General features: G+C 33.6%; 53 protein-coding genes and 2 other RNA genes (1 of these 55 running past the window's edge). 19 read left to right on the forward strand and 36 right to left on the reverse strand.

Annotated elements, in window-relative coordinates:
- Positions 1–144: 144 nt before the first annotated feature.
- Positions 145–324, forward strand: a complete 180-nt coding sequence (locus J2W48_RS21400; protein WP_310284048.1) for a hypothetical protein — start codon at positions 145–147, stop codon at positions 322–324.
- A 500-nt stretch (positions 325–824) separates the two neighbouring features.
- Positions 825–1,490: a 3-keto-disaccharide hydrolase gene (locus J2W48_RS21405; RefSeq protein WP_310284050.1), complete on the forward strand. Its 666-nt coding sequence runs from the start codon at positions 825–827 to the stop codon at positions 1,488–1,490.
- Between the two features lie 119 nt (positions 1,491–1,609).
- Here the strand turns inward: J2W48_RS21405 and J2W48_RS21410 are convergent, their stop codons facing one another.
- Positions 1,610–2,158 carry a DUF3575 domain-containing protein gene (locus tag J2W48_RS21410; RefSeq protein WP_310284052.1) on the reverse strand — a complete coding sequence of 183 codons (549 nt, stop codon included), beginning with the start codon at positions 2,156–2,158 and terminating at the stop codon, positions 1,610–1,612.
- A 199-nt stretch (positions 2,159–2,357) separates the two neighbouring features.
- On the opposite strand from J2W48_RS21410, the gene J2W48_RS21415 reads away from it, so the two are divergent.
- Positions 2,358–2,552 (forward strand): hypothetical protein, encoded by a 195-nt coding sequence (locus tag J2W48_RS21415; RefSeq protein WP_310284053.1) that lies wholly within the window; start codon positions 2,358–2,360, stop codon positions 2,550–2,552.
- Positions 2,553–2,629: 77 nt separating this feature from the next.
- Here the strand turns inward: J2W48_RS21415 and rnpB are convergent.
- Positions 2,630–2,951, reverse strand: an RNA gene (gene rnpB / locus J2W48_RS21420) — RNase P RNA component class A.
- A gap of 123 nt (positions 2,952–3,074) precedes the next feature.
- Here rnpB and J2W48_RS21425 point away from each other — a divergent pair.
- Complete coding sequence (locus J2W48_RS21425; protein WP_310284055.1) at positions 3,075–3,368, forward strand: SH3 domain-containing protein; 294 nt, start codon at positions 3,075–3,077, stop codon at positions 3,366–3,368.
- Between the two features lie 234 nt (positions 3,369–3,602).
- Here the strand turns inward: J2W48_RS21425 and J2W48_RS21430 are convergent, their stop codons facing one another.
- From J2W48_RS21430 to J2W48_RS21445, 4 genes are all read right to left on the reverse strand, one after another.
- Entirely contained in the window at positions 3,603–3,974 is a 372-nt protein-coding gene (locus J2W48_RS21430; RefSeq protein ID WP_310284056.1) for a LysM peptidoglycan-binding domain-containing protein, read from the reverse strand.
- A 7-nt stretch (positions 3,975–3,981) separates the two neighbouring features.
- On the reverse strand, positions 3,982–4,461 hold the full coding sequence (locus tag J2W48_RS21435; RefSeq protein WP_310284057.1) for a BON domain-containing protein: 480 nt from the start codon (positions 4,459–4,461) through the stop codon (positions 3,982–3,984).
- Between the two features lie 157 nt (positions 4,462–4,618).
- Positions 4,619–4,909: a hypothetical protein gene (locus J2W48_RS21440; RefSeq protein ID WP_310284058.1), complete on the reverse strand. Its 291-nt coding sequence runs from the start codon at positions 4,907–4,909 to the stop codon at positions 4,619–4,621.
- 248 nt (positions 4,910–5,157) lie between these two features.
- Positions 5,158–5,319 carry a hypothetical protein gene (locus J2W48_RS21445; RefSeq protein ID WP_310284060.1) on the reverse strand — a complete coding sequence of 54 codons (162 nt, stop codon included), beginning with the start codon at positions 5,317–5,319 and terminating at the stop codon, positions 5,158–5,160.
- Between the two features lie 196 nt (positions 5,320–5,515).
- On the opposite strand from J2W48_RS21445, the gene dnaX reads away from it, so the two are divergent.
- Complete coding sequence (gene dnaX / locus J2W48_RS21450; RefSeq protein ID WP_310284061.1) at positions 5,516–6,601, forward strand: DNA polymerase III subunit gamma/tau; 1,086 nt, start codon at positions 5,516–5,518, stop codon at positions 6,599–6,601.
- Between the two features lie 236 nt (positions 6,602–6,837).
- Complete coding sequence (locus J2W48_RS21455; RefSeq protein ID WP_310284063.1) at positions 6,838–7,281, forward strand: DNA polymerase III subunit gamma/tau; 444 nt, start codon at positions 6,838–6,840, stop codon at positions 7,279–7,281.
- Here the strand turns inward: J2W48_RS21455 and J2W48_RS21460 are convergent, their stop codons facing one another.
- The 15 genes from J2W48_RS21460 to J2W48_RS21530 form a co-directional block, all read right to left on the reverse strand.
- Positions 7,282–7,860, reverse strand: coding sequence for an NAD(P)H-dependent oxidoreductase (locus J2W48_RS21460; RefSeq protein WP_310284064.1), 579 nt, complete (start codon positions 7,858–7,860; stop codon positions 7,282–7,284).
- A gap of 54 nt (positions 7,861–7,914) precedes the next feature.
- Positions 7,915–8,475 (reverse strand): Crp/Fnr family transcriptional regulator, encoded by a 561-nt coding sequence (locus J2W48_RS21465; RefSeq protein WP_310284066.1) that lies wholly within the window; start codon positions 8,473–8,475, stop codon positions 7,915–7,917.
- Positions 8,476–8,491: 16 nt separating this feature from the next.
- Positions 8,492–9,073 (reverse strand): TMEM175 family protein, encoded by a 582-nt coding sequence (locus tag J2W48_RS21470; protein ID WP_310284068.1) that lies wholly within the window; start codon positions 9,071–9,073, stop codon positions 8,492–8,494.
- Positions 9,074–9,088: 15 nt separating this feature from the next.
- The gene (locus tag J2W48_RS21475) at positions 9,089–9,979 is read right to left on the reverse strand and encodes a Ppx/GppA phosphatase family protein (RefSeq protein ID WP_310284069.1); all 891 of its coding nucleotides are present in this window, start codon (positions 9,977–9,979) and stop codon (positions 9,089–9,091) included.
- Between the two features lie 36 nt (positions 9,980–10,015).
- Positions 10,016–12,100 carry a polyphosphate kinase 1 gene (gene ppk1 / locus J2W48_RS21480; protein WP_310284071.1) on the reverse strand — a complete coding sequence of 695 codons (2,085 nt, stop codon included), beginning with the start codon at positions 12,098–12,100 and terminating at the stop codon, positions 10,016–10,018.
- A gap of 5 nt (positions 12,101–12,105) precedes the next feature.
- A complete protein-coding gene (locus J2W48_RS21485) occupies positions 12,106–12,591 on the reverse strand; it encodes a SixA phosphatase family protein (RefSeq protein ID WP_310284073.1) in 486 nt (161 codons plus the stop codon).
- Positions 12,592–12,847: 256 nt separating this feature from the next.
- The gene (locus J2W48_RS21490; protein ID WP_310284074.1) at positions 12,848–13,351 is read right to left on the reverse strand and encodes a CAP domain-containing protein; all 504 of its coding nucleotides are present in this window, start codon (positions 13,349–13,351) and stop codon (positions 12,848–12,850) included.
- 156 nt (positions 13,352–13,507) lie between these two features.
- Positions 13,508–14,152, reverse strand: coding sequence for a pyridoxamine 5'-phosphate oxidase (gene pdxH, locus J2W48_RS21495; protein ID WP_310284075.1), 645 nt, complete (start codon positions 14,150–14,152; stop codon positions 13,508–13,510).
- A 105-nt stretch (positions 14,153–14,257) separates the two neighbouring features.
- Positions 14,258–15,163 carry a ribonuclease Z gene (locus J2W48_RS21500; protein ID WP_310284077.1) on the reverse strand — a complete coding sequence of 302 codons (906 nt, stop codon included), beginning with the start codon at positions 15,161–15,163 and terminating at the stop codon, positions 14,258–14,260.
- Positions 15,164–15,249: 86 nt separating this feature from the next.
- Positions 15,250–15,582, reverse strand: coding sequence for a ribonuclease Z (locus J2W48_RS21505; RefSeq protein WP_310284078.1), 333 nt, complete (start codon positions 15,580–15,582; stop codon positions 15,250–15,252).
- A 167-nt stretch (positions 15,583–15,749) separates the two neighbouring features.
- Complete coding sequence (locus J2W48_RS21510) at positions 15,750–16,676, reverse strand: aspartate carbamoyltransferase catalytic subunit (RefSeq protein ID WP_310284080.1); 927 nt, start codon at positions 16,674–16,676, stop codon at positions 15,750–15,752.
- Between the two features lie 84 nt (positions 16,677–16,760).
- Positions 16,761–17,402 (reverse strand): DUF6891 domain-containing protein, encoded by a 642-nt coding sequence (locus J2W48_RS21515; protein ID WP_310284082.1) that lies wholly within the window; start codon positions 17,400–17,402, stop codon positions 16,761–16,763.
- A gap of 69 nt (positions 17,403–17,471) precedes the next feature.
- Entirely contained in the window at positions 17,472–18,011 is a 540-nt protein-coding gene (gene pyrR / locus J2W48_RS21520; protein WP_310284083.1) for a bifunctional pyr operon transcriptional regulator/uracil phosphoribosyltransferase PyrR, read from the reverse strand.
- A gap of 315 nt (positions 18,012–18,326) precedes the next feature.
- A complete protein-coding gene (locus tag J2W48_RS21525; RefSeq protein WP_310284085.1) occupies positions 18,327–18,707 on the reverse strand; it encodes a hypothetical protein in 381 nt (126 codons plus the stop codon).
- 2 nt (positions 18,708–18,709) lie between these two features.
- Positions 18,710–19,240 (reverse strand): hypothetical protein, encoded by a 531-nt coding sequence (locus J2W48_RS21530; protein WP_310284087.1) that lies wholly within the window; start codon positions 19,238–19,240, stop codon positions 18,710–18,712.
- Between the two features lie 1,038 nt (positions 19,241–20,278).
- Here J2W48_RS21530 and J2W48_RS21535 point away from each other — a divergent pair.
- The 4 genes from J2W48_RS21535 (at position 20,279) to J2W48_RS21550 (ending at position 22,587) form a co-directional block, all read left to right on the forward strand.
- Positions 20,279–20,872: a dihydrofolate reductase family protein gene (locus J2W48_RS21535; protein WP_310284089.1), complete on the forward strand. Its 594-nt coding sequence runs from the start codon at positions 20,279–20,281 to the stop codon at positions 20,870–20,872.
- Between the two features lie 568 nt (positions 20,873–21,440).
- Positions 21,441–21,752: an ArsR/SmtB family transcription factor gene (locus J2W48_RS21540; RefSeq protein ID WP_310284091.1), complete on the forward strand. Its 312-nt coding sequence runs from the start codon at positions 21,441–21,443 to the stop codon at positions 21,750–21,752.
- Positions 21,753–21,757: 5 nt separating this feature from the next.
- Positions 21,758–22,255 carry an SRPBCC family protein gene (locus tag J2W48_RS21545; RefSeq protein ID WP_310284092.1) on the forward strand — a complete coding sequence of 166 codons (498 nt, stop codon included), beginning with the start codon at positions 21,758–21,760 and terminating at the stop codon, positions 22,253–22,255.
- Between the two features lie 158 nt (positions 22,256–22,413).
- The gene (locus tag J2W48_RS21550) at positions 22,414–22,587 is read left to right on the forward strand and encodes a hypothetical protein (RefSeq protein WP_310284093.1); all 174 of its coding nucleotides are present in this window, start codon (positions 22,414–22,416) and stop codon (positions 22,585–22,587) included.
- A 45-nt stretch (positions 22,588–22,632) separates the two neighbouring features.
- On the opposite strand, the gene J2W48_RS21555 is transcribed toward J2W48_RS21550, so the two are convergent.
- The 6 genes from J2W48_RS21555 to J2W48_RS21580 all read right to left on the reverse strand — a co-directional run bounded on the left by J2W48_RS21555 (position 22,633) and on the right by J2W48_RS21580 (position 38,886).
- Complete coding sequence (locus J2W48_RS21555) at positions 22,633–24,252, reverse strand: ABC-F family ATP-binding cassette domain-containing protein (protein ID WP_310284094.1); 1,620 nt, start codon at positions 24,250–24,252, stop codon at positions 22,633–22,635.
- 518 nt (positions 24,253–24,770) lie between these two features.
- Positions 24,771–29,498, reverse strand: coding sequence for a T9SS-translocated chitinase ChiA (gene chiA, locus J2W48_RS21560; RefSeq protein WP_310284096.1), 4,728 nt, complete (start codon positions 29,496–29,498; stop codon positions 24,771–24,773).
- 501 nt (positions 29,499–29,999) lie between these two features.
- On the reverse strand, positions 30,000–32,066 hold the full coding sequence (locus J2W48_RS21565; RefSeq protein ID WP_310284098.1) for a beta-N-acetylhexosaminidase: 2,067 nt from the start codon (positions 32,064–32,066) through the stop codon (positions 30,000–30,002).
- Positions 32,067–32,206: 140 nt separating this feature from the next.
- Positions 32,207–34,144 carry a glucosamine-6-phosphate deaminase gene (nagB, locus tag J2W48_RS21570; RefSeq protein WP_310284099.1) on the reverse strand — a complete coding sequence of 646 codons (1,938 nt, stop codon included), beginning with the start codon at positions 34,142–34,144 and terminating at the stop codon, positions 32,207–32,209.
- 118 nt (positions 34,145–34,262) lie between these two features.
- A complete protein-coding gene (locus tag J2W48_RS21575) occupies positions 34,263–35,843 on the reverse strand; it encodes a RagB/SusD family nutrient uptake outer membrane protein (protein ID WP_310284100.1) in 1,581 nt (526 codons plus the stop codon).
- Between the two features lie 10 nt (positions 35,844–35,853).
- Positions 35,854–38,886: a SusC/RagA family TonB-linked outer membrane protein gene (locus tag J2W48_RS21580; protein WP_310284102.1), complete on the reverse strand. Its 3,033-nt coding sequence runs from the start codon at positions 38,884–38,886 to the stop codon at positions 35,854–35,856.
- A gap of 267 nt (positions 38,887–39,153) precedes the next feature.
- On the opposite strand from J2W48_RS21580, the gene J2W48_RS21585 reads away from it, so the two are divergent.
- The 3 genes from J2W48_RS21585 (at position 39,154) to J2W48_RS21595 (ending at position 42,508) form a co-directional block, all read left to right on the forward strand.
- Positions 39,154–40,206, forward strand: coding sequence for a sensor histidine kinase (locus J2W48_RS21585; protein WP_310284103.1), 1,053 nt, complete (start codon positions 39,154–39,156; stop codon positions 40,204–40,206).
- The gene (locus J2W48_RS21590) at positions 40,196–40,897 is read left to right on the forward strand and encodes a LytR/AlgR family response regulator transcription factor (RefSeq protein ID WP_310284106.1); all 702 of its coding nucleotides are present in this window, start codon (positions 40,196–40,198) and stop codon (positions 40,895–40,897) included. Before J2W48_RS21585 ends, J2W48_RS21590 begins: the two co-directional genes overlap by 11 nt.
- A 174-nt stretch (positions 40,898–41,071) precedes the next feature.
- Complete coding sequence (locus J2W48_RS21595) at positions 41,072–42,508, forward strand: MFS transporter (protein ID WP_310284108.1); 1,437 nt, start codon at positions 41,072–41,074, stop codon at positions 42,506–42,508.
- 256 nt (positions 42,509–42,764) lie between these two features.
- On the opposite strand, the gene fsa is transcribed toward J2W48_RS21595, so the two are convergent.
- The 3 genes from fsa to ffs all read right to left on the reverse strand — a co-directional run bounded on the left by fsa (position 42,765) and on the right by ffs (position 44,840).
- A complete protein-coding gene (gene fsa / locus J2W48_RS21600) occupies positions 42,765–43,421 on the reverse strand; it encodes a fructose-6-phosphate aldolase (protein WP_310284110.1) in 657 nt (218 codons plus the stop codon).
- Positions 43,422–43,774: 353 nt separating this feature from the next.
- Complete coding sequence (locus tag J2W48_RS21605; RefSeq protein WP_310284111.1) at positions 43,775–44,578, reverse strand: SDR family oxidoreductase; 804 nt, start codon at positions 44,576–44,578, stop codon at positions 43,775–43,777.
- Positions 44,579–44,742: 164 nt separating this feature from the next.
- An RNA gene (gene ffs, locus J2W48_RS21610) (signal recognition particle sRNA small type) lies at positions 44,743–44,840 on the reverse strand.
- 88 nt (positions 44,841–44,928) lie between these two features.
- Here ffs and J2W48_RS21615 point away from each other — a divergent pair.
- Both J2W48_RS21615 and hutI read left to right on the forward strand, forming a co-directional pair.
- Positions 44,929–45,978, forward strand: a complete 1,050-nt coding sequence (locus tag J2W48_RS21615; protein ID WP_310284112.1) for a glutaminyl-peptide cyclotransferase — start codon at positions 44,929–44,931, stop codon at positions 45,976–45,978.
- 114 nt (positions 45,979–46,092) lie between these two features.
- Positions 46,093–47,331, forward strand: coding sequence for an imidazolonepropionase (hutI, locus tag J2W48_RS21620; protein ID WP_310284113.1), 1,239 nt, complete (start codon positions 46,093–46,095; stop codon positions 47,329–47,331).
- 53 nt (positions 47,332–47,384) lie between these two features.
- Here hutI and J2W48_RS21625 read toward each other — a convergent pair whose 3' ends face one another.
- Complete coding sequence (locus J2W48_RS21625; RefSeq protein WP_310284115.1) at positions 47,385–48,263, reverse strand: hypothetical protein; 879 nt, start codon at positions 48,261–48,263, stop codon at positions 47,385–47,387.
- A gap of 97 nt (positions 48,264–48,360) precedes the next feature.
- On the opposite strand from J2W48_RS21625, the gene J2W48_RS21630 reads away from it, so the two are divergent.
- Positions 48,361–49,398, forward strand: coding sequence for a formimidoylglutamase (locus J2W48_RS21630; protein WP_310284116.1), 1,038 nt, complete (start codon positions 48,361–48,363; stop codon positions 49,396–49,398).
- Positions 49,399–49,529: 131 nt separating this feature from the next.
- Positions 49,530–50,780 carry a DEAD/DEAH box helicase gene (locus J2W48_RS21635; protein WP_310284117.1) on the forward strand — a complete coding sequence of 417 codons (1,251 nt, stop codon included), beginning with the start codon at positions 49,530–49,532 and terminating at the stop codon, positions 50,778–50,780.
- On the opposite strand, the gene J2W48_RS21640 is transcribed toward J2W48_RS21635, so the two are convergent.
- The 3 genes from J2W48_RS21640 to aroC all read right to left on the reverse strand — a co-directional run bounded on the left by J2W48_RS21640 (position 50,777) and on the right by aroC (position 55,466).
- On the reverse strand, positions 50,777–52,963 hold the full coding sequence (locus J2W48_RS21640; RefSeq protein WP_310284118.1) for a tetratricopeptide repeat-containing hybrid sensor histidine kinase/response regulator: 2,187 nt from the start codon (positions 52,961–52,963) through the stop codon (positions 50,777–50,779). The genes J2W48_RS21635 and J2W48_RS21640 overlap by 4 nt on opposite strands.
- A 104-nt stretch (positions 52,964–53,067) precedes the next feature.
- On the reverse strand, positions 53,068–54,354 hold the full coding sequence (locus J2W48_RS21645) for a dicarboxylate/amino acid:cation symporter (RefSeq protein WP_310284119.1): 1,287 nt from the start codon (positions 54,352–54,354) through the stop codon (positions 53,068–53,070).
- Between the two features lie 53 nt (positions 54,355–54,407).
- On the reverse strand, positions 54,408–55,466 hold the full coding sequence (gene aroC, locus J2W48_RS21650; RefSeq protein ID WP_310284120.1) for a chorismate synthase: 1,059 nt from the start codon (positions 55,464–55,466) through the stop codon (positions 54,408–54,410).
- A 188-nt stretch (positions 55,467–55,654) separates the two neighbouring features.
- Between aroC and J2W48_RS21655 the strand changes: the two genes are divergently transcribed.
- On the forward strand, positions 55,655–56,482 hold the full coding sequence (locus J2W48_RS21655) for a UDP-2,3-diacylglucosamine diphosphatase (RefSeq protein WP_310284121.1): 828 nt from the start codon (positions 55,655–55,657) through the stop codon (positions 56,480–56,482).
- A gap of 150 nt (positions 56,483–56,632) precedes the next feature.
- Positions 56,633–57,130 carry a hypothetical protein gene (locus J2W48_RS21660; RefSeq protein ID WP_310284122.1) on the forward strand — a complete coding sequence of 166 codons (498 nt, stop codon included), beginning with the start codon at positions 56,633–56,635 and terminating at the stop codon, positions 57,128–57,130.
- 60 nt (positions 57,131–57,190) lie between these two features.
- Here J2W48_RS21660 and J2W48_RS21665 read toward each other — a convergent pair whose 3' ends face one another.
- Both J2W48_RS21665 and bshA read right to left on the reverse strand, forming a co-directional pair.
- Positions 57,191–57,619, reverse strand: coding sequence for a protease complex subunit PrcB family protein (locus J2W48_RS21665; protein WP_310284123.1), 429 nt, complete (start codon positions 57,617–57,619; stop codon positions 57,191–57,193).
- Between the two features lie 20 nt (positions 57,620–57,639).
- Positions 57,640–57,671, reverse strand: the end of a protein-coding gene (gene bshA / locus J2W48_RS21670; protein ID WP_310284124.1) for an N-acetyl-alpha-D-glucosaminyl L-malate synthase BshA. Its footprint extends 1,105 nt past the window's final position; the window shows 32 of its 1,137 coding nt (coding positions 1,106–1,137); the start codon falls outside the window, past its right edge — the gene reads right to left on this strand; it ends in the stop codon at positions 57,640–57,642.

Raw genomic sequence — 57,671 nt, forward strand, 5'->3', positions numbered from 1 at the left:
ATAAAGTTTAGTATACTTTGACCTTCAAATACTTCCATAATGACTGATTTTAAAGATATAAATATACAGAAACTAAATGACTAGCTCAAAAAATATTTATTTATTTCATAATTTTCTTATAAATTCTATATTTGAAGAAAAAGAATGTCTGAGAAATATAAAGTTATCGATAGTAAGGTTCCCTCTTTTATTACCATTATAGATTGGGTAGATTTGTTTGTACGCCCCATGAGCAGTCATATCCATTTAATAGTTACAGCTTTTGATGGGGAACTACAAAATGTTATTCGTGATTTTAAAAAGTTTACTTCTAAAAAATTATAGAAACCATAAATGAGCATCCCGAAAGCAGAAGAGAATGGCTGTTACGAAAATTTAATTTTGAAGCTCAGAAATCAGGAAAAGCCGAAAATTATAAGTTCTGGCAAGATGGTTTTCATCCTGTGATATTTTTTAGATACATTAGAAAAAATGGAATAATGTGTGAACTACATACATTATAACCCTGTTGAAGCAGAAATCGTTTTTCATGAAAGAGACTATATAAATAGCAGCTATAGAAATTACGAGCAGGATAATACAGTATTTTGCAACGTAAAGGTTGAGCCTTTATGGTAGTTTGTATAAATAAGCCGCGTTGCAAACGCTTTACTCTCGTTAGTTAAAAAAGTAGGTACTCGTTGCAAACGAGCACCAGAGGGATCCCTATTTTAAATCAACAAAATCAATTTCATATTTTAAAAAATTGCAATGGTGAATTAACCTGATAAACTTGGTATTACTTACTTTTACAATCACAATCGCAGAATTAATTAAATCTTGTTATGTTCAAAAAATCAACCTTTGCTTTAGCTATTCTTTTTATTTTAAGTTCATGTGCTGTCCAGCAAAAAAGCTTATCCGTTAACGATTGGTATGCTTTTACAAAAGCCAGTACAGAAAGGCTTCAGCCTACCCAAGCTTTTGATTTTTCTGACGGAATGATCAGAATGCACGGTGACAACAATGGTTACCTGATGTCTAAAAAAAGTTATAACAATTTTGAACTGAGCTTAGAATACAGATGGAATATCGAAGAAAAGTTTAAAACAAAAAATAAAAAAAACAGCGGTGTCATGTACAACATACCCGCTGATTATCCTGATAAAATCTGGCCAAAAGGAATCCAGTTTCAAATAAAAGAAAATACTACTGGCGATTTTATCTTTTTAGATCAGATCACTACAAAAGTAAACGGAAAACTGGTAGAGGCTGGTGCAAGTGTAACTTCTCCCAAATTTAGTGGCAACGAAAAACCGTATGGCGAATGGAATACTATTGTTATAAAATCCTTTAATGGTAAAATCACCCAATATTTAAACGGAAAACTCGTAAATGAATGTACGGAATCCTCCTCTACAGAAGGCAAAATTTCTTTAAATTACGAAGGGTCCCCAATTGACTTCAAAAACATTATACTAAAAAACATTTCAAAAAATAATGAATTCTAAAATATAGAGATTTTAAAAACTTTCACTCTTTATTAATTTAAATTACTGCAAAATTCAAAAAACCTCCAAATTCCTAATAATCTGGAGGTTTCTATTTAAAAAAAATCATCAAAAGACTGCTACTTCCCAATAACCCAGCCCAAAGTAAAACCAGCAACAAGAACAAATTCAGTATCGAATCGATCAAAATTGACACCGGCTCCTAAATTCACTTCCAGATTAAATTTTCGTTTGTAAGTGCGTTGAAATCCCCAAAGCGGAGCAAGAGTAAAAGAAGGACAATATTCTGCATAATCCTTATTGGTAGAAATTGATTGAAAATTGTAAGTAGCGCTCACTGCAATAAAATTACCGGAGTTATAAGCCGTTCTTTTTCCTTTATTCGCTCTTTTTTCAAGATTGTAATAATGACGAAACTGCTCATTAATCATAGGTAAAAAATACGTAGTTGATTCGTCATAATAACTGTTATAGCGATATCCAAACCCCGAACTTACTTCTGAATAAAGTGTGTTTTTAGCATCAAAACCATGTTCGTAAACAAATCCCGGAAATAAGAAGTTGATTTTAAATTGATTTTTTTCAACACTTGCAGGAGCTTCGTCCTGTGCCTGAATTGTAATCGTAAAAAGAACTGATAAAAGTAAAAGCAGGTAATTGTTTTTCATTTTTTGTTGTAAATAAGTTGGGGGCAAAAATAATATTAAAAGCGTACAAACCACTAAAAATTTAAAATATTTTTCCTACATACGAATCGTATCAAAATCCATATACACACCTTGAATGTTATAACGATAAAGAGTAATTGTATAACATAAAAAATTAATGAGAAGTATACTTTTGAGGTGAACATTAAAATCAAAAATCATGAACCTAAAAAGATTTTTCGGAGGATTACTTACTATCCTCGGAATAGTAGGACTTATTTACACAGCCGTTATATTTGCCGGCACTACAGGCGAAACGAGAGACATTAAATCGTTAATTATTTACGGAATATTGGGAATCGTATTTTTTATGTCGGGTATCAGTCTGGTACGAACTACGAAAGACGAATCATAAATTACTTACTGAACTCTTATAAAAGAGAAGTTAGTTAAGTTACACACATGAAATAAGTTAGCAACTTTCACAAATATTAAAAAAGCAGACCTGTAAGCCGGATTCTGTTCTTGTTATTGCTAACAATACCTTATCATTTATCTAGATCCCGCATTACTGCGGGACTCAAGCTACCTACCCTTCAGCAACGGACGAGAAGCCCTTAAATGCTGATATACTTGGTATTTCACCGCATAGAGTTTACCTGGTTTCACTACAGCATTACCTGTACATACTTTCTGTTGCACTTGTCCTGACGCTATCACTAACGCCGACGGGTGTTACCCGCTATGCCTCTCTCTGGTGTCCGGACTTTCCTCCCTCCCAATAAATCAGGACGACGATAAGGCGGTCTGCGGTGCAAATTTAGCTCTTTTATAAGGAACTTGAAGCTTTTCTAAAGTTTACTTTAACACTGCTTTTGCAATCCCTTTATTTTAAATTGGTTATCTTTAAAATCCTAATCTCAAAAATTCTTTTATTATGGCTAAAATGTATCACTACGCAACGGTCTCAAAAGCTTTAGATCAGCTTAATGAAAAAGGGTTTACCTGCGACTTCAATCGAAACGCTGACATTATCAAAAAGAATCCTGAAAAATTTGAAATTGTACATGTGTATCGATACGAAGGCGAATCAGATCCGGGCGATGAAGCTGTCGTTTACGGAATCAAATCAAGCACAGGCAAAAAAGGCGTTTTTGTAGCAGGTTTCTCCGCCGATTCTGATCAGGAAACTGCAAAATTCCTATTCGATTTAAGCATTAAAGGCCGTTAATTTTCAGGAGCTGTTCCTGCTGTACGCTGTATCTTTTCCTTGCTAAAGAAGCAAGAAAAAGGATGTCACTCCCATCAGGGCTAGGCCTTAGTTTTCATAAAGTCATTGCGAGGAACGAAGCAATCACACTACTAAAAGCAAAATTGATTAAGCAAATGCGATTGCTTCGTTCCTCAGGATGACATAAAAAAGTCCATCATAAAATGACAGACTTTTAAACAACACGCAACTAAATTACGTAGTTGGTATTTTCAATTTCCAACCCGGCTGAATCAGATCCGGATTTTTAATAATATTTTTATTGGCTTCAAAAATTGTCTGCCAGGAAACACCATATTCTTTTCCAATTTTAGATAACGAGTCACCATCCTTCACAGTATAATCAGTTGTGATTGTATCTGCAACATCTATATTGACAACAGCATCCGCCGCTCTGAAATCAGGATCAATTTTTCCATATACATTCCAAATTTTTTCTTTGTCTTCTGCAGATTTTGCTGTTCCTTGAATATACAATACATTATTTTGTTCTCTCACCAGTAAATCCGCTATTCCTAAATCCGTCGCCAGACTAATCAAATCTCTATATTTTTCCTGTAAACCCATAACGATTTTATTTAATAGTTAATTTGTTATCCACTTTTTGAGGTTTCAATTCCTGTACACTTTGAATTAAAGGCTGCAATTGACTTCTTTTGATTTCTCCCGAAAGTGTCACAACACCACCTACAACAGTAGCGCTAACACCATCATAAGCTTTTATTACCTTACCTACCGATTTATCCAAATCACTATCAGAATTAATAATAACAGCAGCAGCAGCAGGTTCTACATTAGGCTGAGGAAACTGACAGTTATTCACTACCGATTTTACTCCTTTAACTGCTTTTACAGAACGCTCAATATTTTTTTTGAAAGTACCATCTTCACAAGTTCCCACAATAGTAGCAACCCCTTCATGTACTGTAACCTGCACTTCCGGCGTATCACCTAATTTGGTACTAATTTCTTTTTCGATATCCGCATCTTTAGGTGTACAAGCCACTAAGGAAACAGCAAGCCCCATTCCTAATAAAATTGATTTAATTTTCATAATGATATTTTTTAATTAATTAAGATTTTAAAATTAAGTCTATTAATTATCAATCGTTTATATGATGATGTTTGCAGATTTATATTTTTCCCAGTAAAAACAATTGGTTGAGTCTGAAATTGTTTATTTGGAATACTGGAAATACCCGCTTTTTTGATTAAGCTACATAGAGATTAAAGTTTAGAAAAGAATTAAGGTTTTCTGAGAAAAGATCAAAAAGTTTATAGAACTCAAACAATGCTTTTTCTTCATCAAAAATGCATTTTTCAAGAATCATATTTCGGTAACCGGAAGTTGATTCATTATAGCCTAATTCTTTAGCTACAAAATCATGAAATATATTCCATTCCGGAATTAAATTTTCATCTATTTTATTATGTAAACAATACAATCGATAGCCATTTACAGTATAATACAAAGTTGATAAATGCCCATCTCCGATATACAAATAAGGTTTTTCTCTAATTTAATCTAATTAATGAATATAGATTATTTTGATTCATAAAATTGGTTGTATTAAAATTTATTCTTTTGGAATTTATATATTTTTGTACTCACGAGAACGCTTATACAAATTGAGGGGAATTTATTAGATACAATTAAAACTTCACTTCAGGAGATTGATTTTGATAAACCATTTCGAAGATTAGTGACTTTTTATCTGAGCTTAAACAAACTTCATTGTATTTATTTTACTTAAAATTTGATTTTCAGCAACTGCCAATTGATCACAAATAAAATTACATCTTCATTCTTTTTCATTTTCAAATCAAATTCTAAATTGACAAGTCTTCTAGCTAAATAAGTATTTAATTCACCATTCTTTTGTTTTACTTTATTAACTGCTTCATTATCCACTTGCTCTTAGTTTTAATTTTTGTTGTTTTGATGAAGAAAAAATTAAAAACATAATTTAATATTTGTTAATTTCCTGATGGGAAAACAGTAAAACTAATAGCTGTTCAAATACTTAAAATCCTCTTTCAGATTTATCAATTTCAGATTTGTGATTTGGCAATTTTCAGCCTATATTTGCTATCGAATAAAAAAGAATATGGAACAATTTGTTGTATCGGCCCGTAAGTATCGCCCGCAGACCTTTAAGGATGTTGTAGGTCAGAAAGCCATTACTAACACTTTGCTGAATGCCATCGAAAGCAACCACCTTGCTTCTGCCCTTTTATTCACCGGACCTCGAGGTGTTGGAAAAACAACCTGCGCTCGTATTCTGGCACGAAAGATAAATCAGCCTGGATATGATGATCCAAATGAGGATTTTGCTTTTAACGTTTTTGAGTTAGATGCGGCTTCCAACAACTCGGTTGATGATATTCGGAGCCTAATTGATCAGGTTCGGATTCCGCCACAAACCGGGCAATACAAAGTTTATATTATTGATGAGGTTCATATGTTGTCTTCGGCTGCTTTTAATGCTTTTTTAAAAACATTGGAAGAACCGCCAAAACATGCTATTTTCATTTTAGCAACAACAGAGAAACACAAAATTATTCCGACGATTTTATCGCGTTGCCAGATTTTTGATTTCAAAAGAATTACCGTAAAAGATGCCAAGGAACATTTGGCAGAAGTGGCGGCAAGTCAGGGAATCAATTTTGAAGATGATGCTTTGCACATTATTGCACAAAAAGCAGATGGTGCGATGCGTGACGCTTTATCCATTTTTGACCGTGTGGTTTCCTATTGCGGAACGAACCTGACACGCCAGGCCGTAACCGAAAATCTTAACGTTTTAGATTACGAAACCTACATCAGCATTACCGATTTACTTATAGAAAATAAGATTCCGGATTTATTATTATCATACAACGAAATTCTTTCAAAAGGATTTGACGGTCATCATTTTATTGCCGGTTTAGCTTCACATTTCAGGGATTTATTGGTAAGCAAAACTCCTGCAACTTTAAGTTTGCTTGAAGTGGGTGAACAAGCACAGCAAATGTATGGCGTTCAGTCTCAAAAATGCTCTCAGGAATTTTTATTAAAAGGAATTGACATTGCAAACGACTGCGATTTAAAATATAAATTAAGCCAGAATCAGCGCCTTTTGGTCGAATTATGTTTGATGCAATTGGCCTCTATCAACTTTGATGGAGAAAAAAAAAAGTTGAGCAATTCATAATTCCACCAGTTTACTTTAAAAATAGCGGATATTCTATAAGTGAAGCCCAAAGTCTAAAGTCTAAAGGTGAAAATCAAACTGTAACTGAAATTTCAGTTTCAAAAGTTGAAATTTCGGATAATGCAACTGAAGTTCCTATTACTCAAAAAGAAGAAACAGTTATAACTCCGCAAAATCAAACTTCTGACGTTTCAAAACCTGAAATTACCAGTGAACCTAAAATTTCTGCCTTTTCATTGGCAAGTATCCGCAAGAAAAAAGAACTGGAAGCAAGCAGTAAGTCTTACGTAAAACCTACTACAACATTACCAACAGAAGAATTTACCGAAACCGAAATGTTGCTGCAGTGGAATAAATATGCACAGCGCTTAGGAGACAAGGGCTTTAAAATTATGGAGTCATTATTATTAATTAATGATCCGGTTTTAAATGGTACGAATATTACTTTGGAATTACCAAACGAAGGTTCTAAACTGGATTTTGAAAAAGAAATCCACGGACTTTTAGGACATCTTAAAGGGCATTTACACAATCATGATATTACGATTGAAGTCATTGTAAATGAATCCATTGAAAGTAAACGCAGTTTTAACGATCAGGACCGTTATAATCGGTTTTTGGAAATAAATCCAAACATCGAGCTTTTACGCACCACATTTGGATTGGATTTACCAACTTAATTATTTGTTCCTGAATCCGAAATCATATATTTTCTGAAGCCATTTTTCTCTCTGAACCTCATCAGCCGTTTTCACAATTCCGATATAACTGACTTTTACGGGTTTTATTCCGCAAAATTCCAGTGTACATTTCTTTAACTGATTCACGCTTGGCCTTCCGTAAAAAAAACGATAATACCAACCGGGCTGATCTAAAGTCGTGATAATATGGGCCGTTTTTCCTTTTAGCAGCTTATCCCACCAAACCGAGTTTTCACGATATTGAAATGCCATTCCCGGTAAAAATAATCTATCAATAAAACCTTTGGTAATAGCAGGCAAGCCACCCCACCACACTGGGTGAATCCAGACTAAATGATCTGCATTTTGGATTTTTTTCCAGGATTCGAGTAAATCTGGTTCCAGTTCCGTTCGTTTTTGATAACCAAACTGTAAATTCGGATTAAACTGTAATCCTGCAATGGTAATCATTTCTACTTGGGCTCCGGAAGCAATCGCTCCTTTTTTATAACTTTCAGCAATTGCAAAATTGAAGCTTGCAGAATTAGGATGTCCATTTATAATCAATATTTTTTTCATTTTTACGTTTTTACAAAAATACTGTTACACTAAAAATTTCTACCGGACAAATGTCTATAAAATAGATTTTCTGATACGGCTTAAATGTCTTGGCGTAACACCTAAATAAGAAGCCAAATACTGCAGCGGAATTAATTGTATATAATTTTGATGATTTTTACACAGCTCTTCATAACGCTGTTTGCCAGATAATTTCTGAAAAGAAACCATTCTTTTCTGCAGGTTTACAAATTCCATTTCAGCAATTTTACGCCCTATTTCCTGCCAATGGATACTTGATTTATAAAGCTGTCCCAAACCTTCTCTACTAATAACCTGAAGTTCCGTATCGGCTAATGCCTGAATATTTTCTTCCGCAATATGCTGTGTTATAAAACTGGAAAATGAAGCCATGAATTCGTTTTCAAAAGCAAAACAATTGGTAATTTCATCACCCTGATGGCTAAAAAAACAGGAACGCAGGATGCCTTTTTTGATAAAAACAATTTCATTACAAACCTGATTTTCTTCTAATAGGAATTCTCCCTTTTTTAGGTTTTTTGTAGTAATCAAATCATCTAACTGATCTAATTCCTTCTGCGACAAAATTTGAATTGATTCAAAAACGGATTTCATTTTAAAAACGGATAAATTAATCTTTTGGAACAAAAACCTTCTCGATTCTTTTATCTGGAATCAGCCATAAAAGTGCCACAACTAAATAAGCTGCACCAGAAATCCATTCGCTGTAAAAAGAAAAAGTAATTCCCAGAATATACAAAATCGTAGATGCCAATCCTTTGAAGTCTTTTCCTATTGCTTTTGCCAATATCGAGTTTTCTCCTTCAGAAATAATTATAATTCGCTGCAAAATAAAATAAGCGACCGAAGATAATAACAATACGATACCATACAAAGTCATTGAAGCTTTTGCAAAATTATGTTCTCCCATCCAGCCTGTTGCAACAGGAATCAGGGAAAGCCAAAAAAGTAAATGCAAATTTGCCCAAAGAATTTTTCCGTTTACTTTTGATACACTATGAATCAAATAATGATGATTATTCCAGTAAATTCCAATATAAATAAAACTCAGGATATAACTTAAAAACTTAGGGAACAAGGGCTTTAAATCAACAAAATCAGAACCGTGCGGCACTTTAATTTCTAAAATCATAATAGTGATTATAATGGCTAAAACACCGTCACTAAAGGCTTCAAGTCTCGATTTATTCATTTTTAAAATATAAATTTAAATTTTTCCGTAATACATTGCTTTTACGATACCATCAGAAAGACCAATTTTAGGCACATAAATCTGGCGTGCACCACTCCATTTCATCGCATTCAGGTAAATTCTGGTAGCGTGGATGATGACATCGGCACGATCAGAATTTAATCCTAATTCAGCAATTCTTTGTTCATAGGTTAATGAATTCAAAAAGGCATATTGTGAATTGATGTAAATGTACGAAAGTGGCTTCTCCTGTTGCTTTCCTGACATTTTAAACAATTTATTAATGTTTCCACCGGAACCAATAAGCGTTACCTCATCATAATCTTTAGTATTGGCTTTGATCCATTTTTCTATTTCGTCCCAAACCACATCATGCACCATATCATTTAGCAAACGAACAGTTCCGGCTTTAAAAGATCTGGAATTAATCATTTTTCCGTCAGAGAATAAAGTAAATTCGGTACTTCCTCCACCTACATCTACAAAAAGATAGGTTTCGTCTGTTTTCAATAAATGATGTAAATCGGTAGAAGCGATAATGGCTGCCTCTTTTTTTCCATCAATAATTTCAATTTTTATATCGGCTTTTTTCTTGATAAGTGCCACAACTTCCTTGGCATTGTATGCCTCACGCATGGCCGAAGTTGCAAAAGCCATATAGCGTTCTACTTTATGTACTTTCATCAAAAGGTTGAATGCTTTCATGGCATCCACCATTCGATCAATATTTTCTTCTGAAATTTCACCAACGGTAAAGGCATCCTGACCTAAACGGATTGGTACACGAACAAGTGAACTTTTATTAAATTGAGGTTCTTTGCCATCTTGTTCTACAACATTCGATATCAGTAGCCTCATGGCATTTGAACCAATATCTATTGCTGCATATTTTTTTATTTTAATCATGCTCACTTATGATTTTAAATTTAAATTGTGTCGGTTTTAATTTATATCCTGAACTGCTTTTTCAATTAATTCATCCGTTTTACTCTGATAATATTTATAGGTTTCTAATTGTGCGCGAAATGCCGGATGATGATTTCTGACTTTGTATTTATTATCCAGATTATAGGAATGATATCTCACTTTTACGTTTCCTTTCCATCCAATATTAAAATTATCAATCAGTTCTTTTTTTATTGAAAGGTCATAAATCGGGCAGGTAACTTCTACTCTTCCATCCAAATTTCTTGCCATAAAATCAGCTGATGAAATATAGACTTCGGTTAAACCGGCATTACCAAAAATATAAACCCTGGAGTGCTCCAGGTAATTATCCACAATACTGATGGCTTCGATATTTTCGCTCATTCCGGGAATTCCTGGAATCAAAGAACAAATTCCTCTTACCTGAAGTTGAATTTTTACTCCTGCATTGCTGGCCTCGTATAATTTATCTATCATTTTAAAATCAGACAGACTATTCATTTTCAATTTGATATGCGTCTTTCTTCCTGCTAAAGCATGGAGGATTTCACGATCTATCAGTTTTATAAATTTGCTTCTGGTGTAATGTGGCGAAACTATTAAGTGTTTGTAACGGTGAACCCTGTAATTAATATCGAAAAATTCGAATATTTTAGACACATCCTTTAATATTTGCTGATGACAGGTAAAAAGGGTAACATCAGTATAAATTTTAGCTGTTGATTCGTTAAAATTACCTGTTGAAATAAACCCGTAACGACGTGTTTTTTCATCTTCTATCCTTTCGATTACACAAATTTTGCTGTGTACTTTCAGACCTTTTATCCCAAAAATAAGTTCAATTCCTTCGGTTTGCATTTGCTCTGCGTACGAGATGTTGCTTGCCTCATCAAATCGTGCCTGAAGTTCGATCTGAACGGTCACTTTTTTACCATTTTTGGCAGCATTAATTAAGGAACTTATAATTTGTGAATTCTTTGCTAGACGATATAAGGTGATTTTTATCGTGGTTACTTTTGGATCTAAAGCCGCTTCTCTCAAAAATTTGGTTAAATAAGAAAATGACTGATATGGAGCATGAAGCAAATAGTCTTTTTTACTTATTTTTTCCAGAATACTCCCTCCCAGACTTAAACCCGGAATTGGTAATGGTTCATTGGCTTTATAGAGTAAATCGAACCTTCCTAAACTGGGAAAATTCATATAATCACGTCGATTGTGATATCTGCCTCCCGGAATTATACTATCTGTAGATACGATTTTCATTTTATCAAGGAAAAATCGTAGCGTATCCTCTTCAATCAGGTTGTCATAAATAAAACGAACAGGCTCTCCTATCCTCCTGTCTTTTACTGATGTAGCAATTTTTTCAAGCATGCTTTTACTTAAATCGCTGTCGATATCCAATTGCGCATCACGTGTAATTTTGATCATGTGTGCCGAAACACTTTTATAATCGAATATATTAAAAATGTTTTTCAGGTTATGTCGAATAACATCATCTATCAAAATAACATAATGTTTATCATCTGTTGATGGCAATACAACAAACCTGTTTATTGTTTTGGGAATTTCGATCACTGCATAACGCACCTCATCATTTTGATTCATCTCTAAACGAACAGCCAAATATCCCAGTGTATCTTTGAGGACAGGAAACTCTGCCAAATCATTCAAAATGATAGTAACCAATTCAGGACTTAGTTTTTGAACAAAGAAATCTTTTAGAAAATTTTCCTGTTCAATTGTAATCTCGTTTTCATTGATAATGAAAATATTCTCTTTTTCGAGCTCAGACTCAATATTACCTAAAATCCTTAAGCTTTCAGATTGCTGCTGAATTACTATTTCAGTAATGTCTTTGATTAATTGCTTGGAAGATACACCCCCTAAATATTTTTCCCCGGAAATTCCAGACAGGTTCAACCTACGAATTGCAGCATAACGAACCCTGAAAAATTCATCTAAGTTGTTAGAAAAAATTCCAACAAAACGTAATCTGTCTAATAGTGGAACTGTATTATCGGCTGCTTCCTGAAGTACCCTGGCATTAAAGGCAAGCCAACTTTTTTCTCTGTCAATGTATTTCTGCTCGTACACGCTTTTTATTTTAAATCTTTGGGGAAAATCGTTTTATGTGTTTTGCCTTTATTGATGTTGGTCCAACTTTCTGCATCAAATTGTAATGAAACAAAACCGGAAGTAGGAACATTTTCTATAAAAACATCCCCAAATTTATTAACAAAATTTGTAATAGCCTCATTATGTCCAAAAAGAATAACGCTTTCAAAACTATTATCACATGATTTGATAACTTTTTCAAGCTGACCTCCATCAAAAGTGTAAAGATCGTCTTTGTAAATAATACTTTCTATTGGATAGGATATATTTTGCGCAAAAATAAGAGCTGTTTCTGAAGCGCGGGCTGCGGGGCTACTCCATACTATATACATTTTAGGAAGAAACTTTGAAATAGTTCCTGATACAAGATGAGCATCTAAAATTCCTCTTTTCATCAAAGGCCTGTCAAAATCTTTTAAGGGAGCTTCCCAACTGGATTTTGCATGTCGTATTAAGATTAAGTTTTTCATAAAAGGATATTATTTAAAACATGCGCGTTTTAAAATTAATTCAATCCTAATTTACGAAAGAAATTTTAATACACTTGTCTTTTACAATGTTGTTAACATTAAAAATGGTCCTGATTTAATTTTTACAACATTATTGAGCTGCTATACAATTAAATAAAGCTTTAGAGTAATATTTTTTTTTGTATCGCAGCCATAAAAAAAGCCGTTGCAAAATGAATTACAACGGCAACTAAACTAACCTGCATACTAACTATCTTTAAATTTTTGCAAAAATATTGGTATAATACTTTCTACCATTTTCTGCGTCTATTTTTATGGCAATACCAAAATGGGTATAATCGCCTTCTATATTTTTTTTATGTTCACCACTCGCCAGCCAGGCAATTAAAACGCCTTCTGAAGTTTTATAATTATAGGCTACATTTTCACCTACTTTGTGTGCATTCAAAACTTTTATTATATTCTCAGAACGTGCTGAGAAATTATCATGACTAACTACTCTGTTGGCAATCATATAATTACTATGCTCTTCTGATTTAAAAGAGATATGATTCACTTTTATCAATGCTTTTAAACCAATATTCTCACGATGCCTGTTGATTAATTGCATCAACACAATTTCTGATTCGTTATAACTATAATCTGTTATAAGTTCTTCGGATGGATTTTCTACTTCGCCTTGATCACTTGATTCTGATGAACAGGAAACTGTCAAAAGAATAATTGTAATGAATAGCGATATTCGAAAAATCCTTTTCATAACACCAACAATTTCATCTAAAAGCAAATATCAGATGCAAAATGCTTTTGATTTTTTATTTGCTAAAATAAAAATAATCAAATTATCGTTTAACTACCAAAAAAAATCGATGAAATACATGAAAAATATTTTTAAGTAAAAAATTTCTTATTTTTACTAAGAAGATAATCTTTCAATTAGCCAACTAAAATCGGATTGGCTTTTATAACGAATTCTGTCATGTAATCGGTTTGGTCTTCCCTGCCAGAATTCAACCTCCAATGGAGTCACTATATATCCGCCCCAGTTTTCAGGTCTCGGAATTAATTTCCCTTCAAACTCATTTTCCAGTTTTCTTAAATTGTCTTCTAAAAATGTTCTTGACGGAATTACTTCACTTTGATTGGAGACGATGGCTCCCAATTTGCTTCCATCAGGGCGCGAATCGAAATAACCGTCTGATAAGTTTTCAGAAGTTTTTTGTGCAATTCCTTTAATGATAACCTGTCGTTCCATTTCATGCCAGAAAAAAGACAGGCAAACATTTGGGTTTGCAGCAATTGCTTTTCCTTTTTCCGAATTATAATTGGTGTAAAAGATAAAACCTTCTTCCGAAAATTTCTTTAATAAAACGACTCTGGATTTCGGAAAGCCATCCAAACCGATTGTAGAAACAGTCATGGCATTTACTTCTCCGCTTCCGCCAAAATCTTCTGCTTCATGAAACCATCTGTTAAAAAGATTAATTGGATCTTCGGGAATATTAGTTTCCAATAATTCGCTTTTCTCGTATGATTTTCTATAGTTACTCAAGTCATTCATAATTTTGGATTTTAGACTGCTTAGATTTTATATTGAATGTTTTAGATTTTAAAAGCATTCTATTTTACTTTAAGACTTTCGGCTTTACAACTTTAAAACTTATTTTTAAAACTCAAAACTTCTTCCATCATCTCCTAATAGCACATTTGGAAAAACAGTTGCTGCTTCTTCCTTAAAACGTTCAATACCTTCGTATCTGGTAGAATAATGACCCAAAATCAATTGTTTTGCATTTGCTTTTAAAGCGATTGTTGCTGCTTCTTTTGCTGTTGAATGCAATGTTTTCTGCGCCAAAGCTTCTTCTGATTGTAAAAAGGTAGTTTCATGATAAAGAACATCTACATTTTCAATAATCGGAATGATATCTTCATTGTAAACTGTATCCGAACAAAAGGCGTAACTCATTGGCGGAATTGGATCAAAAGACAATTTTTCGTTATCAATTATTGTTCCATCATCCAGTGTAACGTCTCCGCCATTTTTTATTTTTTGATAATACGCTGTATGAATATTATACTGCTGAACAGCATCAACATTCAGTTTTCTTTCTCCCGGTTTTTCCTGAAATAAAAATCCGTTTGTATATACCCGGTGTTTCAGCGGAATCGTTTTTACCACTACTCTGTTATCTTCAAAAATAACTTCACTTTGATTTGATTCCAATTCATGAAAAAACAAATCATACGTTGTCCAGGAATTTGATAATCTTAATTGTAACGTAATAATTTCCTTCACTCCTTTTGGACCGTAAATATGCAAATCGGTAGTTCGTCCTAAAAGGGCAAAAGTTGAAATAGTCCCTATTAATCCAAAGAAGTGATCACCATGCAGATGCGAAATAAATATGTGATTGATTTTTGAGAATTTAATTTTGTTCCTGCGCAATTGAACCTGAGTTCCTTCGCCGCAATCAATCAGAAATAATCTGTTTTTAATTTCTAAAACCTGCGAAGTTGGGTTGGTAATCGTTCTTGGAGTTGCGGCATAACAGCCGAGTATAGTAAGCTTCATTTTAGATTGTTGATTTTAGATTGAGTAAATAGTATTTGAGATTCATCAGTATCCAAATCTAAAAATCTGAACTCTAAAATCTGCAATTAAAACCCTAAATCTCTTTCGATCTCTTCCATTTCGATAATATCACGTGCTTCTAAAAGTGAAGGCACAACTGTTAATTTGTCAGAAACAGCATTAAAGTCAAGGTCATCGGCTACAATTACAAATGACTTTTTAGCTTTTTTTTGCTGTTTGGAAAGAGGTTGAAAAAGCTTCACATCACTTTCAGACAAATTAGAATCTGATGTCAAATCGATAATAATATTTTGTTTTTCAAAGGTTTTAAACTGCTGGGTTACTTTCTCCAAAAAAGAATTAAAATCTCCCTGAGTATCTTTAATAGTAACGGTATGTCCTTTTTGATCTACTTTCATCTTATAATGTATTGGGGCTCAATATAAAAATAATAATTCGAGAGCTAAGGTACGAAGGTTTTTTTAATTTGTCAGTTTCAGGTTTCAGGTTTCAGGTTTCAGGATTGTCAATATGAACGTTCCACAACGTGAAACTAAAAATCTGAAACTTGAAACTAAAAGATAATCTATTGAATTTTAGACGCCAAAAGGTAAATCACCGCCATTCTGATTGCCACTCCATTTTCAACCTGATTCAAAATTACCGAATGATTGGAGTCTGCCACTTCTGACGTAATTTCTACACCCCTGTTGATTGGTCCCGGGTGCATGATGACGATTTCTTTTCCAAGAGAATCCAATAATGGTTTATCTACTCCGTATTGTTGTGCGTACTCGCGTGTTGAAGGAAAAAAGTTTACATCCATACGTTCGTTTTGAACTCTAAGCATATTGGCTACATCGCACCATTCTAATGCTTTTCGTAAATTCGGTTCGACCGTAACACCTAGCGATTCAATATATCTCGGAATCAATGTTTTGGGTCCGCAAACTTTTACTTCGGCACCTTGCATTTGTAAAGCATAAATATTGGATAAAGCTACTCTTGAATGCAGAATATCACCCACAATAACTACTTTTTTTCCGGCGACATCGCCTAATCTTTCTCTGATTGAATAACTGTCTAATAAAGCCTGCGTTGGATGTTCGTGTGCTCCGTCTCCGGCGTTTACGATACTGGCTTTGACGTTTTTGGATAAAAAATAAGCCGCTCCGGGGTTGGAGTGGCGCATGACAACCATATCTACTTTCATCGAAAGGATATTGTTTACTGTATCAATAAGTGTTTCTCCTTTTTTAACCGAGGACTGTGCTGCAGAAAAACTAATTACATCAGCTGATAATCTTTTTTGGGCCAATTCGAAAGAAAGTTTGGTTCTGGTACTGTTTTCGAAAAAAATGTTGGCAATCGTAATATCTCGTAATGAAGGAACTTTTTTAATTGGCCGGTTAATGACTTCTTTAAAATGATCTGCCGTTTCAAATATCAGGTTTATATCATTCTCATTGATGTATTTGATTCCTAATAAATGATTTACGCTTAATTCTTTCATTTTTGTTTCTTTAATATTTATTTTTCAAATTCCTGAATTTCTGAAACATTCAGTCATTCAATACTTTTTTAAGGAACAGATACTCTATTGGACCATTCTGTCTACCACCTCACTATAATCCTGGAGATCTCTCACGTCTTCATCAAAAATCTTCTGCCATCTGAAACCCGGAATTTCAATTTTAGATCTTGCAGAACCGTTCCAGATTATTTTAAAATCGTTATTTATTAAAACTTCGGCAACTCTTTTTCCTACCTCTATTGTAACAGCATCATCAGAATTATCCACTTTCTGAAAAGCGATATACAAGCCTGGATTTTCAATATCGATTGCTCTGGCCAAATCCTGTTCGTGATAAAAACAATAACCGTCAGACTCCACTTCGTTTTCCTGCAATTCTCTTTCAACCTCCACTACTTCATATTCTCCGTCGGTTGTGGTGTAACCCGCATTATGAAGCGCTATTATATTTTCATCACACAATTCATCAAAAGCTTTTATGAGCTTTTCAGTATCTGTTGGGCTTTTCCATTTTTTACTTTCTGAAAGTAATTTTTGGTATTCTTCTTTTATTTTATCAAAAGCCCATTCTTCTGAGGTTTCGTCTTCAAATTCGTTGTCTTCAATTTCTTCTATGATGTTTTCCTGAATCTCATCAAGAGAAAGAAATCCCATTCTGACCTGATTAAAAATTGATTCATAAATAAACGCTTCGTTTTCTGTCATGGTATTTATTTTCAATTTTTATTGTTTATTCGTTTGTTTTGCGATTAAACAGTTAAGTGATTAAACTTCTTAATTTGTTATTAGGTAAACAGCATCTTCGCCTTCATTTTCTTTCCAGCTTACCTTTACTTTTTCATTATTTATGGCATCTACCTGACGGCCGCGATAATCGGGCTGAATTGGCAAATTACGGCTAAAACGTCTGTCTATTAACACTAACAATTCTATTTCTGAAGGTCTCCCGAAAGACTGAATTGCGGTTAAGGCAGAACGAATGCTTCGTCCGGTAAACAAAACATCATCGATAAAAATGACTTTTTTGTTTTCGACTATAAAATTGATTTGTGTTTTATTGGCTTCCAGCGGTTTATCGGTTCTGCGAAAGTCATCCCTAAAGAAAGTGATGTCTAAATATCCCAATGAAATGGGCGGAGTCTGATATTCGTTTTCTAGTATTTGTTTTAAACGTTCTGCTAAAAAAACGCCTCTTGGCTGGATTCCGACTAAAATAGTATCAGAGAAATCAAGATGTTTTTCGATTAACTGACAAGCCAAACGATGGAGTATGATAGTAACTTCTTTTGAATTAAGTAATACTTTTTGGCTCATAATTAGGTGTGATGTTTGGTTGGGCAAATATACGAAATCAGAATTTATTTGTTGGGGTGTTGGGGATGGAAATATTTTTTTGATATTTTGAAATTATTTTATAAATAAATCTATACTTTTTTCAGCTAATTTTAATTTTAAATATTCTTTAGCAGAAGCAACTTATTTATCTTTATAATACATATAAACGAGTTATAGGCGAATTTACCTTAAATCCGAAAATAAATACAATTAAAAACAAACATTTTTTTCGCATAAAATTTTGAATTTAAAAAAAAACCACTCATTAAGAGTGGTCATCATTTTTATCTTGTTTTATTCGCAATCTTTATGAATATAATTTAAATATTCCTCTGCTTTAGCACCTTCAGAAGACTGGATTTTATATGTTGTATATCTTGAATATCTTGAACGATCATCTAACCACTTATATCTCACAGCTACTTTTGAATCCATTTTTTCAAAAACCAATCTCTCTCTGGCTTCATGTCTCCCATTCATATTATAACTCCTTCTTACATCGCCAATACATTCACAGTCATTGCCTGAAATTTTTACTGGTAAAATCTTATCTTCTACAAGATGTATTGCCGAATAAAATGCTGTTGTCACAACCCAATCATAATATAATTTGCCTTGTAAGAGCAAAGTGCTTAAATCTTTATTACGTTCTCCAAAAATTTTCTTATGCGACATATTTAGTTAAAAATTTCAGAATAATCAAAACCATCTTTTTCCAATAATTTTTCGTCTAAATCTTCACAACCCATTATTCCCATATCTAAAGTGCTATTAAACAAGGAACTGAATGAACATTTTACTTCATGAATTTTCATATAAGAAAGTTCAACAAATTCATCATTCAATAATATTTCATTTGGAACAACAATTATAACTTTTGGGTTCTGGTGAAATATATTAATGTAAAATGAATGAACTGGATAATGTTCTTTTAGAATAGCAGTTAGTGTTGACTTTGTACAAAGATATACTTGATTAGCCTTCTCAATAAATTTTTCTGTTGTAGATTGAACTAATTTATCTAAAAAATCTTTCTTTCCTGTATTTTCCCCATCTGCAAAACCTTTTGAATAGGCTTCTGCAACCACATTTACGTGATAATACAAATCATTAATTTTAGATTCCTTTGCTTGATGCTTATTATCAACCAAATAGCTATTAAACAAATTAAGACCTGGAGTTTTTTCTATTTTAGTATCGTTTATCATGGTAATTTACTGATTTACTGTAACTTAAAAATTAAACTACTTGAAATCTATTGTAATAAAAATTAAATTTAATAAAAATAAATGTATTAATGTCACAAAAAAATATAACAGCATTTATTTAGAACAATTATAAATAAATAATTATATTCAGTGGCGCAAAAGTACAATAAAAAATAATAACAAACAAATACCTTTATCAATAAAAACATATCTATATCCAAGCAAAAAAGAAGAGTTGTAAACAAAAAAACATCTCATAACTCACGTCTTGCGCAATTTGCGAATTTAGTAGAATGATCGTTTTTATTGTATTTTCATTTAGCCGAAAAATACTCGTCTTCGTAAGTCGCAAACTGCGCCAGGCGCGAGAATGTTTGGCGCCACTTTAGATAGTCACAAATGGACGAAAATAGTCTTCAACTTAAAGCATTCAATTTTGTCGAAAAGATAATAACTATTGAAAACGAAAGTAACAAAAAAATTATTTAATCTTTTGACTGATCAGCATGCTGTTTTATACTTCGTCATCATAAAAACCTGATTGTGCGGAAATGCATAACGATCACGCGGAAATTCTTTCCCGTGCCCGCAAGTATGTCTCGTCCTAAAATAAGTTTAGGACAAGACAGTATATCAAATTTCATAAACATTTAAATTCCAACCGCTCAGATATACGCAACGATAGCGCAGAATTGTATTCTGTACCCACAAAGCATATCAACTTTTAAAATACTTCCACGGATATTTAAAACAACATTTACAAACATTAGATAAATTTAAAATTCCGTAGGAATGATCAATATTGTAGCAACGGATTTTAATCCGTTGTAAAGTTAAACGTCACATAACAAAGTTCCATAGGAACGAACCATATTAGTAAAATGTACCGAACCTACGGCTCTTTTTATCTTGCATGCCTAAATAAACTGGATTAAAATCCAGCCCTACAATATTGTTCGAGCCGATGGCTCTTGTTTGGTTCAATAAAAATTTCTCCATTTTCATTATATTTGATATAATCAAAAAACACCAAACATCATGAGAAAAATAATCGTCATAACCATGATTACAATCGATGGCGTAATGCAGGCACCTGGTGGTCCTGAAGAAGATACTTCGGGCGGTTTTGAATATGGAGGCTGGGTGGCGCCTTTTGGAGATGAAGAATATGGCAAAGTCATGCAGGAACAAATGAAACCTGCTGATATTCTTTTGGGCAGAAAAACATTTGATATTTTTGAAGACTATTGGCCCAAACACGCAGAAGGCTGGCCGGGAATTAATGAGGTTACCAAATATGTTTTGTCTTCCACCAGAAAAAACTCTGATTGGGAAAACTCCGAATTCCTTTCCACTTTAGAAGACATCAAAAAACTCAAAAATTCAGAAGGCGGAGACATTAAAGTCTGGGGAAGCGCAACACTTGTTCAGCTTTTGCTTCAACATGATTTAGTTGATGAACTTGGACTCTTAATTTATCCTATCATTCTGGGAAAAGGGAAAAAATTATTTGATGATGGTGCTACTCCGGCAGGATTTACCTTAATTGAAAGTACGGTTACGCCAAGCGGTGTGATTGCTGTTAGCTATAAACGAGCCGGAGAAGTGAAAACTGCTACTATTGGAGATTAAACAAATGAGACAAAACATTCAACAGTTTATAACAAAACCTAAAAACGTATTTCTAATAGATGCTTTTGGTGCTTTACTTACTGCTTTTTTGCTTTTTGTCGTTCTGAGAAATTTCAGTACCTTTTTTGGACTTTCAAAAACTACTCTCGAATATCTTTCTTTACTGGCGCTGGTATTTTCAATTTATTCCTTTTCCTGTTTTTTTCTAATTACCAACAATTGGAAATCGTATTTAAAAATAATCTGCATTGCCAATATATTGTATTGCGTTTTGACATTTGGAATACTACTTTATTATTGCCAAAGTATTTCAGCGTTAGGTATCGCCTATTTTCTTGGAGAAATACTTGTTATATGCGTAATTGTATTTTTAGAAATTAGAATTATAAAAAACAAAAAAAATATTTAATCTTTTTACTGTTCAGCAAGCTGTTTTATACTTCTTCATTATAAAATTTCATTAGGTTTTTATAACTAGTTAAAAAAACAACTCTTTAAATATTTGCGAAACCGAAAAGTTGCACATATATTTGCAACCAATTAGCTTCGTAATTAATTTTTAAACAAAATGAGAAGAGACATTTTTCAGGCAATAGCTGATCCAACAAGGCGGGCTATTATATCTTTGATTGCACTACAAGCAATGACACCAAACGCCATTGCCGAAAATTTCAATACTACAAGACAAGCTATTTCTAAACATCTTCGCATTTTAGCCGAATGCGAATTAGTAAAACAAGAACACCAGGGCAGAGAAATTTATTACTCCCTTGAAATTGAAAAAATGAAAGAAATTGACGAATGGCTGAGCCAATACAGAGAAATTTGGCAAACCAGATTCAATCAGCTTGACGAATTATTAGCAACAATTAAAAAATAGAAACGATGGGAAATTTATTATTTGATTTTACTGTTGACAAAGCCACCAAAACAGTAACAATTGTAAAAGAATTTGCAGCCGAACTTCCTTTGGTTTGGGATGCATACACAAAGCAGGAAATCCTGGACGAATGGTGGGCACCAAAACCATGGGAATCAAGAACAAAAGTGATGGATTTTGAAGTGGGCGGACGACGATTTTATGCCATGGTAGGCCCGGAAGGACAAGAGCATTGGGCTGTTCAGAAATATACATCCATAACTCCCAAAACTAATTTTAAATTCTTAAATGCTTTTGCAGACAAAGATGAAAACCTTCAACTGCCAGGTTCTGACTGGGATCTGAATTTTATAGGCCAAAAAGAGAATACAAAAGTCATTATAACCATTTATAACGAATCTCTTGCGCGAATGGAACAAATGATTGAAATGGGCTTTAAAGAAGGGTTTACGATGACACTAAAAAGCTTAGAGGAATTATTGAAAAATTTATCTCAAAAATAATTTTGGTTTAACTATAATAAAACATATATTAAGGGCATATCACAATCCTAAAACTTTTTCCAAAAATTATATAAGATATTTTTTACTGCATGAAGTAATTTTATTCTACGATAATCAGAATACTAAATTCTTTTTAAAACAATTAAAACAGCAAAATCATGCAAAAAAACATTACACGTTTGTTAATGGTATTCGTAATACTATTTTCATTTACAAGCTGCGAACTTATTGGAGACATTTTTAAAGCCGGAATGGGATTCGGAATATTTATTGTAGTGGTTGTAGTTGCGGTAATTATTTTCGCTTTCGCTAAACTCTTCGGCAGGAAATAAAAGCAGAAAATCCCGTTACTTAAAAATAACGGGATTTTTTGTGCTTTATAGATTATACATTTTCTTTCTCTGTTCCTGAATCTTTTCATCATCCAGATATTCATCAAACGTCATGTAACGATCGATCACTCCGTTTGGCGTTAACTCCACTACCCTGTTACCCACTGTTTGTGCAAACTCGTGGTCATGAGTGGTAAAAATTATAGATCCCTTGAAATTTTTTAATGAGTTGTTGAAAGCGGTAATCGACTCCAAATCCAGGTGATTGGTTGGTTCATCCAACATTAAGATATTAGCACGCTCCATCATCATTCTCGAAAGCATACAACGTACTTTTTCTCCTCCTGATAATACACGGCTTGTTTTAAGTGCTTCTTCTCCTGAGAAAATCATTTTCCCAAGGAAACCTCTAATAAATACCTCATCACGCTCTTCTTCTGTTTTTGCGTATTGACGCAACCAATCAACTAAAGTTAAGTCGTTTTCGAAGAATGAATGATTTTCAGCAGGTAAATACGCCTGATTGGTTGTAATTCCCCAATCGTAAGTTCCGGCATCCGCTTTTTGCTCGCCATTCAAAATTTGGTAGAAAGCCGTTGTAGCACGCGAATCTTTAGAGAAAAGTACAATTTTGTCTCCTTTAGCCATATTTAAATGCACGTCTTTAAACAAAACTTCACCATCAACAGAGGCGCTTAGGTTTTCTACATTCAGAATCTGATCTCCTGCTTCACGATCCTGGTCAAAAATAATCGCAGGATAACGACGGCTTGAAGGCTTGATGTCTGAAATATTCAGTTTGGAAATCATTTTTTTACGGGAAGTTGCCTGTTTTGATTTGGCAACGTTGGCGCTGAAACGACGAATAAATTCTTCTAATTCCTGTTTCTTTTCTTCTGCTTTTTTGTTTTGCTGAGCACGTTGTTTTGCCGCTAATTGGCTCGACTCGTACCAGAATGTATAGTTCCCTGAATAGTGATTTATTTTTCCGAAATCAATATCCGAAATATGCGTACATACCGAATCTAAAAAGTGACGGTCGTGAGAGACTACGATTACCGTATTTTCATAATTTGCCAGAAAATTTTCTAACCAGGCAATGGTTTCGAAATCCAAATCGTTGGTAGGCTCATCCATAATAAGCAAATCCGGGTTTCCGAAAAGTGCCTGCGCCAAAAGCACACGAACTTTAATTTTTCCTTCCAAATCACCCATTAAAGTATAATGATGCTCTTCGTTGATGCCTAAGTTAGACAACATCGCTGCAGCATCAGAATCGGCATTCCAACCGTTCATTTCTTCGAACTGCACCTGAAGTTCCCCTATTCTGTCTGCGTTTTTATCGTTGTAGTCTAAATAAAGTTCATCCATTTCTTTTTTAACAGCGTACAGCACTTTATTTCCCATCAAAACGGTTTCTAAAACTGTATGCTCATCGAACATGTTGTGGTTTTGGTTTAAAACCGACATACGTTTACCCGGTTCTAAATGAATGTGTCCGGAAGTTGGGTCTATATCGCCAGAAATGATTTTTAGAAAAGTAGATTTTCCAGCACCATTGGCTCCAATAACGCCGTAAATATTTCCGTGAGTGAAAGTAGTATTTACTTCGTCAAACAAAATTCGTTTGCCAAATTGAACTGATAAATTATTGACTGTTAACATGAATGTCTTTTTAATTAATTTTGTGCAAAAGTACGGAAAAAGGTTCAGAGTTGCAAAGATGCAAAGGTTCTAAGTTTTTTTATGCGTAATGGTATTTTCTTGCAAAGTCAACAGTGTGTCCCTTGTAAAGAAATAAGTAATCACTCTTAATTGATTCTGCGAATGAGATTGCTTCGTTCCTCGCAAAGACTATCTTTCTCATGAAAACAAGTGCCATAGCCCTGATAGAAGTGGAAATCCTTTTTTGTTTTTTCTTTAAAAACAAAAAAGATTGAAACGGATAGCAGGAAATAGCTCCTAAAAAACAATATTCCTTAACCATATTTAAAAACAAAAAAACCTGACAATAAAATTGCCAGGTTCATAATGCGCTCCTTCAGGTGAAAACCAAATAACAAATCACCCGGATTCAACGCATTTAATAGAAATATAAAATCAGATTAAAAAATAAATAACCAAACTCAATTTTAACCATTCCCAATTTTATTTCTAAATTTTACAATCAGTACAGCAACTTTTTAGTTTAGGAAATTGATCACTTTGAATGTTTTTTTATTTCCTGCTTTGTCCGTAACAACTACTATAAACAATTGTTTAGTGTTGAAACTTTGGTTTTGAAGCAGCACTTCTTTAGTATTCTGAACATTTTTTTGACTTGCCAAAACTTGTCCGATTGTGTTGAAAACATCAACCTGAGCAATATCTTCTGTGTCATTTGTAACGGATAAAGCATTATTTCTGAAATACGCTATCGTGTTGCTATTTGCTTCAATTTTGTCAGCAAACTTTTTTGCTGCAGATTGCGATGCAAAATAAGCGGCATAAGCGTTAGAAAATTCATAACCCGATCCGCAAGCTGCATCCCAGTTGATAGACCATGTCATAACACCTCTTAAATTAGGATAAGGACCGCCTTTTAAAGTGTAGTTTCTTCCTGCAAAAGTGGTTCCGCTTCTTAAATAATTAAAAGCCTGAATTCCTTTTTCCGGAGTCAGATAACCACCAGCCGGAGCTGCTGGAGCACAAGCCGGAATTGCAATTACGATTTTAGAAGCCGGTAATGGCGGGAAATAGAATCCTGTAGTAGAAACGTTAAATCCTTTCATTAACATATCTGACATAGAAACCAAAAAGTCCGGTGTTGCTTGTGAATAAGCCGCATTATCTAATCCTAAAACGGAACCGGTGTTGTACAACTGTACCATTAAAAGATCTAATTCATTACGTAAGTTATGAATTACCGGCAAGAATGAACCTGCTCCATCTGAATACACTGAATAACCCACTTGTACATAGAAAGTTTCCGGAGCAGATGTCAGGATAAATCCGCTTCCGTAACTTGATTTTAATTCTTTGAAAGCATCAACGATATTTTTTAATTTTGGATATGATGAGATCGATGCATATGAGAAATCTTTTAAAGCTCCTGCTCCAAAGTTCATTGATCCTCCTTCGAAGTCGATATCAACTCCATCAAAATTATACTGATCTACAATTGCTTTTAATCCGTTTACGAAAATGTTTTTCTGAGCAACGGTTTGTAATTCTACGTGACCATTTTGACCTCCGATAGAAACAATAACCGGAATTCCTTTATCTCTCAAAAATTTAATATCGTTCTTTAATAATTGGGGATTGAAAATACCGTTTGTCATGTATCTTGGCTCATTTACAACCAGAATTGGCGTGTAACCATCTCTGTTTTGCGTTTCAATGAATGAATAAACGACTACATTGAATTTCTTTTCTCCCAATTGGTTGAAGTATAAAAACGGTGCACTTGCATTATCCCATCCGTGTGCATAACCTACGATTACTTTTGCAGGCAATGGATTGAATGATGATGTTGAATTAGTGATACTGATCGATTGGCTTAACGTTTTTGCACCACCTGCATTATCAGTCGCTGTAACGACTAAAGTATAGGCTTTGTATGCATTTGGCGTAAAAGTGTAATTGTATGCATTTCCGGTTCCTTTTGTCATGGTGTGCGAAATGCCATCAATACTAAGTGAAACGTTTATAATTGTACCATCTGAATCAGTAACGTTTACGCTAACCGGAACGGGCTGAAATCCTGATGCCTGATTAATTGATGTTGATGCCGGAGCAACCCATGCAATTACAGGTAATGAATTAGGACAAGTTGTTCCTGAACATTGTAAATAGAAAGCTTTTGTGTTTTCTGCAGAAACACCATTTGAAGCTGTTACCGTTGCTTTCAACGTATAATTTTTGTTGAAATCTGCCGCAACAAGTGTCCAGCTCGCTACATATTCTGATCCTGAAAGTGTCCCTGTAATATTTTGTCCGTTGATATTAAATACAACTGAAGAAATAGTTAAGCCAGAGTCTGCACTTGCAGTTGCTTTAAACTGAATGGCGGTTCCCGGAGCAATGGCAACTGTTGCCAATGCTGGACTTGTAATGGTAACCTGAGGTGGTGCAACTGTGTTTCTATTGAAGTTATACACCTGCGGCGTTGTTGGCACGGCAAAGTTGGCCAGATTATTTGGGAAATAAGCTATTTCACCATTTTGCCATGAATTTAATTTTAAACTTAAAACCTGTGTATAACCTGCTACAACTGAATTATCAAAACTGTAATTTCCTTGTGCATCTGTTGTTGCAAGAACACTTTTCCAGTTGTGCGTATTATCCGTCCAAGGCAAAACTATTTCTATTTTAGCATTTGCTACTGGCGTTGAACCATTTTTAACAGTACCACTGATTAAGTTTACAGCCAAAGCCTGCATTGATTTTGCGGTTGAGCTTGTATTAAAATTATAAACGGTTGGATTTGCAGGAACAGCAAAGTTTGCCAGATTATTTGGAAAATAAGATACTTCTCCGTTTTCCCAACTATTTAATTTTAAACTTGTAATTGTTGTATAGCCTGCTACAACTGAATTATCAAAACTGTATTTTCCCTGTGCATCTGTTATTGCAAGAACACTTTTCCAGTTGTGTGTATTATCTGTCCAGGGTAAAACCAATTCTACTTTTGCACCAGCAACCGGATTTGTTCCGTTTTTAACTGTTCCGCTAATTTTATTCGTTCCGATAACAACTGCATCCTGAGAAAAGTTTAATGTTTTATTAGAAGTTAAATTAGTATAAACTGTTGATGCCGGAGTAAACGTTTGGCCTGTTAAAGCTGCGCTTACTGTGTAATTTCCGCCAGAAGGCAAACTAATAGAATAAACACCACTTGCATTTGTAACGGCTGCATAGCTTCCTCCAGCAAAAGAAGCGGTGACTGTGACGCCGGAAACCGGAGTTGTATTGTTTAAAATAGTTCCGCTTACCGTGTAATTAACAACTGCTGCACCTTGCACAAAATTCAACGTTTTGTTTGAATTGATTGCGCTATAAACTGTCGAAGCCGGTGTATAAGAGAATCCTGTTTTTGCAGCTGTAACGGTGAAGTTAAGACCTGCTCCTAAACCTGCAATGCTGTAAAGTCCACTTGCATTAGAAACTGCTGTTAATGTTGTACTTCCTGAAACTGCTGAAACTGTGACGCCGGAAACCGGAGTTGCTCCATTAAGAACTGTTCCGCTAACGGTATAAGTTTGCTGTGTTCCATTAATTACAACGGCAGTTTGATTAACCGTAACATTTGTTAGCGTTACCGGTGTAAAAGTATAAGTCGCTTTTAAAGCTGTAAGTGTATAATTTTGTCCCGAAGTTAAGTTAGCAAACGTAAAATTACCTCCCGTAGAAACGATAGTCTGCAAGACAACATTGCTCGCATTACGCAATTCAACCGTTACATCCGGAACTAAAGCTGATCCGTTTTTTACTGAACCTGCGATACTCACTGATCCAATAACAGTGCTTCCAAACGAAGTATCAACCTGATTTAATAATGCATTCGGAATCGAACCTCTGGTATCCTGAGATAATTCCCAAACCATACCGCCGGCAAGATTTCTTGATTTGATATACTGAACTTTTAAATCCATTGATTGTTTATCTTCATAACTGATAAACTGTTTTAAAGTCGCATTGTATAAGTAAGGAACTTTTGTTGTATTATCAAAATAGCGTACCCATCCCGCAGCTGCTGCAGTTGGCGTAACTAACATGGTAGCCGGATCTAAATAGGGATGTGGATTCGTAACCGGATTACCGACTAAATCGCAGATTTCGATGCTTCCGGATTTTTCACATGCTGCAGGACCATCCCATGTTCCTGTAGGGTTCTGTGGATTGGTACATCCTGAAACTGTATATCGTGGTGCGGTAACAAACAATCCGGGCAAATTAGGATTAGTTCCGTTATTGGCAACATTGTCAAATTTTTTCCCGTAGAAAGGTAATCCCATGATTAGCTTATTCGCAGGGAAACCTACAACATTCAAAAATTGATTTGTTAATTCATCCAATGATTCTGATTGCGTTGCACCGTATAGCGGATCATTAGGATTTCCACTGGAATATAAAGGAGCATTGTAGCATGTTTTATCATACCAGTTTCCGCCAAGATCATATCCAAAATAAGTAATGTAATCACAATAGGTTGAGATGTCTTCTGTCATTCCATATTGTGCTCTGTTGTTTGGACCTAAATATTGTGCACCTACTTTGCGGACATTATTTCCTGCCGCGATCGTAACTAATTTATTGGGCATTGCCTGACGCATTGCTTTTAATAAATACACTAAATTTTTGTTGTCGTCCGGGCTGTACTTTTGTGGAGGAATTGGAGATCCGTTAATAACCTCAGTACCATCTGTTCCTCCGGAAAGAGGATATTCCCAGTCGATATCAAATCCATCAATAAAGGGATAAGTGGTAATAAAGTTGGCCATGTCTGCAGCGAGAGCCGCTCTTGCAACCGGACTTGCAGCAATTGGAGAAAGGTCCTGACCTTTGGTCCATCCTCCAACAGAAATTAAAATTTTTAAATGCGGATATTTTTCTTTTAACTTTTTCAAGTCATAAAAGTTTCCTTTTACAGGAGCATCCCATGGAATTCCGCCTTCCATATGCTCAAAATCAGCATAGGAATCTAAACATAATAATTTTGTATTCTCAGGATGGGCAGGATTGAAAGTTGTCCCATAAAAAGAATAATTCAAATGCGTGATTTTACTTCCATCAATTTTCGGGACATTGAAATCCCGGGCATAAATAGACCATTGCGCATAGTATCCCACTACCTTTTTGCCGTGTGCTGGCTGGGCCGACACGAGTAAGGGAAACAATAACAAGAAAAGCAATCTGTAATAATGTTTCATAATTGATTAATATTGGTTAATAGAAAATAAATAGTCCAATTACACTGCATCATATGTCGAATTCAACATATAAAACAGGACAACCGGGATTCAATAAGCCGCAAATAGAAACATCGCAACTTATTGGAAATTAATTCCTCTTACTTCAATAAATACTACTATTACTGATCTACCATAATCATTAGCAAATAGTGATTGATATTTATTTGTAATTCGTTTAAAAATTAGTATTAAATAAAAACCGATAAATTTGGGGGGCTAATTCATCAATCTAAAATTTTACTTTTTTGTCATGTTTTTTTATTCTGTTATTTGGTTTAAATGGTTATTACTCTTCTAATTGGTTATTTTTTTTAATGATTTGATTATTTTTTAAAGACTGAAAAAGGTTTGCAAAGTTTTTATAATTACCTCTACCAGATTTCCAGTAGAGATAATTACACTCAAAACAACCATGGTAACTTAAACTTACTAAACACTAATTCAATTCAATCCTAACTTCTATATTAATTTCTTTAAACTTTTGTAAACGGCTAATTCAACATCAGCATGATCTTTAGTGTTACATTGTTCTATTAGATTTTTTAACTCTTCTGCTTTCAAAGTTGGTTTATTATCTAAAACAAGTAATAACTGTTGCGATGCGTCGCTTAATTTTTTAGATAATGGCAAAATTGGCTGCACTAATGGTGCATTTACACTTAGCTCCATTAGACCTTTATTTACTGCAATCCATTTATTAAAAAAGGCAGCAACTTTCGCTTTATTTTCAGGAGATTTATTTCCTAAATATTGATTAACGGCAGTATCAAAAGCCAATGCATCTTTTGCATCCGGCGTACAGGCATCTGCAAAAAGCGTAAGGGGAGAATACATCTGATATTCGGTTCCGCCTTTATTTCTGGAATACCCTTTTAAAGGCTCACAAACATTTGAAAAATCATTAATAGCTTCAACATTTTGGTTATTGACAATATTTCGAAGGAGAACGGCTTTATTACTTACATGTGTCAACCCTAATTCTTCTAATCTGTAAGAAACAGTCTCCAGACGTCTGCGCATGCTGTTTATATCAGTAATATCCTGGGCAGACCAAAATCTTTCGGCAATTGCTGCAGTTCGGGGCCAAATTCTTGAGTCAAGTGTAGTTGGCGAAACAAGTTCTGTCCACATAGTAGCTTCTCCTCCTAAAATTCTTGCTTTCTCTTCGGTAGTCAAATCAGTTCCTTTTGGCATTGGGTCATTCAGATAATGGCTTTCAACAGGATACATCAAATCAATATAATATCCATTTGACAATACTGTTTTGTAACCGCCTTTTACTGCTTCTATCAAAGACTGTCCGGCAGCAACACCTTCATTAACACCTCTCCACGAATGTACAATAGCCTCTTTTGATAAATTTTTAGTTAGAATTTCTTCCCAGCCCATTAATTGTTTACCATGTTTTTTAAGCATGGGAACTAATTGCATGGTAAAATACGTTTGCAGTTCATGGTTGGTATTCAATTTATGTTTCTTTTTAAATTCTTGTATTTTCGGATTGGCGTCCCAATCTTTCCCTTCGTTTTCATCTCCCCCGATATGAAAATAAGACCCGGGAAATAAAGGGCACACTTCATCAAAAATTTCACTTAATAATTGATATGTTTTAGGATTTGAAGGATCTAATGTTGGCGAAAAAATACCTGCATTTCTTTCAATTCCATAGGTAGCAATAGCTGTTCCCTGAATATTTTTTTCTGCAGTTCCCCCTGTAAGTGTTATTACTTTACTTCCTATTTCGGGATAAGCTGTTAAAATTGCAGATCCGTGACCCGGAACATCGATTTCCGGAACTATTAAAATACCGCGTTCGTCTGCATACTTTACGATATTTTTAATTTCTTCCTGCGTATAATATTGTCCGTCTGAAGCTAATTCAATTAACTTTGGATGTTTTTTCATTTCAATTCTCCACCCCTGGTCGTCTACTAAATGCCAGTGAAAAACATTCATTTTCATTGCTGCCAGTCCGTCAAGATTTCTTTTTATCACATCAACCGGCTGAAAATGTCTTGATGCATCTATCATCAAACCTCTCCACGTAAATCTTGGAAAATCTGAAATTTGTGTAGACGGAAAATAAAACGAGGTGCTATTATTTTGCAATAGCTGTAATAACGTTTCAAGACCATGTAATGCCCCTAAATCGCTTGTTGCATTAATTATGATTTGATTTTTTTTGATGTCCAGATGATAGCTTTCATCTTCATACAAACCAATTTTACCACTTTTTGTACAATTAATTTGTAATTCGGCTGTTGGAAATTCATTTAATTTAGTGATGAAACCCTGTTCAAAAAACATACCGGTTCTACCATCCAGTCGGCGTAAAAAACGAGTAGCTGCACCAAAAATCCTGGTATTAGGATTTCCTGTAATATTAACTTTAAAATTTTTACTTAATGTAAAATTTCCTTCGCTTAAAACTATACTCTGAGGCCAGGGCATCAGATTTAATTGCTCCTTTTGGATCTGGGCACTAGACGTTAAACCCGCTAATAGTAGGACTAATATATATTTCATTTTATTACGTTTGAAAAGATGTCATCCTGAGATAACATTAATAAATAGATAAAAAGAAACAAAACCCAGAATGACCTCTTTGAACCTCACTATCATTATGAAATCAATCTGAATTTTGCAATGTGATCCGTTACCGAATCTTAATAATCAAAACGCTTAAAAGCTTCAATCGCTTCGTATTCTGCCAAACCTAAATCATCATAAAGAATGGCTGTATTTTTATTACGGTCTTCTGCCCTTACCCAGAATTCCCTTGAATCATTTCCCTGAAACATAACCCTGTCTTTTTGAGACTGGTGGTATAAAATTGCGTGACGTTTTAATAATACTTCAGATGGTGAAAGCGGAACCGCCATATCAATTTCATGAATGTCCCATTCGTGCCACGCCCCTCTGTACAACCACAGCCAGCAATCGTCCATGTAAGGCTCAGATTTTAATTGCTTCATTGCGGCAAATATTGCATTAAGGCAAACTTCATGTGTACCGTGCGGATCAGCAAGGTCCCCTGCTGCAAATACCTGATGCGGTTTTATTTTGGCGATAATGTCCTTTACGATAGCGATATCATCCGGACCTAACGGATTTTTCTTAATTTGTCCGGTTTCATAAAAAGGAAGATCTAAAAAATGAGTATTTTCATCCTTTAAACCAATGTATCTTGTAGCTGCGTATGACTCCCTTCTTCTAATAAGCCCCTTTAATTTTCGGACTTCCAACGAATCAACCTGATCTTCTGATTTATTATTCAGAAATTCAATTACAGATTTAAAATTTATTTTTTGATCTGTATCTCCTACAAAATCGTTACATACTTCTGCAAATTTCAATGCTTCATCATCTGTAACGGCAATATTTCCGGAGGTTTGATATACAACATGTACATCATGCCCTTGTTTAATCAGTTTTGAAAAAGTACCTCCCATAGAAATTACATCATCATCAGGATGCGGACTAAAAAGTATTACTCTTTTTTTAGCAGGATTGGCTCTTTCCGGACGGTATGAATCATCTGTATTTGGTTTTCCGCCTGGCCATCCTGTAATGGTATGCTGCAATACATTGAACATATTGATGTTCAAATCATAAGCAGAACCTTCTTGTGCCAAAAGATCTGACATTCCGTTATTGTTGTAATCACGGTCTGTTAACTTTAAAATAGATTGTTTAGTTTTTTGGCATAACCAAACAATAGCTTTACTTTTTAATTCTTGTGTCCAAATGCATTCCCCTACTAACCAAGGCGTTTTGAATCGGGTTAATTCAGAAGCTGCAGACTGATCTAATACGAAAGTCGCATTGGGGTGATTTTGTAGAAATGTTGCCGGAACTTCAGAACTTATATCTCCCTGAATAGTTCTTTTTACGATTTCGGCTTTGTTTTGTCCCCAAGCCATTAATACAATTCTTTTCGATCTCATAATGGTAGAAACCCCCATAGTAATTGCTCTTTTAGGAACATTATCTATACCATTAAAATCTGATGAGGCATCTACTCTTGTAATATGATCCAGTGTAATAATTCTGGTACCAGAGTTAATGTGTGATCCAGGTTCGTTGAAACCTACGTGACCTGTACGTCCAATTCCTAATAATTGAAAATCTAAACCTCCTGCATTTTTAATATTCATTTCATAGTCAATGCAATATTGATTTAATTCATCAATTGCAACAGTACCACCTGGAATATTAACATTTTCAGGTTTGATATCAATATGATTAAAAAGATGCTGGTGCATGAAATAGTGATAGCTCTGATTGTTTTCTTTTGTCATTGGATAATATTCATCCAGATTAAAAGTGATAACATTGCTAAAACTAAGCCCTTCTTCTTTGTGCATTCTAACTAATTCCTCATATACTTTTACAGGAGAAGAACCTGTTGCCAGACCCAATACACAAGATTTGTTTTTCTCTTGTTTAGATCTAATTAACTGAGCAATTTCCTGCGCAACAATTATTGAAGCTTCCCCAGAATTTTTAAAAATTTCGTTATGAATTTTTTCGAATCTTGTTTCTTCAAATTTTCCTGCACTTTTATAGCTGATATCAGGTTTTATTTCTAAAGCACTTTTCATTTTTTTCTTTTTATAGTATTATATATAAAGATAAGATTTTTTATGTAATGGTATAAGTAACTCGCGTTACTTATACCATTTACAAACCAAACTTAAACTTATTTCATCTTTATTCTTTTTAGAAGTTAGGTCCGGTAGTATCCCACCAAAGTCTGGTTCCGCCATTATCCGAACCTCCTAATTTAGCAACTCCTGTAGCTACTCCACCTGAATTTCCAGCTTTTTCTGACTGTACAAAATTTATTCTTCGTACACCAAATTGAGTGGTAATTGTTCCACCACTGTAATTTTTAAGTACCGGAAATAATTTAGGATATCCTGTTCTTCTGTAATCAGACCAGGCTTCCTGACCTTCAGGGAAACCGGCAATCCATTTTTGAGTAATAATTTTTTGTAATTTCACTTCGTTAGTAGCTGCTTCATCCCATGTAACAGTAACATTGTTTACAGGAGCAGAATTATTCACCGGAAAATTAGGATCTACATAAGCTTTTGCAGTTTTTGTATTATCAGCTATATAAACAGTAGCTCCAGAGACGCCTCTTTGTTCAAATGATATTGCGATACCCTGCTCATATAAAGATTTTGCGTCACTTCCCATATTCCAGCCTCTTAAAGCACCTTCTGCTCTTAAAAAATAAGCCTCGGCAGTAGTCATTAAGACAATTTCTTTGGATCTGACAACAGCTCCAATCCCAGAAAAATCCTGATGATCTGATTTTGCGGCAATATCGATACCTGTACGAACTCCTTTAAATTCTCCTGGAAATTGAATTGAAGTATCAAAATAAGTTGATAACCTTGGATCTTCGTATCCGCCCAAAATTGATTCCATATCAGCTGACATACGAATATCTAACCAGGAATCACTAATTGTTGCAATTGGGTTTGTATAAACCGGAGATACAATTTTAAATAAATCAGCATTTGTGGTAAACACTCCAAATTTTTGAGCAACAGCTTTTTCAGCTTCTGTTTTTGCCAGTGTCGGATTAACTTTAACGATACGCATAGCCAATCTTAAACGCAGCGTATTAGCAAATTTAACCCATGCCTTGTAATCTCCTTTATATCCGGACATATCTGTTGAAACGAAAGTTGATGGCTCAGCTGCATCTACTCTTTTTGTTAATTCGGTTACAGCAATATCCAATTCACTAAACATTTGATTGTACACTTCTTCTTGAGAATCATAACCAATAGTTGTATCCGAAGTACCAAATTGAGAATAAATTATTGGTCCAAAAGTATCAGTCATTCTGTGCATGCCTTCAACTTTCAAAATCAATGATAAAGCATAGAATTGGTCATATTTGTCTTTAGATTTATTTGCAATATCATACGCATTAAACATTATATTTTTATATCCATAATCCCAAATAAATCCATTCCAACCATCAACTAATGAATATGTTGTATTATTTATACCTCCTGCAAAACCTGTGGGAGTAGCCATATATCCTGACCAAATATCACAATTTAATCCTTGTTGCAACTGATACACCCATTCCGGAGTTAAGACCTGAATATTATTAAACATTGGAGCAAACCCTCCTTTAATGTGATTAAAATCTTGTTCAAATAATTCTGGTGTGATACCATTTGGATTGGTATTAATTTCCTCAAAATTATCTGTACAACCTACTGCAGCAAGTAATGACATGCAGATAGCCACTTTTGTTATTTTATTTAGTTTCATGTTTTTAGTATTAGAAAGTTACATTCAAATTAAGACCGATACTTCTGGTAGACGGTAAACCATAAATATCTACTCCTTGTAAACCCTGACCAGTACTTAATGCAATATTTGGATCGAAAGGAGCATCTTTGTAGATAAAAAATAAGTTTCTGGCAATTAAGGAGATACTAGCAGTTTGAATAAAAGGCAATGTTTTAGGATTGAAATTATATCCGATAGAAACTTCTCTAACACTTACATTAGTAGCATCGTAAACATATTCTCCTGTAATTCCCGCTCTTCCGCCTACCTGAGTATAATAAGATTGAGTATCCATTGTAGTAACTACCGTTCCATCCGGTTTAACAGCGTTTATTTTAACTCCTCCAGCATTTCTCGCATCCCCTGACGCTTTAGACACTCCAAATGAATCATTCTGCGCTTCTGTTAAACTCATTACATCTCCTCCAAAACGTCCATCAATTAACACATTCGCAAAGAAAGAACCTAATTTGAAAGAATTAGAGAAACCTAACATAAAATCTGGATTTGAATTCCCAACCTCTTCAAAATCTGTTCTTTGAATTGTACCGTCATCATTTAATAAAATTCTTCCCTGCGTATCTTTTTTAAAGTTGATTCCTTCAATTACACCGTATGGCTTACCTTCAACCAAAGCATATCTATAACTATTTACACCTGCCTCAGTTAGATTAACTCTTCCTCCTAATTCAGTAGGAATTTCTTTTACTTTATTCTTATTTTGTGAAAAGTTAATAGCTGAATCCCATGAAAATTTATCACCTCTGATAATTCCGGCATTTAACACAACTTCAAAACCTTTATTTTCAATACTTCCCGCATTGATACTATAAAAATCAACACCTTCCTTATTTCCAACCGGTGCAACAACTTGCAAATACTGATTTTTCGTTTCTGAATTATAATAAGATACTTCGAAACCTAATCTGTTATTAAACATTCTCCACTCAGTACCAAATTCATATTCTGATTTAAGTTCCGGTTTTAAAGTTGTTCCCTCTTTTGGACCCGCAACTGGATTATATTTTGTTCCGGTTCCCGGAAGGTAATAATTAGACGGAATACTTATATAAGGATAAATATCATTACCCACTTGTGCATAAGTAGCACGAACTTTACCAAAATTAATCCAATCCGGTAATGTTACTATTTCACTAATAAGCGCTGTTACACCTACCGAAGGATAAAAATAACTTGGCGTACCTGTATTTACTAATGTAGATGACCAGTCATTTCTTCCTGCAAGATCCAGGAATAACATATCTTTATAACCAAATGTTGTAGCAGCAAATACAGATTGAATTTCTCTTTGAGAATCAATAGTTTGATAATTACCATCATTATTGTTGAAATTATGCAATGTAAACCAGTTTGCATATTTCAATCCACCTCCAATACCTGAATCTAAAATTGTTTTTTGATTTACTAGTGTATTATTAATACTTGTACCAATGTTAGCATTAAAACTAAAATCAGAGCCGATTTTTGTATTGATTGTAGCAATTAAATCTCCATAACGTTGTGTACTTAATGAATTCTCATTGATATATCTGCCATTAATATTTGAAAGAGTACCCTGAGTTGTAGCATATATTCTTTTATCAAAATTACTTGTTACTCTATTATAACTATATCTGGAAGCAATGCTTAACCAATTATTTACTTTATAAGTAAGTGCCAAAGCTCCATTAAAAAAATCATTTTTATCTTCCGATTTATTTCTGTTGATTGCCCAATATGGATTTTGCATAATATCTCTATTTGTCATCCAATTTTGCGCCATTAAATTTCTGGAAGAATCAAAAACTTCATAATTATTTTTGTAAGAATCAAAATCATTTCCTCTTGGCATTAAATATACTCCTGTTAAAGGATTGAAATAAAACCCATTAACAGGTTTATTGTCAACACTTTGACTTGTATAATTTGCATTAGCCGCAAAAGTCAATTTATCCTCAAAAAATTTAGCTGTTTGTCTAATTCCGAAATTATTTTTCTTTAAACTGTTTCCCGGAATAATTCCTGTTGCTGAAGTATTAGCATAAGAAATCCCTGTAGAAGAATTTTCAGAACCAATTGAGTAACCAACTGAGGTAATTTGAGTAATTCCTGTATTAAAGAAATCTTTTACGTGATCTTTTGTTTTTCCTGCAGCACCCCAGGACTCATCAGCTCCAGGAGCAGCAACGTAATCTGTTTGAAATTTAGGCATATATGCCGCTTCTTCAAAAGTGCTAACAGATGAAGCTGAAATATTTGCTTTTCCTGTTTTAGCTTTTTTAGATGAAAGTAAAATTACACCATTAGAACCTTGTGAACCATACAATACAGAAGCTGCTGCTCCTTTCAAGACTGTCATTCCTTCATAATCATCCGGATTAATCAATGACACAACATCCCCTCCATCACGATTACCACCAGATAAACTACCAAATGAATCATTAGGCTGGCCTGAACCTGAATTTAACATTGGGATACCGTCAATCACATATAATGGCTGGCTATTAGAAACCGATGAGTTACCCCTAATAATCACTTTTGTAGACCCTCCGGTACCTCCTGCACTTTTTGTTACGGCAACACCGGCAATTTTACCAGCGATGGTATTGATAACGTTCGCATCTTTTACACGGGTCAACTCCTCACCTTTTAGTTCCTGAGCTGCATAAGTCAAAGACTTTCTTGTTTTCTTGATTCCTAATGAAGTTACAACAACTTCATTTAAAGCATTTGATGCTGCTTGTACCATTTTTACATTAATTGTGGCAGCATCTCCTACAACTATTGATTGGGTTTCAAGACCTACATAAGTAAAAACCAAAGTCTGTCCCTTTTGTACTTCAATAGAGTACAATCCGTCAAAATCAGTAGTAGTCCCTTTTTGACTTCCTTGTACAGCAATAGACGCCCCTGGTAGCGGCATCCCATCAGAATCTGTAATCACACCCTTGATACTTTTTACCTGTGCAAGCGAAACCTGCGCAGTAAAAACAATCATAAAGATTAAGAAAATTTTTTTCATGTTTATTTATTATTTTGTTAGTTATGGTGTAAATTTATTCTTAAGGTATTGTTAAAAAAAATAATTTATACCAACTGCTTCAAACTTTAAACCAACGACATAAAACAATCAATAATGCGTTTTACGAAAACGTTATTTCAATAAAAAAATATATTGTTTGTTGATTTTTACAAAGTTTTATTCAAAAAAATTGTGTTTTTACCAACTAATTGTTTAAAGTTGCATTTGTTAAACATTCCAAAACTTTCTTATTAAAGCATTACTAACTTGAGTGAAATTCAAAAATTAAATTTTGACATCAAACTTCAGAATCATATTTGGTTTTGGGGAAGTTATTTTATGCTAAACTTTTTAAGATGGGGAGCTTACTTTAATGATTACCCTTATTCATTCAAATCTAATTTGATCGAATTTTCATTACACATACCTTTAGTCTATTTTAATCTTTTCATCTTAGTCCCTCGTTTTGTACTTAAACAAAAATATACCCAGTATACAATCGCTTTAATAATAAGCCTTTTTGGTATCTACTTACTAAAAACAGCCCTTACTTATTATCTTATATCCGAAAACATCTGGCCTGAAGCAAATCGCGAATACAATCCTTTTGAAATAAATCATATTGTAGCTGTGTGCATTGGAGAATTGTACGTATTAGCAATGGCATCATCTGTATACCTAACATTAACCTGGCTGCGAGAACGGGAAAGGAACAGGTCTTTGAGAGAAAATCAGTTTAAAATCAAATTAAAATATCTTGAAAATCAAATTCAGCCACACTTTTTCTTTAATACCTTAAATAATTTATATTCATTGTCATTAGAATCTTCAGATAAGGTTCCGGATGTCATCATAAAATTATCTAATTTGATGGAATACGTCCTGTATGATGTGAAAGGAACCAAGTTTGTTCCGCTAATTAAGGAAATAGATTATATTCAAAATTATATCGAAATCGAAAAGCTGCGTTTTGAAAATGTCGAGGTTAGCATAAATCTTGAATCTAACATAGAAGATATTAAGGTTCCTCCTTTAATATTTATTTCACTGGTAGAAAATGCTTTTAAACATGGAGGAATAAACAATCAAAACCTAAAAATTAAAATCAATTGTAAAGTTATTGATAACAAAATATTAGATTTTGAAATCCTAAATAATTTTGTAATTTCACAAAATATTAATCAAAAAGGCGGTATAGGATTAATCAATACCAAAAAAAGATTAAAATTAATTTACAAAAATAATTATAGTTTGAATCATACCACAAAACTAAATTATTATATAATCCGTTTGCAAATACCTATCAGGAATGAAGATTAAATGTGTGTTGATTGATGATGAACCATTAGCAATCAAAGTCTTGCAAAATTATTTTAACAATTTTACTGATTTTGAAATTATTGGCACATTCAATAACTCTTTGGAGGCACTTGATTTCATCAACAGTACTACTGTTGATGCTGTTTTTTTAGATATTAATATGCCAATGATGACCGGTTTCGAACTAATCAGTCTAATCGAAACCAAAACTAAAGTGGTTATAACAACAGCATTTAGGGAATTTGCTGCTGAAAGCTACGATCTTGATGTGCTTGACTATTTAGTAAAACCTATTCCATTGCCCAGATTCATTAAATGCATTAATAAAATCACAACCGAATACAATTTAAAAAATAATATTAAGGTAGAAAACCCAAAAGTAGATTCTCATATTTTTATCAAAGTAGATAAAAAGATGATGAAAATTAATATTGAAGAAATTTTATTTGTTGAAGGAATGAAAGAATACATCAAAGTAGTCACTCCTGACAAAACCTATATCACCCATAAATCACTGACTTCATTGTCAGAAGAGTTACCTAATGATAAATTTTTACGCATTCATAAATCCTACGTAATAGCACTCAACAAAGTTAAGTCTATTGAAGGCAACCGAATTCAGATTCTTTCTTACACCATTCCTATTGGTAGAAACTATAGCAAAGAAGTTAAAAGTAAAATTTTAGAATAAGTCCCTTTTTTCCCTTTTCATAATAGTTTAAAAATTAACGGTTTGTTGAATAAATCGTGCTGTTTGTATAATTTCAACATTTTTTATGCTTTTTTATTTTTTTTTGATAATTGTAACAAATATATTTACGGTCTTCAAAAAACTTCAAAAACTAAAAAAAACCTTATTACCATTATGGATTTAGAAAATGTAAAAACCAAATGGGGACAATTTATCCCCCTCGTAACTGTATTCTTCTTTTGGGGATTCGTTGCCGCAAGTAATGACATCTTGATTCCTGTTTTTAAAACAGCTTTTAATTTATCCCAATTTCAAAGTCAATTAGTTTCGCTAGCATTTTATATAGCTTACACGGTAGGTTCTATAATTTATATGATCATTTCTTATTTTATAAAAGAAGATTTAGTTAACAAAATAGGGTACAAAAATGGACTTTCATTAGGATTAGCGATTTCAGCATTAGGTACACTATTATTCTATCCTGCAGCAAATACAGGATCTTTTCCTTTAATGTTATCCGGTTTATTTATTGTAGCACTAGGGTTCTCCTTACAACAAACAGTTGCCAATCCTCTTGCAATTGCATTGGGACCTATATCTACTGGTTCTCAGCGCTTAACATTAGCTGGAGGTATTAATAATTTAGGAACTACTATCGGACCACTTATTGTAAGTTTTGCTATTTTTGGAAGCTCTACAGGAGAGTCTACATTAAGTATTGAAAGTGTAAAAACTCCTTACTTAATATTAGGATTAGCTTTTTTTGTGGTAGCTATATTATTGAAATTCTCTTCTCTTCCTGATAAACCTGCCTTAATAGAAGAAACTGTTGCAAGTGAGGGCAGCATAGTCAGAAAGTCGGCATTACAATATCCTCAATTAGCAATGGGAATGATTGCTATATTTCTGTATGTTGGCGTAGAAGTTTCTACTGCAAGTAATTTGCCAGCTTACATGGAAAGTAAATTAGGGTTTTTAACCCAAGATGTAGCTCCTTATATTTCTTTATACTGGGCAAGTTTAATGATTGGACGCTGGACAGGGGCTATTGAGGCCTTTACAGATAAAATAAGTCTACAACAAATATTACGTTTTGTTGCTCCATATTTAGCTTTTGGTGTATTCTTGGCCGTAAATGCAATTGCAAAGCATGATTTAACTCCGTTTTACATTTATGGATTAGTAATTTTAGTTTTAATTGCAGCAGATATTGCCAGTAAAGGAAATCCGGCCAGAATGTTACTTATTTTTTCAACTTTAGGGATTATTGCTCTTTTAATAGGAATGTTTACTAGCGGAATGGTAAGTGTTTACGCCTTTACTAGTGTTGGTTTGTTTTGCAGTACATTATGGCCATGTATCTTTACGTTAGCGGTAAGTGGTTTAGGAAAAAAGACCAGTCAGGGAAGCAGTTTCCTGATCATGATGATTATGGGAGGTGGATTTATTAGTGTATTACAAGGTTATATATCAGAAATCATAGGCATTCAGGCCAGTTACATTGTTGGCGTTCTATGCTTTGCTTACTTAGCATTTTATGCATGGACTGTAAGTGGAATTCTAAAAAAACAAGGTATCAGCTTTGATAAAAAACTTTCAGGGGGGCATTAAAAAGTCACATTTGTAAATAACAAAACCCCGGTAATTTAAAATTACCGGGGTTTTGTTATTTACAGTGAATTTATTTAACTGTAAAATTAGGAATCAAATTTTTCTTAAACCCAGCCGAGCATTTTGCAATTAATCCGGCAATCAAGAAGCGTAAATGTTAGTATTACCATTATAGCCAGGATATTTCTTAATAATGAATAAAAAAAACGCCATCTTTTATAAAAAGTGGCGTTCTTTGAAATAATATTTTTAAAAACTATTTGTTACCTTTCTCAAAATCAGCTACAAACTGAGCCAATCCAATATCAGTTAATGGATGTTTCAACAATCCGTAAATTGCAGAAAGAGGTCCCGTCATAACATCAGCACCAATTTTAGCACAGTTTACAATATGCATAGTATGACGCACTGAAGCTGCCAAAATTTGCGTTTCATAACCATAATTATCATAAATCAGTCTAATTTCTTCAATCAGGTTCAAACCATCTGTCGAAATATCATCCAGACGGCCAATAAACGGAGAAACATAAGTAGCTCCGGCTTTTGCAGCCAATAAAGCCTGACCAGCAGAAAATACAAGGGTTACGTTGGTCTTGATTCCTTTATCCGAAAAATATTTTGCAGCCATAACACCTTCTTTTGTCATAGGCAATTTCACCACGATCTGGTCATGCAATTCAGCCAACTCCTCACCTTCTTTGATCATTCCGTCATAGTCAAGCGCATTTACCTCTGCACTAACATCTCCCTCAACAAGATTACAAATGTCAACATAATGCTTCAAAATATTGTTTTTTCCGCTAATTCCTTCCTTTGCCATCAACGATGGGTTAGTCGTTACACCATCTAAAACACCTAAAGCCTGCGCTTCTTTAATCTGAGCTAAGTTAGCCGTATCAATAAAAAATTTCATAATTATATCTGTTTAATTGTGTTCATAAGTGGGGCGTGTCCCAAGGGCCGGGCTTTCCGTTACAATCTTTTATTTTTTAAAGAAAAAAACAAAAGGATTTTCACTGCAATCCCTCACGCAAAACCGGTGCAAAATTACGAAATTATATCCAAATCTGTTTAATGCAAATATTAAAAGGTACGTTGAGTAGTTAATAGTAAGGACAAAAAACATATCGAAATGATAAATCCGTTACCGAAATAAGTAACTTTTACAATTCCGTCTATTGTATTATTTTACCTCTCATGAGGTTCCTACGGAATGACAAACTGTGTCTTAAATTTTAAAAATAATGTTTATTTATTTGTGAACAATCACAATTTATAATGATTCATCAACATTTTTTCATACATCTTATCCGGAAGTGCACGCTTCAGAACAATCGAAAACTTTTGCATAAAAACACCCACTTTATAATGCACTTTTGGACTTTTTTGCTGCATAATTTTAAAAATAGCTTCGGCCATTTCATTGGGATTGCTCCCTGCATCAACATGCTCGTTCATTGTTGCTAAAGTATCTCCGTATACTTTTTCATAAGCTGATCCTTTAATAACCGGAGCATGAAAACGACCTGATGCAATATTGGTCGCAAAATCACCTGGCGCAACATTGGTGATTTCAATTCCAAATTGTTTCACTTCCATTCGCAAAGCCTCCGTTATTAATTCTAAAGCCCCTTTCGATGCCGAATAAACGCCTCGGTAGGGCAATCCCATATAAGCAGCAATCGAAGTAATATTGATAATTAAACCTGATTTTTGTGCACGCATTAGCGGCAAAACAGCTTTCATCACTTCAATGGGGCCAAAAAAATTGGTTTCAAAATTATTCTTGATTTCTTCCATCGGAATTTCTTCCAAAGGACCGGTTATACCAACACCTGCATTGTTAATTACAACATCCAGCCTTCCTGAAATTTCTATGATTTTTGCAATGGTAGCCTGAATAGATTCAGTATCGCGAACATCCAGAGCTAAAAGGGGAAAAATAGAATTCAGTACTTTTTCAGGATTCCTGCTCGTTCCATAGACAACAAAGCCTTTTTTATGCAAAAATTCTCCAATAGATTTTCCGATCCCTGAAGATCCTCCGGTAATCAAAACGACTTTGCTCATTTCTTTTAAGTTATAAGTTATGAGTTATAAGTTAATACATTGAGATAAAAAATTTCCACCTCTGACATTTTACTTCTAACCCCTGAAAAGCCCAAAAATAAAAAAATCCTCCCGAAGGAAGACCACTTTTGTATTTATTCTAAAAAAGAATTCGATAAAATAAAAAATGGCAAGCGACCTACATCGCACCGCTCAACCACGTACCCTTGCTATGTTCCCATCCTGGGGGAGTCTGCAGGAGCTGGTCGTGTAGGACTTGCCGGTGCAAATATACAATCTTTTTATATTTTTGCAAGAGCTTTGTTGCTATAAAAATATCGTCGTATATTGGACTATTCAAATTTTAAACTATGAAAAATTATAACTTCCTAACTGTCATTTTATTAGGAATCACATTAATTGGATGTGGAGAACCAAAAAAAGGTGAAAATTCTATATTTACAATCGATGATTCTGCCTTTCCAGCACATTTTTTGTCACAAAAATCAGTTTCTATTGCTGTTTTAAATCCAAAATCAAAAGATGTTGACAGTATTGTATACTTTGTAAACGACAAAAAAGTGGGAAGTACAAAAGGTACTGAAAAGCTTGAATTTGAATTAAAAGATCAAAAATTAGGATACCAATATCTTAAAGCGGTTGTGTATTTTGAAGGGAATTCATCAGATGCAACAAAACGAATTGAGTTGGTTTCTAACGTTACCGCCAAACCATTAAAATATAAAATTGTAAATACTTATCCTCATGATACGGCATCTTTCAATGAGGGTTTAGAATTTCACAACGACACGCTATACGAAAGTACAGGTCAAAAAGGATCTTCTTATATCAGAAAATATGATTACAAAACTGGTAAAATCTTCAAACAAACTGACCTTGATAAAAAATATTTTGGAGAAGGAATTACAATTCTGGATGGAAAATTATACCAATTAACCTGGCAGGAAAAAACTGGTTTTATTTATGACGCCAAAACTTTAAAATTAGAAAAAACATTCACTTACGACAAAGAAATTGAAGGTTGGGGAATGACAAATGACGGAAAATATATTTATCGCTCAGACGGGACAGAAAAAATATGGAAAATGGATCCTGCGACCCAAAAACTGGTTGACTATATCAATGTTTACTCCGGAACTGCAAAAATAAAAGCCATCAATGAACTGGAATTAATCAATGGGAAATTCTATGTAAATGTTTGGCAAAAAGATGCTATTGCTGTTGTCAATCCTACTTCCGGAGCAGTAGAAGGCATTTTAGACATGTCAGGTTTACGTAAATTTATAAAACATCCACAAGCTGAAGTTTTAAACGGAATTGCTTATAATCCTAAAACCAAAACCATTTTTGTAACAGGAAAATATTGGGAAAAAATGTTCGAAATAACCGTTTCGGAATAAGTTAAAAACAATTAATCTGAACCCAAATTTCACGAATTTCACGAATTAGTAAGTGATAATTTGTGAAATTTGGGTTTTATTAAATAACATCTTTTAATACAAACAATCTATAGAATGATTATTCTTATTACAAATATAAAAGAACTGCTCCAGGTTCGTGAAACTTCAATTTCTAAGGTTTCTGGTGCCGAAATGGCTATTCTTCCTACTGTAAAAAATGCTTTTTTACTTATAAAAGATAATTTAATTGCTGATTTTGGACCAATGGAAAATCTTCCTGAAATTAAAGCCGATAAAATTATCGATGCCACTGGCAGAGTTGTTTTACCTTCCTGGTGCGACAGTCACACACATATAGTGTATGCAGGTAATCGCGAACAGGAATTTGTAGACCGAATCAATGGATTTTCATACGAAGAAATAGCCAATCGCGGAGGCGGAATTTTAAATTCGGCTAAAAAACTCAATGAAACTTCTGAGGAAGAAATCTACGAACAATCTAAACTTCGATTAGAAGAAATAATGCATCTGGGAACAGGAGCTGTTGAAATAAAATCTGGCTATGGACTTACTATTGAAGGTGAACTGAAAATGCTTCGCATCATTAAAAAACTGGGAGAAAATTATCCTGTTGCTATAAAAGCTACTTTTTTAGGCGCTCATGCTTTTCCATTACATTACAAAGAAAATAAAACAGGTTATATTGAAGAAATTATTACCAAAATGTTACCTGAAATAGCTCAAAATAAACTAGCTGATTATATTGACGTTTTTTGCGAAACCGGATATTTTTCTGTTGAAGAAACAGAGAAAATTATGGACGCTGGAATTAAGTTTGGCTTAAAGCCAAAAATTCATGTCAACCAATTCAATTCGATTGGCGGCATTCAGGCGGGAATCAAATTTAAAGCGCTCTCTGTCGATCATCTTGAAGTTATGACCTCGGAAGATATTGAATTATTAAAAGGTACAGAAACGATGCCTGTCGCTTTACCCTCATGTTCTTATTTCTTAAGTATTCCCTATACTCCCGCTCGCGAAATGATAAAAGCTGGTTTACCGCTTGCTTTGGCAACAGATTTTAACCCGGGATCTACTCCATCAGGAAATATGAATTTTGTTGTGGCAACAGCCTGTATTAAAATGAAAATGACTCCCGAAGAAGCCATAAATGCTGCAACCATAAACGGTGCCTATGCTATGGGACTTTCTGAAAGCCATGGAAGTATCACAAAAGGAAAAAAAGCCAATTTAATTTTAACAAAACCTATTTCATCTTATTATCAGATTCCATATGCTTTTGGGAGCAATTTGATTGAAAGTGTTTTTGTAGAAGGAAAAATTTTGACATAAAAAAAGAGGAGTTTTTAAAAACTCCTCTTTTTTATTTAACACTATGTTTTTTCTTATCTTAAAGAAAAACTGGTTTTAGAAACCAACTCATCATTATCAAAAACATTTATAAAATAAGTTCCTTTTGCAAAATCTTTACCTCTTAAATCTTCAGAGACATTTACGGTCTTGTTTTCATATTGTACAGTAGTTTTAAAACTGTAAGTTAAAGTGTTATCTCCAAAGTTTTCTGTTTTCTTATCTCCTAAAACATTGTTTTTGCTATCAATAATCTGTACATAATATGTTTTATCTCCAGATTTGGCAATTTGATTTTCGGCTATTGTAAAACTTACTTTTAAAACATCTGCACGACTGGCTTTATCGGTTTCAATTTGTTTTCCGGAGCTTTTCAATTTGTAAGCTGCAGTCTTAGTATTTAAAACAGATAATTTAGATCCTTTTTCAACTGCCTTTGATAATTCTTCGTTTTGACCAACCAAAACCTCATTGAATTTTTTTGATTCTCCTAAAACTACAATTGTACTATCTCTCTGAACAGTTAAAACTCCGTTTTGTTTTTTCAATTCGTCATTTTCTGCAACCAAAACTTTCATTTTGCCTTGCATGGACTGTACCTGGGATCTGTATTTAGATACATCTCCTTTTGATTTGCTCAAATCATCCATCAAAGCTACAACTTTGTCCCTTTCCTGGATTAACTCGTCTGACATAGAAGTATTCTCAGCAATTGCAGCATCATAGGTTGATTTCAGTTCCTGAAGGTCCTTCATTACTGATTCTTTTTCTGTTAAAGTTGATGTAAGTTCTGTTTTTACAACATCTGTATCAGATGAAAGTTTAAAAATGTACACTAAACTACCAATTAGTAGGACTGCTAAAACGGCTATTACTGCCTTTAGACTTGAATTGTTGTTTTTTGGGTTTTCCATATTTAATAATTTTCTTTAAAAACAAATTTAAGAATTAATATATCTTAATAACGTAAGTTAGTACAATTATATTATTTTTGGATAATATTTTTTTTATATGGAGAAATTAATTCCTTTTACTATTAATGATTTAGCAAAAGTCACAAATCATCGAAGTGGTGAAATAAAATTTGGAGAAAAAATGATTGTCATTCCTAAAGGAGTTGATAAAATTGATTTTCTGAAAGACAGTGAAGCTAAATATGTACTTTTGGGAATTCCGGAAGATATTGGTGTTCGTGCCAATTTTGGCAGACCCGGGGCAGCATCAGCCTGGGAATGTGCCATAAAAAGCATCGCAAACATTCAGCACAACCGTTTTTGCAAAGGCAGCCAGATTATTGTGTTAGGACAGATTAATGTAGCTGACGAAATGCGTGATGTAGAGAATCTTGATTTTAATGATATTGATGATCGTTCTAGATTAAGTCAGCTGGTCGAAAAAATAGACAAAGAGGTATCTCATATTATTTTCAACGTTATCAAAGCAGGAAAAACCCCAATCATAATTGGTGGTGGCCACAATAATGCTTACGGAAACATAAAAGGATCGGCTTTAGCAAAAGGAAAACCAGTAAATGCCATCAATTTTGATGCCCATTCAGATTTCAGAATTTTAGAGGGAAGACATAGTGGTAATGGTTTTTCGTATGCTTATGAAGAAGGTTTCCTGAAAAAATATTTCATTTTTGGACTTCACGAAAATTATACTTCAAAAAGTGTACTTGACATTATTAAAAAATTAGAAGACCGTGTACGTTACAATACTTATGACAGCGTAAATATCCGTAAGGAAAAGGACTTCAATAAAGAAATGATTTCGGCTTTAGAATTTATAAAAACAGATTCTTTTGGCATTGAAATCGATCTGGATGCTATTCCTAATATCGCCAGCAGTGCTATGACTATCAGCGGATTTTCTATAGAACAATTACGTCAGTTTGTTTCGTTTTTCGGACAACATAAAAATGCGGCTTATTTACATATTTGTGAAGGGGCACCAGATTTAGACCAGTCACCAAATAATCATCTGATTGGAAAATTAATTGGCTATTTAATTACTGATTTCATAAAATCAAACAACGAAAAAGCATAATCACTGAAATTTTAGCATCCAATAATTAGCTTATTTGCCAAATAAACCATTATTCAAATAAACGATTGGGTGAATAAACCTATCTTTGCAAAGAATTTAGTGCTTAAAACTAAATTCTTAATACCTAAGATATGTTATTCGAAGATTTATCACTTTCAAAAAGTATACAAAAAGCCGTATTTGAAGAAGGCTACCTAAACCCTACACCTATTCAGGAACAATCTATTCCGATCGTTTTGGCCGGAAGGGACTTAATTGGTTGTGCACAAACCGGTACCGGAAAAACCGCTGCATTTGCTATTCCAATTATACACCAGTTACATCGAATTGTAGGTTCAACAAAAAAAGCGAAAATAATTCGTGCCCTTATAGTTACGCCAACCCGTGAATTAGCGGTTCAGATTGGACAAAGTTTTGACACTTATGCCAAATATACCAATTTAACACAGTTGACCATTTTTGGTGGAGTTTCTCAAAATCCGCAAGTTGATACGTTAAAAAAAGGCGTAGATATTTTAGTGGCAACACCTGGAAGATTACTTGATTTACAAAAACAAGGATTTCTTGATTTAGACCATTTACATGTTTTGGTATTAGACGAAGCAGATCAAATGCTTGATATGGGCTTTATAAACGATGTAAAAAAGATCGTAAAACTGACACCTAAAAATCGTCAGACTTTATTATTTTCTGCTACAATGCCAATTGCTATTCGTGAATTAGCTGAAATGTTTTTGCAGGATCCGGCAAAAGTAGAAGTTTCACCTGTTTCATCAACTGCAGAAAATGTAGAACAACGTGTTTATTTTGTAGAGAAAACAGAAAAAAGAAATTTGCTTTATCATTTAATAAAAAATGAAGATTTATCGAACGTATTGATTTTTTCAAGAACCAAACACGGAGCAGATAATGTCGTTAAAGCACTTCGCAAAAATAATATTGCTGCAGAAGCCATTCACGGAGATAAATCACAAAATGCCAGACAACGTGTTTTGGATGCTTTTAAAAACAAAGAAGTTGGCGTTCTTGTAGCAACAGATATTGCAGCAAGAGGAATTGATATTGACCAATTACCTTTTGTTATTAATTTTGATTTGCCAAATATTCCTGAAACCTACGTACATAGAATTGGGCGAACAGGTCGTGCAGGAAATGGGGGTATTGCGATTTCATTTTGCAGTAAAGACGAACACCCATACTGGAAAGACATTCAGAAATTAATTAAAGTAGATGTAAAAACCATTACCGATCATCCGTATCAATGGCATGCGGGAAGTCCTGAGGCAGAGGCAGAAAAACCTAAAAATTCAAACCGCAGTAGTGGCGCACATAAATCGAGAAAATCAAATGCTTCTAAGCAAAATAAAAAACGTTGGTATTAATAATCAACGTTTTTTTCTTCTAAAATAAGATCATTTATAATCTGAAATAATTTTTCAGGCTCAAAAGGTTTGATAATAATATCATTTATCCCGGAAGAAAAAGCTTCGTCTGCAATCTCATCCTTATCAAAAGCAGTAAGAGCAACAACGGGGGTTATAATTCCCTTAGAGCGAATTCTCCTTGTAGTTTCAAACCCATTCATCAGGGGCATATTTATATCCATTAAAATAACATCAAATACTTCTTTTTCCAATAAATCAATCGCAGAAAAACCATCATCTGCAATACTGCAATTATAATTATTCTTTTCTATTATTTTTCTGGTTATCAATTGATTGATGGCATTATCTTCTACAATTAAAACTTTATACAAATGATTCGATTTAAAATCGAAATCAATTTCTTTAGCAAATATTTTAGTTTTTTCCGGGTTATATTCAAAAGGAATTATAAAAGTAAATACAGTTCCCTCTCCTATTTCACTTTTTAAAGAAATCGAGCTTCCAAACAGTTGCAAAAGTTTTTTTACAATACTCAATCCAAGGCCTGTACCTTGATAATCTTCATCTTTTCGTCCAACTTGTACAAATTTGTCAAAAACCTTGCTATGATCTGTTTTTGCAATTCCAATTCCATTATCTTTTACCTGAAATTCAATAAAATAATTATTTTGTTCTTCTTTAGCCAAACTCGCAATAATAATAACTTCACCATCATTAGTAAATTTAAGGGCATTACTCACCAAATTCATTAAAATTTGACCAAGTCTGAGTTTATCGCCTATCAAAGACTCTGGAATATCTGAATCTATATTAACTAAAATTTGATTATTATTTTTTTCAGATAAAAATGACAATGAATTTTTAATCATATTAATTTCATCAGAAATGCTAAATGCGGAATTTTCAAGTGTAACTTTATTTTCTTCAATTTTATTAATTTGAAGAATGTCATTAACCAGAGTCAATAAATATCGGGCTGAAAACTTTAAGGAACTTAAATATTGGCTTTTGGTCAATTCTTTATGCTCTTCCAGCAGCATATTCGTAATTCCGACTACTCCGTACAAAGGTGTACGTAATTCATGGCTAATGGTCGAAATAAATTGGGATTTTAACAATGAAGCTTCTTCGGCAATCTCTTTGGCTTTTAAAAGCTCCTGATTGGCCTTTTTCTTAATAACAATATTTTTATACAGGGTAAAAATTAAAACAAGAAATATAAGGGAAATTAAAATAAATAAAATAACAATAATTTTAGATTTCTCAAGACTCTGTGATTGGCTTAATTTTTCATTTTCTATTTTATCTATCGTTCTTTTGTACTCATCTAATTCAAGGTTAAATCCTGCAGTAGATGCTTTTTTTAATTTTTCCTGACCATACAACTCATCTGTGATTTTATTGTAAAGAGACAGATTTTCGTAAGCTTCTTTATATTTTCGGATTTTAATCAAAAAATTGGAATATTCTAAATACGCATAAGACAAGTCGGATTGTTCATCACTTTTTTCCCCTGCTACAATTGCTTTTTTAAAATAGGCATCTGCCCTTTTATAATCATTTTTATAGCTGTAAAACATCCCATTAAGCATATTTACAACAATTGCTGCTGATTTATCCCCATCACTTTTTTGATATGAATTTATAAATTTCAAAAAAGGGGCACCTTCATTAAAATGCCCAATATCAAAATAAACCCAGGTAATATTCACGTTTATAAAATATACCTGTTTAAAATCATTGATTTTTAAACCGTAAGCAATTGATTTTTTGTAATAACGGATGCCTTTATCTAACTGTTTTTTTTCAAAACAATAGATGTTTCCCAAATTATTATAAATATTATACTTTATTGAATCTGCATTTATTTTATTAGCATAGAACAAGCTTTTGTTGTAGAAAAAAATAGCTTTATCAAATTCTGACAATTCATTATAGTTATCAGCTATAATTCTATAGCAATCGGCAATTAAAAAATCATCTTTTTTTAAAAAAGCATAATTTAAAGCTGCTCTGGAATTAATTAATGATTTTTCAAAATTTGATTTATTTAAATGTAAACATGCCTGATTAATTAATTCATCAATTTTAGCATCTGAGATTTCTTCTGATTGCCCAATTGCCGAATTACAAAAGCAACTCAGTAACAATACATATAAAAAAACCCGTAATCGGCGCATAATTCGGCTAAATTTTACCAAATATACACTTAAAAATAAAAAAGTTGCATTTAAATGAATAAAATGCAACTTTTTTATTTTTATACTTTTAACTGTTTAAAAGTCTAAATGTTGATTTCAGGATTTATCTCCAATCCCTTATCATCTTCCCATTGACCAACTACCGAAGTAGCTAAAGCATTACCCAAAACATTAGTAGCACTTCTGAACATATCACAAAAATGATCTATTGGCAAAATCAAAGCAATTCCCTCAATCGGTATATCAAACATACCGCAAGTTGCTGCTACAACAACCAAACTTGCCCTTGGAACACCTGCAATTCCTTTACTGGTTAACATTAAAACCAAAAGCATTACCATTTGGGTTCCAATATCAAGATGTACCCCATAAGCCTGTGCAATAAAAATACTTGCAAAAGTCATGTACATCATACTCCCATCAAGATTAAAAGAATATCCTAAAGGTAACATAAAAGATACGATTCTGTCTTTTACCCCAAATTTTTCTAATTCTTCTGTTAATTTAGGAAAAACAGCTTCACTGCTTGTTGTTCCAAAAGCAATAACCAGGGGACCAACAATACGTTTTAATAATTCGTTCATTCTGCCTTTAAGGAAAATATAACCAACCACAATCAAAATAACCCATAATGAGCTAATTCCGATTAAGAATGAACCGAAAAATTTAAAATATGTAATTGCTAATTCCTGAAAATCCCTAACGGCAAAAACTCCGGCAATAGCTCCAAAAACTCCAATTGGAGCAAAGTTCATTACATAATTCACCATTTTCAGAACAATATGTGATGTTTTATCAAGAGCTTTAATTACAGGTTTAACAGTATCTCCTAATGAAGCGGCTGCCAACCCAAAAAAGATTGAGAATATTACGATTTGCAAAATTTCATTGGTCGCCATCGCCTCAACAATGCTTTTTGGCACAATATGTTCAACAAAATTTTCAAACGATAATGAATGTGTTTTAGCAGTTACCTCTGAAGCCGTAGCCAAATCAACATTGGAAAGATTTAAACCAACTCCCGGCTCTAAAACATTTACAAAAAACAAACCAATAAGTAATGAAATAAAAGAGGCTGTAAAAAACCACGCAAGTGCTTTTCCCCCAATTCGGCCTACAGCTTTGATATCTCCTAATTTTGCAATTCCTACCACTAAAGTGGTAAAAACCAAAGGAGAAATAATCATTTGAACCAATCGAATAAAAATAGTCGCCAACATTTTTATCTTCGTACTGAAGGATTGTGCTGCTTCCGGAGAAATTGAATTGTGCAATATAATTCCTAAAATAGCACCGAGAATCATCGCTATTAAAATTTGGCCTGTCAGACCAGAAAAAAATGACTTCTTTTTATTTTGAATTGTGTTCATTAATTGTTTTTAAATTTATAATTAAAAAAAGACCCTCACTGCCAGCTTTTAAATTAATATGTCTTGTTGATCAAGTAAAAATCTGCAAGAACTATAGCGGCCATTGCCTCAACAATAGGCACAGCACGCGGCACTACACACGGATCATGACGTCCTTTTCCTGTCATTGGTGTTATATTACCTTTATTATCTAATGAATCCTGAGTCTGCATGATGGTGGCAACCGGTTTAAAAGCTACCCTAAAATAAATATCCATTCCGTTACTGATGCCTCCCTGAATTCCCCCGGAAAGATTCGTTTTGGTTGTTCCGTCAGGATTGTACAAATCATTATGCTGGCTTCCTTTCATTTCAGAACCTGAAAAACCACTTCCGTATTCGAAACCTTTTACAGCATTTATTGAAAGCATTGCTTTTCCTAATTCTGCATGTAATTTATCAAAAACAGGTTCCCCTAAACCAACTGGAACATTCTGAATCACACACGAAACAACTCCGCCAACAGTATCTCCCTGCTTGCGGATATCACGAATATATTCTTCCATAATTACAGCTGATTTTTCATCAGGGCAACGTACCGGATTACTTTCTGTTTTAGAAAAATCCAATTCCTGATAAGGTGTTTCTAAATGAATAGGTCCTACAGACGAAACATAAGCATTGATTTTTATTTGTGGTAACATTTGCTTAGCAATTGCTCCTGCTACTACCCTGCTTGCTGTTTCCCTTGCTGAACTTCTTCCTCCTCCGCGATAATCACGAAAACCATACTTTTGATCATACACATAATCGGCATGACTTGGTCTGTAATTGTCTTTTATATGAGAGTAATCGTCTGACTTTTGGTTGGTATTGGGAATAATAAATCCGATTGGGGTTCCTGTGGTTTTTCCCTCAAATATTCCTGATAAAAACTGAACGCTGTCTGGTTCTTTTCTTTGTGTTACAATTGCTGACTGTCCTGGTTTTCTTCGGGACATTTCAACTTCAATTGCTTCTAAATCAAGTTGAATTCCGGATGGGCAACCGTCAATGATTCCGCCTAAAGCTTCCCCATGCGATTCTCCAAATGTGGTAACTTTATATAGTGTGCCGTAGCTATTTCCTGCCATTATAATTAGTTTTGAGCAAATGTAAGTTTTATGAATTAAATTAAAAAATTTAAAATAAGTATTATTATGTAAACATTAAATTAAACAAAAATCATAATTTATTAAAATTGCCGCCAAATTGATAACCTTTTGATAAAACGAAACTGATTGAAGTTTACTTAATTTGTTAAACTTCAAATAAAGAAAAATTGAAAAAAAGAAATGTTGAATTGGTCATCATATCCGATGTACATTTAGGAACATACGGAAGCCATGCCAAAGAGTTAAACAATTATCTTTCAAGCATTAAGCCTAAAACATTAATTCTAAATGGCGATATTATAGATGCCTGGCAATTTCGAAAATCCTACTTTCCTAAATCGCATCTAAAAGTTATTCAGAGAATAATAGGAATGGCTTCTAAAGGCACAAAAGTCTATTACATTACCGGAAACCATGACGAAATCCTGAGAAAATTTACAGATATGAATATGGGAAATTTTTCTTTGGTCGATAAATTGGTTTTAGATTTAGATGACAAAAAAGCATGGATTTTTCATGGTGATGTATTTGATTCTTCCGTTCAGCATTCTAAATGGATTGCAAAGTTAGGTGGCCTGGGATATGATTATTTAATTCTTGTAAACAGATTTGCCAACTGGTTTTTATCCAAATTAGGCAGGGAGCCATATTCATTTTCCAAAAGAATAAAAGCAAGTGTAAAAAAAGCAGTCAAATTTATCTCAGATTTTGAAACAACTGCCACTGATCTGGCAATCGAAAAAAAATACGATTATGTAATTTGCGGACACATTCACGAACCTAAAATTATTACTAAGGAAAATAAATATGGTTCAACTTTATACTTAAACTCCGGAGACTGGATTGAAAATTTAACCGCTCTCGAATATCATAAAAAACGTTGGAAATTATTTTCTTACTCACATCTAAATTTCATCGAAGCAGAAGAAAATCTTTTTGAAATGGAAGATATTTTAACTTCTCAGGTATTTACTTCAATCTTAAAGCAAAAGTAACTTTTTAAGAATTAACAACTTATGACAGCCTTAGACTACCAAGAGAATTATTTTTGGCAAAATGTGGAAATTACATAACAATTTTAAATAATTTTATACGTTTGAATTGAAGAGTAATTGTAAATTTGACAAAAAATTAATAACCATTTTATGAAAAAGATCATTTTATCTGCTATCATGCTACTAGGATTAGCATTTACTGCTCAATCACAAGAAATTTCAAAACATGCTTTAGGACTTCGTCTGGGAGACAATAACGGATTTGGAGGAGAAGTATCGTACCAATTAGGATTAAATCAAAAAAACAGACTTGAATTCGATTTAGGATGGAGAGACAGCAGGTATGTTAATGCGATAAAAGGAGTAGCTCTTTATCAATGGGTTTGGAACATTGATGGAGGTTTTAACTGGTATGCCGGTGTTGGTGGTGGTATTGCCGCATGGGATTATGATCATCGCTACAATGACTATCATTATAATGATAATGGCACATATGTTTTTGCAGCCGGGGATATTGGTATTGAGTACCGATTTAAAGAATTCCCACTTACTTTATCATTAGATGCAAGACCAGAAATTGGATCAGGATATTATGATGATGACAATTTTGGATTTGATGTCGGTTTAGGTGTTAAATTCAGATTCTAAATACAGAGCTAAATTCACAACATAAAAAATCCAGTCTATTTAGTTTTAGACTGGATTTTTTTATTTAATAATTATTTCTTTTTTCGATCTCACTTTTACTACTGTATAAGGATAAGTAATTACCTGCATCACCATAGCATCTTTAGCGGGAGCATTTTCTTTCACTGTGATAATAATGTTTTGATCGGTTTCTTCTACTTTTTCAACATCGATTGAATATCCTCCTGTATTTTTCTGCCCCATATTCAGAATCACATAATTAGAATTACTAATATCATCCTGTTTCATTTTATCTTTTAAAAGTGGGTCATTCTGAAGCATTATGATTTCATTTGGCTCCGTCAGAATTTCAAAAAATTTGATATTCCCTCCCCCGTCAGACTGTTGGGTTAAAATTTCGTATAAAACTTTAGAACTTCCTTCAGAAGTTTTTTTTGCTCCGCACGATATTAAAACAAAAATTGCTACAACCAAAATTGCTTTTTTCATTTACTGTATTTTTAAGGTTTTTAATTTTTATAATCATCAATTGCTTTTTTAT

The sequence above is a fragment of the Flavobacterium piscis genome, assembly GCF_031457575.1.
GTDB classification, from domain to species: domain Bacteria; phylum Bacteroidota; class Bacteroidia; order Flavobacteriales; family Flavobacteriaceae; genus Flavobacterium; species Flavobacterium piscis_A.

Excerpts from the sequence above, each read along its gene's own strand:
- J2W48_RS21605 (WP_310284111.1), bottom strand. The coding sequence starts at position 44,578 with ATGAGCAAAGTCGTTTTGATTACCGGAGGATCTTCAGGGATCGGAAAA.
- aroC (WP_310284120.1), bottom strand. The coding sequence starts at position 55,466 with ATGGCAGGAAATAGCTACGGCACACTATATAAAGTTACCACATTTGGA.
- J2W48_RS21630 (WP_310284116.1), top strand. The coding sequence starts at position 48,361 with ATGGAGAAATTAATTCCTTTTACTATTAATGATTTAGCAAAAGTCACA.
- J2W48_RS21615 (WP_310284112.1), top strand. The coding sequence starts at position 44,929 with ATGAAAAATTATAACTTCCTAACTGTCATTTTATTAGGAATCACATTA.
- J2W48_RS21490 (WP_310284074.1), bottom strand. The coding sequence starts at position 13,351 with ATGAAAAGGATTTTTCGAATATCGCTATTCATTACAATTATTCTTTTG.
- J2W48_RS21660 (WP_310284122.1), top strand. The coding sequence starts at position 56,633 with ATGAAAAAGATCATTTTATCTGCTATCATGCTACTAGGATTAGCATTT.
- pyrR (WP_310284083.1), bottom strand. The coding sequence starts at position 18,011 with ATGAGCCAAAAAGTATTACTTAATTCAAAAGAAGTTACTATCATACTC.
- J2W48_RS21665 (WP_310284123.1), bottom strand. The coding sequence starts at position 57,619 with ATGAAAAAAGCAATTTTGGTTGTAGCAATTTTTGTTTTAATATCGTGC.
- J2W48_RS21405 (WP_310284050.1), top strand. The coding sequence starts at position 825 with ATGTTCAAAAAATCAACCTTTGCTTTAGCTATTCTTTTTATTTTAAGT.
- J2W48_RS21535 (WP_310284089.1), top strand. The coding sequence starts at position 20,279 with ATGAGAAAAATAATCGTCATAACCATGATTACAATCGATGGCGTAATG.
- J2W48_RS21510 (WP_310284080.1), bottom strand. The coding sequence starts at position 16,676 with ATGAAAGAATTAAGCGTAAATCATTTATTAGGAATCAAATACATCAAT.
- J2W48_RS21595 (WP_310284108.1), top strand. The coding sequence starts at position 41,072 with ATGGATTTAGAAAATGTAAAAACCAAATGGGGACAATTTATCCCCCTC.
- hutI (WP_310284113.1), top strand. The coding sequence starts at position 46,093 with ATGATTATTCTTATTACAAATATAAAAGAACTGCTCCAGGTTCGTGAA.
- J2W48_RS21410 (WP_310284052.1), bottom strand. The coding sequence starts at position 2,158 with ATGAAAAACAATTACCTGCTTTTACTTTTATCAGTTCTTTTTACGATT.
- J2W48_RS21430 (WP_310284056.1), bottom strand. The coding sequence starts at position 3,974 with ATGGGTTTACAGGAAAAATATAGAGATTTGATTAGTCTGGCGACGGAT.
- J2W48_RS21545 (WP_310284092.1), top strand. The coding sequence starts at position 21,758 with ATGGGAAATTTATTATTTGATTTTACTGTTGACAAAGCCACCAAAACA.
- J2W48_RS21425 (WP_310284055.1), top strand. The coding sequence starts at position 3,075 with ATGGCTAAAATGTATCACTACGCAACGGTCTCAAAAGCTTTAGATCAG.
- J2W48_RS21470 (WP_310284068.1), bottom strand. The coding sequence starts at position 9,073 with ATGAATAAATCGAGACTTGAAGCCTTTAGTGACGGTGTTTTAGCCATT.
- J2W48_RS21640 (WP_310284118.1), bottom strand. The coding sequence starts at position 52,963 with ATGCGCCGATTACGGGTTTTTTTATATGTATTGTTACTGAGTTGCTTT.
- nagB (WP_310284099.1), bottom strand. The coding sequence starts at position 34,144 with ATGAAAAGTGCTTTAGAAATAAAACCTGATATCAGCTATAAAAGTGCA.
- J2W48_RS21505 (WP_310284078.1), bottom strand. The coding sequence starts at position 15,582 with ATGAAAGTAGATCAAAAAGGACATACCGTTACTATTAAAGATACTCAG.
- J2W48_RS21555 (WP_310284094.1), bottom strand. The coding sequence starts at position 24,252 with ATGTTAACAGTCAATAATTTATCAGTTCAATTTGGCAAACGAATTTTG.
- J2W48_RS21580 (WP_310284102.1), bottom strand. The coding sequence starts at position 38,886 with ATGAAAAAAATTTTCTTAATCTTTATGATTGTTTTTACTGCGCAGGTT.
- J2W48_RS21400 (WP_310284048.1), top strand. The coding sequence starts at position 145 with ATGTCTGAGAAATATAAAGTTATCGATAGTAAGGTTCCCTCTTTTATT.
- J2W48_RS21645 (WP_310284119.1), bottom strand. The coding sequence starts at position 54,354 with ATGAACACAATTCAAAATAAAAAGAAGTCATTTTTTTCTGGTCTGACA.
- J2W48_RS21530 (WP_310284087.1), bottom strand. The coding sequence starts at position 19,240 with ATGATAAACGATACTAAAATAGAAAAAACTCCAGGTCTTAATTTGTTT.
- J2W48_RS21540 (WP_310284091.1), top strand. The coding sequence starts at position 21,441 with ATGAGAAGAGACATTTTTCAGGCAATAGCTGATCCAACAAGGCGGGCT.
- dnaX (WP_310284061.1), top strand. The coding sequence starts at position 5,516 with ATGGAACAATTTGTTGTATCGGCCCGTAAGTATCGCCCGCAGACCTTT.
- fsa (WP_310284110.1), bottom strand. The coding sequence starts at position 43,421 with ATGAAATTTTTTATTGATACGGCTAACTTAGCTCAGATTAAAGAAGCG.
- J2W48_RS21460 (WP_310284064.1), bottom strand. The coding sequence starts at position 7,860 with ATGAAAAAAATATTGATTATAAATGGACATCCTAATTCTGCAAGCTTC.
- J2W48_RS21435 (WP_310284057.1), bottom strand. The coding sequence starts at position 4,461 with ATGAAAATTAAATCAATTTTATTAGGAATGGGGCTTGCTGTTTCCTTA.
- J2W48_RS21525 (WP_310284085.1), bottom strand. The coding sequence starts at position 18,707 with ATGTCGCATAAGAAAATTTTTGGAGAACGTAATAAAGATTTAAGCACT.
- chiA (WP_310284096.1), bottom strand. The coding sequence starts at position 29,498 with ATGAAACATTATTACAGATTGCTTTTCTTGTTATTGTTTCCCTTACTC.
- J2W48_RS21550 (WP_310284093.1), top strand. The coding sequence starts at position 22,414 with ATGCAAAAAAACATTACACGTTTGTTAATGGTATTCGTAATACTATTT.
- J2W48_RS21465 (WP_310284066.1), bottom strand. The coding sequence starts at position 8,475 with ATGAAATCCGTTTTTGAATCAATTCAAATTTTGTCGCAGAAGGAATTA.
- J2W48_RS21575 (WP_310284100.1), bottom strand. The coding sequence starts at position 35,843 with ATGAAACTAAATAAAATAACAAAAGTGGCTATCTGCATGTCATTACTT.
- pdxH (WP_310284075.1), bottom strand. The coding sequence starts at position 14,152 with ATGAATGACTTGAGTAACTATAGAAAATCATACGAGAAAAGCGAATTA.
- J2W48_RS21625 (WP_310284115.1), bottom strand. The coding sequence starts at position 48,263 with ATGGAAAACCCAAAAAACAACAATTCAAGTCTAAAGGCAGTAATAGCC.
- J2W48_RS21635 (WP_310284117.1), top strand. The coding sequence starts at position 49,530 with ATGTTATTCGAAGATTTATCACTTTCAAAAAGTATACAAAAAGCCGTA.
- J2W48_RS21590 (WP_310284106.1), top strand. The coding sequence starts at position 40,196 with ATGAAGATTAAATGTGTGTTGATTGATGATGAACCATTAGCAATCAAA.
- J2W48_RS21415 (WP_310284053.1), top strand. The coding sequence starts at position 2,358 with ATGAACCTAAAAAGATTTTTCGGAGGATTACTTACTATCCTCGGAATA.
- J2W48_RS21515 (WP_310284082.1), bottom strand. The coding sequence starts at position 17,402 with ATGACAGAAAACGAAGCGTTTATTTATGAATCAATTTTTAATCAGGTC.
- J2W48_RS21475 (WP_310284069.1), bottom strand. The coding sequence starts at position 9,979 with ATGATTAAAATAAAAAAATATGCAGCAATAGATATTGGTTCAAATGCC.
- J2W48_RS21485 (WP_310284073.1), bottom strand. The coding sequence starts at position 12,591 with ATGAAAAACTTAATCTTAATACGACATGCAAAATCCAGTTGGGAAGCT.
- J2W48_RS21500 (WP_310284077.1), bottom strand. The coding sequence starts at position 15,163 with ATGAAGCTTACTATACTCGGCTGTTATGCCGCAACTCCAAGAACGATT.
- J2W48_RS21565 (WP_310284098.1), bottom strand. The coding sequence starts at position 32,066 with ATGAAATATATATTAGTCCTACTATTAGCGGGTTTAACGTCTAGTGCC.